The sequence below is a fragment of the Ruegeria arenilitoris genome, assembly GCF_013035315.1.
In the GTDB taxonomy this organism is placed as follows: domain Bacteria; phylum Pseudomonadota; class Alphaproteobacteria; order Rhodobacterales; family Rhodobacteraceae; genus Ruegeria; species Ruegeria arenilitoris_D.
The window spans coordinates 1-54,546 of the sequence record NZ_WQHP01000004.1 but is presented as its reverse complement, the minus strand read 5'-3'; the positions used below and the strand labels follow the sequence as shown (position 1 = coordinate 54,546).

The window sequence follows — 54,546 nt, the reverse complement described above, 5'->3', positions numbered from 1 at the left end:
GCCGTTCCAACGAAGAACACGTGCTGCTCTTCGATGAATTTCCGTTGGGCATCGTCGATTTCCGGGAATTGCTTGGCCATGCTTCACTCCACCGTGACGGATTTTGCCAGGTTGCGCGGCTGGTCCACATCCGTGCCCTTTGCCACCGCCGTATGATAGGCCAAGAGTTGCGCGGGCACCGAGTAAAGGATAGGTGCAATGCTGGTGTGCACACGAGGCATTCGGATGATGCTCCAGACCCCGTCTTCGGCCTCTGCGATCCCGTCGGCGTCCGACACCAGAATGACCTTGCCCTTGCGCGCCATCACTTCCTGCATGTTAGAAACCGTCTTGTCGAACACCGCATCACGCGGGGCCATGACCACAACAGGCATATGCTTGTCGATTAGGGCGATGGGGCCGTGCTTTAGCTCGCCCGATGCATAACCTTCGGCGTGGATATAGCTGATTTCCTTGAGCTTCAGTGCACCTTCCATCGCCAGCGGGTACATCAGGCCCCGGCCCAGGAACAGGACGTCGCGGGCCTCGGACAAACGCTGTGCTGCGCCCTTGATGGCCGGGCCTTGTTCAAGCGCGGTGTTCAGAACAGTCGGCAACCCGCGCAGCGCGGCATAGTGATCAGCCAGTTCCTCATCGGTCAGCGTGCCACGGTCCGCGGCAGCCTTGAGTGCAAGCATCAGCAAAACGCTGAGCTGGCAGGTGAAAGCCTTGGTTGACGCCACACCGATTTCGACACCCGCATGAATGGGCAGGACAATGTCGCTTTCACGTGCGATCGAGCTTTCGGGGACGTTCACGACCGACACGATCTTTTCCGCCTTGCCCTCGCAATACCGCAGCGCGGCCAGAGTGTCGGCTGTTTCGCCCGACTGGCTGACAAACAAGGCCAGCGTGCGCCCCGGAATCGGAGGTTCGCGGTATCGGAACTCACTGGCGATATCGACCTCAACCGGCATTTGTGCCAGTTGCTCGAACCAGTATTTCGCGGTCAAACAGGCGTAGAAGGCAGTGCCGCAGGCCACCATGGTCAAGCGGTCCAGCTTGGTAAAATCCAGCCCTTCTTCGGGCAAAACGACCTGATCGCCGCCACTGGGCAGGTAAGACCGAATTGCGTCGGCAATCACTACAGGCTGCTCGGCGATTTCTTTGGCCATATAGTGCTTGTGACCGTTCTTCTCAGTCTGAGAGTGGTCCAGTTGAATCTGCCGTATTTCGCGGTTTGCCAACTCACCGGACTCGGTGCGGATCTCAAGCGAGGTGCGGGTCAGAACAGCGCGGTCACCTTCTTCAAGGTAGGTGATGCGGTTCGTCAACGGTGCCAACGCGATCGCGTCCGAGCCCACATACATCTCACCGTCCCCGTGACCGATGGCCAACGGAGAGCCCTTGCGCGCAGCCACGATCAGATCGTCCTGGCCGTCGAACAGAAACGCCAGCGCAAACGCACCGACCAAGCGGTCAATGGTTTTGAACGCGGCCTCAACCGGGGACAGACCTGTTTTCAGGTAGTGCTCCGTCAACAAGGCCACGGTTTCGGTGTCGGTTTCCGTGACAAAGTTGATGCCGTTTTCGGCTAGTTCGGCACGCAACTCGCGATAGTTTTCCACGATACCGTTATGCACGACGGCCACAGGGCCGGCCTGATGCGGATGCGCGTTGTTCACCGATGGTGCGCCATGTGTGGCCCAACGTGTGTGGCCAATGCCGGATTTTCCCGGCAGGGGGTCATGCACCAGCAAGTCACTCAGGTTGACCAGTTTGCCCACGGCCCGGCGACGCCCCAGCGCACCGCTATTCACGGTGGCGATCCCGGCGCTGTCATAGCCCCGGTATTCCAAACGCTTAAGCGCCTCGACCAAAGTGGGCGCGGCTTCGTGCTCGCCCAGTACCCCTACAATACCACACATGGATCAGGCCCCTTTATTGCGGCGAGCCTTTTTCGCCTTCAACATTTCAAACAATTTTCGCGCGTAACCGGGCTTGTTGTCCTGTTTGGTTCGTCCTACGGCCAGAGCGTCGGGTTCGACGTCGCGCGTGACCACGGTTCCGGTTGCCGTCATTGCACCGTCACCCACGGTCACGGGGGCCACCAGCATGGTGTTCGACCCGATAAAGACGTTTTCGCCGATGGTCGTCTTGTGCTTCATGACGCCATCATAGTTGCAGGTGATCGTTCCCGCGCCGATGTTGGTCGTCGCGCCGACCGAGGCATCACCGATATAGCTGAGGTGGTTGACCTTGGCGCCTTCGGCGATTTCGGCGTTCTTCACCTCGACGAAGTTGCCGATGCGCGTGTTCTCGGCCAGTTCTGTGCCCGGACGCAGGCGGGCATACGGACCGACAATTGCACCGCGGCTGACATGGCAACCTTCCAGATGAGAAAACGCGCGGATCGTTGCGCCGCTTTCGACGGTGACGCCGGGGCCGAAGACGACATTGGGCTCAATAACCGTGTCGCGCCCGATGATTGTATCGGCAGACAAGTAAACCGTTTCGGGGGCCATCAACGTCACACCCAGCGCCAGCAGTTCGTTGCGGGCGCGGGTCTGGAATTCGGCGTCAGCCGCTGCCAGATCTGCGCGAGAATCCACGCCCAGAGTCTCGGCTTCGTCGCATTTGATGGCAGTTGCGGACAGCCCGCGCGCATTGGCCAGCGCAACAATCTCGGTCAGGTAGTACTCGCCCGAGGCATTGTCGTTGCTGACCTCATCAATCAGTTCGAACAACTGTTTCGCGTCGCAGGCAAGCAGCCCGCTGTTGGTAAAGCGAATGGCGCGCTGTTCTTCGGTTGCGTCCTTGTATTCGACGATCTCGACCAGTTTGTCGCCCTCCATGATCAACCGGCCATAGCGTGGTTGAACTTCGGCAATATCAAATCCCAGCATGACCAGATCGAAAGAAGCGCGCGCCTCGATCATGCGCTCGAGCGTTCTGGGGTCGATAAAGGGCGTATCGCCGTAAAGCACAATGACGTCCCCATCGAACCCTGCCAGCGCCTCGCGGGCCTGTGCGACGGCGTGTGCAGTTCCCAGCTGCTCTTCCTGGACCACGATCTGTGCGGTTTCGTCTTCGGTGGTGGCGACTTTAGCGACGGCTTCCGATCCGTGGCCGGTGACGATGACCGTCCGCTCGGGCGACAGAACGGCACCTGCGCGCATTGCGTGGACCAGCATTGGGGTCTGGGCAATCGGGTGTAATACTTTTGGCGTATCCGAATTCATCCTGGTGCCTTTTCCGGCGGCAAGGATAACAAGGGCGGTGCTCATAAAAACGATTTCTCTTTGTGTTTTGTTGCGGCCCGTTTTATCCGCTGAGCTCAAACGCGCAAGCGGTACAGGCATCAAACAAGATTGCCGTTTGCAACACTTGCGGCGAAGACCCGCCGAATCAGGAGGCAATATGCGCACAGTCATCTTCGATCTGGACGGAACCCTGGCCGATACGTCGGGCGATCTGCTGGCGGCTGCCAACCACTGTTTTCGGCATATGGGACACGGGGATGTTCTGGTGCATACTGAGGATGCAGGCGTTGCCCTGCGCGGTGGCCGGATGATGCTGACCCACGGGTTGAAGCGGGTCGGGGCCTACGACGATGCAACCGTTCAGACCTACTACCCAATGTTGCTAGAGGCTTATGCAAAGGACATCGATACCCATACGCATTTCTATCCCGGTGCGTTGGACGCGGTAGAAGATTTGAGATCTGCTGGCTATGGCGTTGGTATCTGTACCAACAAACCCGAAGCCCTGGCGCAACAGTTGCTGACCCAGCTTGGGGTGCGCGATCAGTTCGCCTCGCTGGTGGGGGCGGACACGCTGCCGGTTCGCAAGCCTGATCCCGAGCCTTTGCGAGAGGCGGCGCGCCGGGCGGGGGGGCATCCAGACCTCTGTGTGTTGATTGGCGACTCAGATACTGACCGGAATACAGCGCGTGCCGCGGGCGTGCCTTCGGTTCTGGTGACGTTCGGACCCTCGGGCGAGGATATGGCCGCGTTGGAACCCGAAGCGCTGCTGCATCACTTTGACGATCTGCCGGATGTGGTCGCTCAGTTGATCGGTGTGGCAGCCTAGTCCCTTGACCCGAGGCCTTTGCAGGACCAAAACACCCGTATGACCGAGACATTCACTGGCAGCTTCACCCAGCAGGAACCTATCCCCGAAGAGGCGGTCGAGGCCGCCTTGGCCGTACTGCGCCACGGGCGTCTGCACAGATACAACGTCGTTCCTGGCGAGTTGGGCGAAACTGCCTTGCTGGAACAGGAATTTGCCGCCCAGACGGGAGCCAAATACTGTCTGGCCGTATCGTCGGGTGGCTACGCGCTGGCCACGGCCTTGCGTGCTGTCGGTGTCAAGCCGGGCGATCCGGTTCTGACCAACGCTTTCACTCTGGCACCGGTTCCGGGCTCAATTGCCTCGGTCAACGCGCGCCCCGTTTTCGTGGGCGTGACCGAAGGGCTTACGATTGATCTGGACGATCTGGAGGCCAAGCTAGATCAGGCGCGCGTTCTGATGCTGAGCCATATGCGTGGTCATCTGTGCAACATGGATCGGTTGATGCAGATGTGCGACGCCGCAGGCGTCACGGTAATTGAGGATTGCGCCCACACGATGGGGGCCGCATGGCGTGGGCAACTTTCGGGTCGTCAGGGCGCGATCGGGTGCTATTCCTGCCAGACCTACAAGCACGTCAACTCGGGTGAGGGCGGACTGCTGATCACCGATGACGAAGAATTGGCGGCCAAGGCGACGATGCTGTCCGGGTCGTACATGCTGTATGAACGTCACCTTGCCGCGCCGGCGCCCGAGGTCTTCGAGCGGATCAAGTATCACACCCCAAATGTCTCGGGCCGGATGGACAATCTGCGCGCTGCGATCCTGCGCCCGCAATTGCGCGATCTCGACCGACAGGTGGAGCGCTGGAATGAGCGCTATTTTGAGATCGAAAAAGGTCTGCGCGATACGCCGGGTCTGACCATCGTAGAACGGCCAGAGGATGAGACTTTTGTCGGATCGTCGATCCAATTCCTTTTGTTGGACTGGTCCGCCGATCGGATCAACGAAGTGATCAAGCGATGCGCCGCGCGCGGTGTCGAGTTGAAATGGTTCGGTGGGGCTGAACCCAACGGGTTCACCTCGCGCTATGACAGCTGGCGCTATGCTGACAGTAGCCCGCTGCCCAAAAGTGATCGAATTCTGGCTGGGATCGTGGATATGCGCGTCCCGCTGACGTTTTCGTTGGAGGATTGCAGGCTGATCGCCCGGATCATCCGCGCCGAGGTTGGTTCCGTCTATCAGTCTTGATCCAATTGAGTGCGCTGTCAGCGCACGCTTGATTGTTTGAAGCCGCCGCCCTGAAGAGGACGGCGGTTTGTTTTTGGCATGCTGTCGTTGACCCGATTCAGAATCGCTGCTATTTATTGAACAACTGTTCATTAATGCGAGAGAGGAGATCGCATATGTTCGCGGCGACCATGCAATTTGATCTGGGTGAGGACGTGAACGCCTTGCGCGAAATGGTACACCGTTGGGCGCAAGAGCGGGTTAAGCCCATAGCGGGTGAGATTGATTCCTCGAACGCATTTCCGAACGAACTTTGGAAAGAAATGGGCGACCTGGGCATGCTCGGGATCACCGTGCCTGAGGAGTACGGCGGGGCCGGGATGTCTTACCTTGCACATACTGTTGCGGTCGAAGAGGTGGCGCGGGCGTCGGCTTCGGTTTCGTTGTCCTACGGCGCGCATTCGAACCTTTGCGTAAATCAGATCAAGTTGAACGGATCAGATGAGCAAAAAGCAAAATACCTGCCCGGCCTGATCTCGGGTGAGCATGTTGGCGCGCTGGCCATGTCCGAAGCCTCGGCCGGGTCCGACGTGGTGTCGATGAAACTACGCGCGGAAAAGCGCAATGATCATTACCGCCTGAGCGGCAACAAATACTGGATCACCAACGGGCCAGACGCCGATACGCTGGTCGTGTATGCCAAGACCGACCCAGAGGCCGGGTCTAAGGGGATCACCGCCTTTCTGATCGAGAAAGAGATGCAGGGATTTTCCACGTCGCCCCATTTCGACAAGCTGGGGATGCGCGGATCGAACACCGCCGAGCTGATCTTTGAAGATGTCGAGGTGCCCTTTGAAAACGTTTTGGGCGAAGAGGGCAAAGGTGTCGCTGTCCTGATGTCAGGGTTGGACTATGAGCGTGTGGTGCTGGCCGGGATCGGGACTGGCATCATGGCCGCCTGTCTGGATGAGATCATGCCCTATCTGGCCGAGCGCAAGCAGTTCGGCAAACCCATTGGCAGCTTCCAGCTGATGCAGGGTAAGATCGCCGATATGTACACGGCGATGAACTCGGCGCGAGCGTATGTCTACGAGGTCGCCAAAGCCTGTGACCGCGGGGATGTGACCCGTCAGGATGCGGCGGCGTGCTGTCTCTATGCATCCGAGCAGGCCATGACGCAGGCCCATCAGGCCGTTCAAGCTATGGGCGGGGCCGGGTTCCTGGCAGATTCAGCGGTCAGCCGTATCTTCCGAGATGCAAAATTGATGGAGATTGGTGCGGGCACCAGCGAAATCCGCCGGATGCTGATCGGCCGCGAGCTGATGGCCGAAATGCTCTAAGGCAAAAAACGCCCCGCAGACGAGGTTACTGCGAGGCGTTCTTCATTAAAGGATCAGAACTTATGGACGTAGGAAACGCCAACAAGGATGGGGTCGATCTCGGCTTTGCCGATGTTGGTTCCATTCAGTTTGACGTCCGAGTCGATATCGAACCAGCGCACGTTCAGGCGAACCGCGCCGTTATCCGACACCATGTAGTCCAGACCGGCCTGCAGCGAGACGCCGAAGGAATCGTCGACTTTCAGGTCGCCCAACGCAGATTGTTCGTCGAAGAAGAATGTGTAGTTCAGACCTGCGCCGACATAAGGCTTCCAAGCGCTGTTGGTCGGGAAGTGATAATTCAGCGACAGGGTGGGCGGCAGGTGCTTGACGGTGCCAGCTTCGGTGCTTCCGCCCAGGGTTACGGTGTGCTTGAACGGCGTTGCGGCCAGCAGCTCGATACCCAGATTGTCGCGGATGAAGTACTCGGCGGTGAAGATCGGGCGTGTGTCCGAGTCAATGTCGGCATTCAGCCCGGCCAGCGTACCGTTGTCGGATTTGGGATTCAGGTAACCGACACCAACACCGACAGTCCAGTCGCCCTGCGATTGGGCGAAGGCAGGGGCGGCAAGCGCCACCAGCGCGGTCGAAAGTGTCAAAGCGGCGAGTTTATTGGTCATGATCTTGCCTTTGATTCAGTTGATAAGGCTGACTTGCCAGTCGTTGCAGATCGACACTCTGATCTGCATCAAGTTTTTGTGACGGGGGCGCTCGTGGCACCCTGCGTAACACGCAGAAAAATAAGGGATTTGGCTTGTGCTAGAAGCTAGGCGCATACTGGGTTTGCGTGCAGCGGGCGGCTGGGACATCCCTGATCGTCTGAACATGGCACGCCAGTGTTTGTCGCAACCGCCTGAACAGGTCGCGCTGATCGACCTGACCGGGGCCGAGATGCAACGGGTCACCTACGCGCAGCTTGCCGACATGAGCGACGGGATCGCGCGCGCCTTGTTGAAGCGGGTGCAACCTGGGGATCGCGTGAGCGTGCTTCTCAGCCAGTCGCCGTGGTGCGCAGCGGCGCATCTGGCGATCTGGAAAATTGGTGCAATATCAGTTCCGTTGTTCAAACTTTTCAAGCAGGATGCCTTGCTGTCCCGGATTGGTGATGCCGGTGCTCAGGTTGTGCTGACGGATCTGGACGGCGCTGCGCTGCTGGGGGATTTGGCGGAACCGTTGATCGTCGACCAGATCGGCGAGAGCGGCGAGGATGTGCCATTTGCCGATACCGGCCCCGAAGACCCTGCGGTGCTGATCTATACCTCTGGTACGACGGGCAGCCCGAAGGGTGCGCTGCACGGCCATCGTGTTTTGACAGGGCATTTGCCGGGCGTGTCCATCAGTCATAACAACTTGCGCGAGGGTGACTGCCTCTGGACTCCGGCGGATTGGGCCTGGATTGGCGGGCTGTTCGACGTGCTGATGCCCGGACTGGCGCTGGGCATTCCGGTCGTCGCAGCCCGGCTGGACAAGTTCACCCCCGAGGCCTGCGCTGACGTTGTTGCGCGCGGCGGAGTAAAGAACGTGTTCTTCCCACCAACCGCGCTGCGCATGCTTAAGGCGTCGGATCAGGCGATCCCCGGCCTGCGCTCGGTCGCGTCAGGTGGTGAGCCGTTGGGGGCCGAGATGTTGGCTTGGGGGCAGCAGGCCTTTGGCCTTACGGTCAACGAATTCTACGGACAGACCGAGTGCAACATGGTGGTGTCCTCTTGTGCCGAGGATTTCCCCGTGCAGCCAGGCTGCATCGGGAAGCCGGTGCCGGGGCATGAGGTTGCGGTGATCGACGAAGAGGGCAATCTGACCAGTGAAGAGGGCGATGTTGCTATTCGGCGCGGTTCAGCCTCGATGCTGCTGGAATACTGGAACCGGCCCGAAGCGACGGCAGAGAAGTTCCGGGGCGATTGGCTGATCACAGGCGACCGCGGCGTGTGGGAAGGTGAATACCTGCGTTTCGTCGGCCGCGATGACGATGTGATCACGTCGGCAGGCTACCGCATCGGCCCCGCCGAGATCGAAGATTGCCTGCTGACCCATCCGGCGGTGGCGACGGTGGGCGTGGTCGGCAAACCCGACCCGCTACGGACCGAGATCGTGAAGGCCTATGTGGTGTTGAAGCCGGGGGCCGAGACTGAGGAACGAGAGTTGCAGGATTGGGTCAAGGAGCGTCTGGCGCATTATTCGTATCCGCGCGAGGTGGCGTTTCTGGAAGAATTGCCGATGACGGTGACGGGCAAGGTGATCCGCAAGGAATTGAAGGCGCGGGCGGCGGGAGAACACCAACGTGGCTCATGATACTCTTCCTGATCGTCTGAACAACTTGATCTGGCGGGCCATTTGCTTTCCTTGCACAGTCAATTGCCCCGTTTGCGATTCAGCAATTTCTCAAAAAGAGATGTTCAGATCGCTTAGCAGGTTCAATCGGCCCGCCAAGAATTTATGGCGAAATTGCCCGTCTTGTGGGTCTTCCTTGCGTATTGAGCGAGGGGCACACACTAGACTGATAGTTGCACAAAAAATGCTGGTGTTTCTGATCAGCGCAGGTTTTGGTTTCGCTGTGTTTTCAAAGATCGGTACGACCAGCTATTTTCACGAAGCACGAAGAGGTTTTGAGCCAAACCTTATGGGGTACCTTTTAACCATCGTCTTTTTTGTTCTTCCAGCGGTCGGGATGACCGGTAGACTCTTCCGCATTGAGGTCGCCGAATGATAATTCTGAATGACCCACGCGCATTGCGTCTTTTGCTTTTTTTCGAACAGTCCGCGAATAAGCTTGGAAGTAAGTTCCTTGCAGTTGCGGTGCCTCAGGAGGTCTTATGAAACTCACATCCAAAGCCATGCCCACCTCCGAGGGTTTCAAGGCCAATCGAACCGCCCATCTCGACGCGCTGGCGCAAATCTCCTCAGCTGCCGAAGCAGCACGCATGGGCGGGGGTGAGAAATCCCGTGCCCGGCATGAATCTCGCGGCAAAATGCTTCCGCGTCGCCGCGTGGCGAACCTGCTGGACGCGGGGTCTCCGTTCCTGGAAATCGGCGCGACGGCGGCGCATGGGATGCATGGCGACGCCGCGCCGTGCGCTGGGGTAATCGCGGGCATTGGCCGGGTGCAGGGCCGCGAGGTCATGGTGGTGTGTAATGACGCCACCGTGAAGGGCGGCACCTATTACCCGATGTCGGTCAAAAAGCACCTGCGCGCGCAGGAGATTGCCGAGGAAAACCATCTGCCCTGTATTTATCTGGTCGATAGCGGCGGCGCGAACCTGCCCAATCAGGATGAGGTCTTCCCGGACCGCGACCACTTTGGCCGCATCTTCTACAACCAAGCGCGGATGAGCGCGAAGGGCATCCCTCAGATTGCGGTCGTGATGGGCTCGTGTACTGCGGGCGGGGCTTATGTTCCGGCGATGTCGGACGTGACGATCATCGTGAAAGAACAGGGTACGATCTTTCTCGCCGGACCGCCCCTGGTCAAGGCCGCGACCGGAGAGGTCGTCAGCGCCGAGGATCTGGGCGGCGGCGACGTACACACGCGCCTGTCCGGTGTGGCAGATTATCTGGCCGAGGATGATGCCCATGCGCTTGCCTTGGCCCGTCGGGCGGTTGGGTCACTGAACTTGCACAAGCCGCAGACGGTGGATTGGGCCAGCCCCGAAGACCCGGCCTATGATCCTGAGGAAATCTTGGGCGTTGTTCCCGCCGATTTGCGCACGCCTTATGACATCCGTGAGGTGATTGGGCGTCTGGTCGATGGCTCTCGGTTCGATGAGTTCAAGCCGCGTTTCGGTGAGACGTTGGTGACCGGGTTCGCCCATGTCAAAGGCTGCCCGGTCGGGATCATTGCCAATAACGGCGTTCTGTTCTCGGAAGCCGCGCAGAAGGGTGCGCATTTCGTCGAGCTGTGCTCGCAGCGTCGCATCCCGCTGGTTTTCCTGCAAAACATCACCGGCTTTATGGTCGGTCGGAAATACGAAAACGAAGGCATCGCACGGCATGGGGCCAAGATGGTGACGGCGGTGGCCACGACGTCGGTGCCCAAGATCACGATGCTGGTGGGCGGTTCGTTTGGGGCCGGGAATTACGGCATGGCTGGGCGCGCCTATCAGCCCCGGTTCCTGTGGACCTGGCCAAATTCACGGATTTCGGTGATGGGTGGCGAGCAGGCCGCAGGCGTTCTGGCCACGGTCAAACGCGACGGGATCGAGCGGCAGGGCGGCTCGTGGTCGGCTGAGGAAGAGGCCGAATTCAAACGCCCGACGCTGGATATGTTCGAGGAACAATCACATCCGCTCTACGCCTCTGCCCGGCTGTGGGACGATGGCATCATCGACCCGCGCAAAAGCCGCGATGTTCTGGCCTTGTCGCTAAGCGCCGCTCTGAATGCCCCTATTGAAGAGACACGTTTCGGCGTGTTCAGGATGTGATGACAATGGGCCTGAAGGATTTACTGGACCGCTACCCTGGGGCACAAACCTTCAAATTCGGCGATAGCGCAAAGCTAAGCGCTGATTTGCTGGCGCTGGTTCGCGCGGGCCGGAAAACGGCAACCTGTGGAGCTTTGCGCGACTATCCAAGCGGTAGCCCTGAAACTCCTGTCGTTGGTCGGCGAGATATAGCGTTGGACTGGGATGATCGCCCGGCTCTGGTGATCGAGACCGTCGATGTTTCGATCTGTCGTTTCTGCGATATGACAAAGGATTTTGCGTTGGCCGAGGGTGAAAACGACACGCTAGAAGGATGGCGCGAAGACCATCGCCGATACTTTGAGCGAAATGGTGGTTTCGACCCAGAGATGGAACTGTTGTGTGAACGGTTCCGCCTTATCGAAGATCTGGCGATTGAGGTGTAAGAGATGTTCAACAAAATCCTGATTGCCAACCGGGGTGAGATTGCCTGCCGGGTTATGGAAACGGCTCAGAAGATGGGCGTGGCTTGCGTAGCGGTCTATTCTGATGCGGATGCTTCCGCCAAGCATGTTCAGATGGCGGATGAGGCGGTCCATATCGGCGGTGCAGCCCCTGCCGAGAGCTATCTGAAGGGCGATGTAATCATTCAGGCAGCACTGGACACCGGCGCACAGGCGATCCATCCGGGATATGGCTTTTTGTCCGAGAACCCGGATTTCGTGGACGCGGTGGAGGCTGCGGGTCTGACATTCATAGGCCCCTCTGCTGACGCGATCCGAAAGATGGGCCTCAAAGACGCCGCCAAGGTTCTGATGGAACAGGCGGGTGTCCCAGTTGTACCCGGCTATCACGGCGACAATCAGGACCTCGAGCATCTGGCGGGCGCGGCTGACGCCATCGGATACCCGGTTCTGATCAAAGCCGTTGCCGGTGGCGGTGGCAAAGGCATGCGTCTTGTCGACCGCCCTGAGGATTTCGCGGCCGCTCTGGACAGCGCGCGGGGCGAGGCGCGCACCGCCTTTGGCAATGACGCGGTTCTGGTCGAAAAATTCGTCGCCAAGCCGCGCCACATTGAGGTGCAGGTCTTCGGTGACGGCACCCATGCGGTGCATCTGTTTGAACGGGATTGTTCACTGCAGCGCCGCCACCAGAAAGTGATCGAAGAGGCTCCGGCCCCTGGTATGACATCTGAGATGCGCGAAGCGATGGGGCAGGCCGGCGTGCGCGCGGCTGAGGCGATTGGCTACAAAGGGGCAGGGACGGTTGAATTCATCGTTGACGCCTCGGACGGTCTGCGCCCGGATCGGTTCTGGTTCATGGAGATGAACACGCGCCTTCAAGTTGAACATCCGGTGTCTGAGGCGATCACGGGCGTCGATTTGGTCGAATGGCAGCTGCGCGTGGCGGCAGGGGAAAGCCTGCCGAAGAAGCAGGATGACCTGACGATCACCGGGCATGCGTTTGAAGCACGCCTCTATGCCGAGGATGTGCCGAAGGGGTTTTTGCCTGCGACCGGTACACTGACGCATCTGCAGTTCCCCACGATCTGTCGTGCCGACAGCGGCGTGAGTGCGGGCGATACGATCAGCCCTTGGTACGATCCGATGATCGCCAAGGTGATTGTGCATGGCCCGACGCGAGCGGTTGCCTTGGAACAGCTTCATCGCGCGCTGCAAGAGACCGAGGTCGCGGGAACGGTCACAAACCTGAGTTTCCTGGGGGCACTGACGCGCCATTCCGGTTTTGCGGCAGGCGACGTCGATACCGGCCTCATTGGCCGCGACTTGGATGCGCTGATTCAGGTCGCGTCCGTCCCGGCAAGAACCCTTGTGGCCGCTGCTATGACAGCTTTGGGTCTGGTCGATACCGCTGAAGAAACTGGGTTCTCGCTTTGGGCACCGCTGCATCGCGCAGTTCAGTTGCAGGCGGGTGACGTCGTTGATCTTGATGTTCAGGTCGAAGGTCCAAACCACCAGGTCTGGCAGGTAGGCGAAGACACTCTGCGGGCTGAGCGTGGTGTGGGTGGATGGCTGATCGACGGTACGCCGATGCCGTGTGTCGCGATTGCTGGCGCACAGGTAACGGTCTTCGACAACTATGGGCAAGTCTTCGAAATTGTTGACCCGCTGGATCGAGATACGAGTGCAGCAGGGGATACCAACGTCATCGAAGCCCCGATGCCCGGACTCGTCAAAGCCGTCTTTGCACAGGTCGGTCAGGCGGTGCAGGAAGGCGACCGGCTGGCGATCCTTGAGGCGATGAAGATGGAGCATTCACTGCTGGCGGCCCGTGATGGTGTCGTGGCCGAGGTTCTGGCCGAAGACGGTACGCAGGTCGAGGCGGGGGCCGCTCTGGTTCGGCTGAAAGAGGAATGATCTGTCCAGTTTCCGCGCAACGTGGCACAGTCGAAGGGAACGCGGCAATTAGAGAAGGGCGCAGTCATGGGTGATCGGGTCGAAATCTTCGAAGTGGGTCCGCGCGACGGGTTACAGAACGAAAAACGTGAGATCCCTGTGGCCGAAAAGGTTGCGCTGGTCGATTGCCTAAGCCGCGCGGGGTTCAACCGCATCGAAGTGGCCAGCTTTGTGTCACCCAAATGGGTGCCGCAAATGGCGGGCAGCGCGGATGTGCTGGCCGGGATCACGCGCGCGGATGGGGTCAGATATGCAGCGCTGACGCCCAATATGCGAGGATACGAGGACGCTCTGGCTGCAAAGGCGGATGAAATCGCGGTATTTGCATCAGCGTCCGAGGGGTTCTCGAAAGCCAACATCAACGCGACCATTGAGGAGTCGATCGAACGTTTCACTCCGATCCTCGAGGCCGCGCGTCACATTGACCTGCCGGTCCGCGGGTACGTCTCATGCGTGACCGATTGCCCCTTTGACGGGCCAACCCCGCCCGAAAAGGTGGCCGAGGTCGCAGACCGTCTGTTCTCGCTGGGGTGCTATGAGGTGTCGCTGGGCGATACGATCGGGCAGGGGACGCCCGACACTATTGCTCATATGCTTCTGGCGGTGCGCGAGCGTGTTCCGATGACCCGGCTGGCGGGGCATTTTCACGACACCAATGGGCGGGCCATAGACAATATTGACGCCGCGCTGGCGCTGGGCGTTCGGGTATTCGACAGTGCCGTGGGGGGCTTGGGTGGTTGTCCTTATGCTCCGGGAGCGGCTGGAAACGTAGCGACCGAAGCGGTTGTCGCCCATCTGGAACGGCTTGGATATCAGACCGGAATCGGTCTGGGTATCATCGAGGAGGCCGCGCAAATGGCGCGCGCCATGCGGTCCGAGTAAGGAGCAGTTATGTTTGAAACACTTTCGCTGGTCACGGATGACCGTGGCGTTGCTACTCTGACCCTGAACCGCCCGGACAAGCACAACGCCATGTCGGCGCAAATGATCACCGAACTGACCCAGGCAGCAGCTCAGCTGGGCGGTGACGAAACAGTGCGCGTTGTCGTTCTGACCGGTGCCGGCAAAAGCTTTTGCGCTGGCGGAGATCTGGCGTGGATGCAGGCGCAGATGGCCGCCGATCCCGAGACGCGTTTTGTCGAAGCGCGCAAGCTGGCCGAGATGCTTCAAGCGCTGAACACGCAGAGCAAACCTCTGATCGGTGTGGTGCAAGGCAATGCGTTCGGTGGCGGCGTCGGGTTGGCCTCGGTTTGTGATGTGGCAATTGGCGCAGATACGGTCAAAATGGGCCTAACGGAAACCAAGCTGGGTTTGATCCCCGCGACGATCGGTCCTTATGTCATCGCGCGTATGGGCGAGGCCCGGGCGCGGCGGGTGTTCATGTCTGCCAGACTGTTCGATGCGGGCGAGGCGGTGGAGCTGGGCTTGTTGGCCAAAACGGTGCCTGCCGACGCGCTTGAGGATGCGATTGAGGCCGAAGTTTCCCCATATCTTGTCTGCGCTCCGGGTGCTGTGGCGTCCGCAAAACAACTGGTACGGCAGTTGGGTCCACGCATTGACGATGCCGTGATCGATCGCACGATTGGTCAACTGGTCGACAGGTGGGAAACCGACGAGGCCAGAGAGGGAATCGGCGCGTTCTTCGAAAAACGAAAACCTGCATGGATTAGTAAGGTTTAGGCGCTACCTGCACAGCAGTTGAGGCTGGGCATGCGGGGGCCGCGTCAAGACGATTATTAGTCCCCTGCGCGTTTGTGTTCGGTTGACCCTCTGACCCCGCGCGGATACAGAATGTCCAGTCAACACGCCAATTGACGGCGCTCCCTTTTGGGGTATGCGCAGGAAAGGAGCTGTACGTGGAAGACCTATTGCGGGAGTACCTCCCGATTCTGGTGTTTCTGGCCGTAGCTGTGGGCCTTGGAATCGTTTTGATTCTGGCGGCCGTTGTACTGGCCGTTCGCAACCCCGACCCCGAAAAAGTCAGCGCTTATGAATGTGGTTTCAACGCTTTTGACGATGCGCGGATGAAATTCGACGTCCGGTTCTATCTGGTGTCGATCCTGTTCATCATCTTCGATCTTGAGATCGCCTTCCTGTTCCCGTGGGCCGTCGGCTTCAAGGACATCAGCGACGTAGGGTTCTGGTCCATGATGGTGTTCCTTGGCGTTCTGACCATCGGCTTTGCCTATGAGTGGAAGAAAGGGGCGCTGGAATGGGAGTGATGACGGGTGCAAACACCGCCGGCGTCGACAAAGAAGTCGCCACCCAGGCCCTGAACGCGGAATTGCAGGACAAAGGCTTCCTGTTGACCTCGACCGAGGACATTATCAACTGGGCCCGCACCGGCTCGTTGCACTGGATGACATTCGGTTTGGCCTGTTGCGCGGTCGAGATGATGCACACCTCGATGCCGCGTTATGATGCGGAACGCTTTGGGATTGCACCGCGTGCGTCCCCCCGTCAGTCGGACGTGATGATCGTCGCTGGGACGCTGACGAACAAGATGGCTCCGGCGCTACGCAAGGTTTACGACCAGATGCCCGAGCCGCGCTATGTAATCTCGATGGGCTCCTGCGCGAATGGCGGGGGCTACTACCACTATTCTTACTCTGTCGTGCGCGGTTGCGACCGTATCGTTCCGGTGGACATCTACGTCCCCGGCTGCCCTCCGACCGCTGAGGCGCTGCTATACGGTCTGATGCAGTTGCAACGCAAAATCCGCCGCACCGGCACGATTGTACGCTGAGGAGAGAGCTGATGAGCGAAGCACTCAAAGAACTCGGCGCACAGCTGGAACTGAAGCGGGCGGATTGCGTGCTGTCGTGGGACGTCACGCACGGCGAGCTGAATGTGGATGTAGCTCCTTCGAACATCGTAGAGTTCGTGGAGTTCCTGAAATCCGACCAGAACTGCAAATTCTCGACCCTGGTCGATATTACCGGTGTGGACTACCCCGAACGGGCCAAGCGTTTCGACGTCGTCTACCACTTCCTGTCGATGTATCAGAACCAGCGCATCCGCCTGCGGGTCTCGATCCGGGAAGAGGACATGGTGCCCTCGATCGTCGACGTTCACCCCTCGGCCAATTGGTTCGAGCGTGAGGTGTTCGACATGTTCGGCATCCTGTTTTCGGGTCATCCCGACCTGCGGCGTATTCTGACCGACTACGGTTTTCGCGGCTATCCGCTGCGCAAGGACTTCCCGACCACTGGTTACACCGAAGTTCGGTATGACGAGGCGCAAAAGCGCGTGGTCTATGAACCGGTCTCGCTGGTTCAGGAATACCGTCAGTTCGATTTCATGTCCCCGTGGGAAGGTGCCAACTACATTCTGCCCGGGGATGAGAAACAGGAGACCTAATCATGTTTGAGTTCCTGATCTGGATAGTTTTGGTGGTGGCGACGGTGGTTCCGATGATCAAGCTGCTGCCGCATTTCGGGATCAACAAGAACTGGGCGTTTGCCTGCATCATCTCGCCGGTGGTTATTGTCCTGCTGTGGATGATGGCGATGAAGCTGCAAGAGATGGAGCGGCGCTGACATGATGGGTGAGCTGATCATTTTGGGCGCTTTGGGCGTCTTGCTTGCAGGGGCCGCAGCCAAGGCGGCTGAGGCTGAAAAGGTTCGTGTTCGGGCCGAAGCGAAAAAGAAACGGGGGCGTTGATGGACGGCTCAAGATACGATGACGGCAGCACGGACGCGCTGAGCGGAGAACAGAAGATCCGCAACTTCAACATTAACTTCGGCCCGCAACACCCTGCGGCGCACGGGGTTCTGCGTCTTGTGCTTGAGCTGGACGGCGAGATTGTCGAACGCTGCGACCCGCATATCGGCCTGCTGCACCGTGGCACCGAAAAGCTGATGGAAAGCCGGACCTATCTGCAGAACCTGCCGTATTTCGACCGTCTGGATTACGTGGCGCCGATGAATCAGGAACATGCCTGGTGTCTGGCCATCGAAAAGCTGACCGGTGTCGAGGTGCCGCGCCGGGGCTCGCTGATCCGGGTTCTGTATTCCGAGATCGGGCGCATCCTGAACCATCTGCTGAACGTCACGACGCAGGCGATGGACGTCGGCGCGCTGACTCCGCCGCTCTGGGGTTTTGAAGAGCGTGAAAAGCTGATGGTGTTCTACGAGCGTGCCTGTGGTGCCCGCCTTCACGCCGCCTATTTCCGCCCCGGAGGTGTTCATCAGGACCTGCCGCCGGAGCTGCTGGACGATATCGAGGCATGGAGCCACGAGTTCCCCGCGGTCCTCGATGACATTGACGGTCTTCTGACCGAAAACCGCATCTTTAAACAGCGTAACGCCGACATTGGCGTCGTGACCGAGGATGACATCCAGAAATACGGTTTTTCGGGCGTGATGGTCCGTGGCTCTGGTCTAGCCTGGGATCTTCGCCGCGCGCAGCCCTATGAATGCTATGACGAGTTCGAGTTCCAGATCCCCGTCGGCAAAAACGGCGACTGCTATGACCGCTATCTGGTGCGGATGGAAGAGATGCGCCAGTCGCTGCACATCATCCGTCAGGCCATCGCCAAAATTCGTGAATGCCCCGGAGACGTTCTTGCCCGAGGCAAGATCACTCCGCCGAAACGGTCCGACATGAAGACCTCGATGGAAAGTCTGATCCATCACTTCAAGCTATATACCGAAGGCTTCCACGTGCCCGCGGGCGAGGTCTATGCCGCCGTCGAGGCCCCCAAGGGTGAGTTCGGCGTCTATCTGGTCGCCGATGGCACCAACAAGCCTTACAGGGCTAAACTGCGCGCGCCGGGCTTCCTGCACCTGCAAGCGATGGACCATGTGGCGAAAGGCCACCAACTCGCTGATGTAGCTGCCATTATCGGCACCATGGACGTCGTGTTTGGGGAGATCGACCGGTGAGAGGCTTTGCCCTGATCCTGGCCTTGGTCGCCGCTGCCCCGCTGCACGCAGCATCGTCGCACCCGACAGCAAAAGTGCTTGAGGTTATGCGCGAAAATGGCTTTCGGCTGGACGTATCACAGGCAGAGCCTGCCTTCTCTGCACGTGATCTGCGTCCCGAGGATGTCAGTGCGGTGATCAACTCTTGGGCCGAACAGGGATTGGCCGGGCTGGACGGTCCGACCTTCGAAATCGTACCTGCGCTCTGCGGTGCACACGGACTTGCGGCGGATGATGCTGCAGGCAGAGCGGATGCGCTCTATGACTTCGTACGTATTAACGGGTGCCGTATGGGCCCGGAGGAGGCCGACATCAAACTACGCCCTGCGGGATTTACACGGGCAGAAACGCCTGACCTGATTGCCCGTCTTGTTGATCAGGGCCGAGCGCAACAGGAAGACCCCTATATTATTGTGATCGGAGATGCCTGCTAATGCTGCGCCGTCTGCACCCCGAACAACCCGAAAGCTTTGCCTTCACCGCTGCCAACCAGCAATGGGCCGAAGCGCAGATTACCAAATACCCCGAGGGTCGTCAGGCCAGCGCGGTGATCCCTCTGCTGTGGCGCGCACAAGAGCAAGAGGGCTGGCTGACCCGTCCGGCGATTGAATCCGTCGCCGACATGCTGGGGATGGCCTATATCCGCGTGCTTGAGGTCGCGTCGTTCTACTTCATGTTCCAACTGCAACCGGTTGGGTCTGTTGCGCATATTCAGGTGTGCGGTACGACCTCCTGCATGATCTGCGGGGCTGAGGATCTGATTGCGGTTTGCAAGGAAAAGATTGCCGCCAAGGCGCATGAACTGTCTGCCGACGGTAAGCTGAGCTGGGAAGAGGTGGAATGCCTCGGCTCTTGTACCAATGCTCCGATGGCGCAGATCGGCAAGGATTACTACGAAGATCTGAACGCCGAGAGCTTTGGCAAAATCATCGACGATATTGTGGCAGGCAAAGTGCCGACCCCCGGCCCGCAAAACGGGCGCTACGCGGCAGAACCGTTGAACGGTTTGACCAGCCTCAAGGACTATGAGGCGGGAAAACCGCGGTATAACGCCAGTGTCGAATTGGCCGACCACCTTGGGGACACGGTTAAGCGCATCGACGGGACTGAGGTTCCGATTCTGACGCCATGGTTGGGTAAGGATGGCAAGGCCGCGGCAACCAAGGCTGCGCCCAAGCCACCCAAGGCCCCGTCGCCCGCCAAGCCTGCCGCCAAGCAGGCGGAAGAGGCAAAAAAGGCCGAAATTCAAGAGGATCAGCCCGAAACCTTGACCGCAGCGCGGGGTGGAAAGGCGGATGACCTCAAGATGCTCAAAGGGGTTGGCCCCAAGCTGGAGCAGACGCTGAACGAGCTTGGTTTCTTCCACTTCGACCAGATCGCCGCATGGACGCCGGAACAGGTGGCCTGGGTTGACACCCGCCTTAAGTTCAAAGGCCGGATCGAGCGGGACGGTTGGATTGCCCAAGCGGCCCAACTGGCGAAAGGCGAAGAAACGGATTTTGCAAAGCGTGCCAAGGAAGACGGCACATACGAAGACTAGAATGGATGGTGTCCCCTGGGGGCACCTAGGTGAGATGGACAAAGACAAAGAGCAAGCCATCGCCCGCAAGGGTCGACATATCGGGGTGGTCATCGCTTTGACTATGCTGTTTTGGCTTGCGATGACCCTGTTCATCGGTCCCGCGCTGGGGTTGCCGGGGCGCTATGCGCTGCTGTTTGATTTCGCCGCCTTGGCGGGGTTCGTTTATGCGGGCGTGAACATTTTTCAACTCTGGCGCATGCGTCAGGACAGCTGAAGGTTAGATACGATGCTGAAGGATCAGGACAGGATCTTTACCAACATCTACGGGATGCACGAGCGGACGCTGAAAGGCGCGCAGGCCCGCGGGCATTGGGACGGTACGGCTGGCCTGATCGAAAAGGGCCGCGACTGGATCATCCAGACAATGAAGGACTCAGGTTTGCGCGGTCGTGGCGGCGCGGGCTTCCCCACCGGTCTGAAGTGGTCGTTCATGCCCAAGGAAAGCGACGGGCGACCGGCTTATCTGGTTGTAAACGCTGACGAATCCGAGCCTGGCACCTGTAAAGACCGCGAGATCATGCGCCATGATCCGCACACGCTGATCGAAGGCTGCCTGATCGCGTCTTTCGCGATGAACGCGCACACCTGCTATATCTACCTGCGTGGCGAGTACATCCGCGAGCGTGAGGCGCTGCAGGCCGCAATTGATGAGGCCTATGATGCCGGTCTTCTAGGCAAGAATGCCGCTGGTTCGGGCTGGGATTTCGATCTGTTCCTGCATCACGGGGCCGGGGCGTATATCTGTGGCGAGGAAACCGCTCTGATCGAAAGTCTTGAGGGCAAAAAAGGCATGCCGCGGATGAAGCCTCCGTTCCCGGCGGGCGCGGGCCTTTATGGCTGCCCGACCACGGTGAACAACGTGGAGTCCATTGCCGTTGTGCCGACCATCCTACGTCGCGGGGCGGACTGGTTCGCCGGCTTTGGCCGCCAGAACAACGCGGGTACCAAGCTGTTTGCAATCTCAGGCCATGTGAATAACCCCTGCGTGGTCGAAGAGGCGATGTCGATCCCCTTCGAGCAGCTGATCGAGACCCATTGCGGCGGTATTCGCGGTGGCTGGGACAACCTGCTGGCGGTGATCCCCGGTGGCTCGTCAGTGCCGTGCGTGCGCGGTGAGCACATGCGCGATGCGATCATGGATTTTGACCATTTGCGTAACGATCTGGGCTCGGGTCTGGGCACTGCGGCGGTGATCGTGATGGACAAGTCCACCGACATCATCAAGGCGATCTGGCGGCTGTCCAAGTTCTACAAACACGAAAGCTGCGGTCAGTGTACGCCGTGTCGCGAAGGCACCGGCTGGATGATGCGGGTTATGGACCGTCTGGTGAAGGGCGAGGCCGAGTTGGAAGAGATCGACATGCTGTTCGATGTAACAAAACAGGTCGAAGGCCACACGATTTGCGCGCTCGGAGATGCAGCTGCGTGGCCGATCCAGGGCTTGATCCGCAACTTCCGTGAAGAGATCGAGGACCGCATCAAGGCCCAGAAGTCGGGCCGCATGGGTGCGATGGCAGCGGAGTAGGATTGATGGAAGCCTATGCCCAATATTCTCATGCGATCGTGTCACTGGTGGTTTTCACCCTGATTGTTCTGTTCATGTCGCCGTTTTCGGCACTGGCCAAGGCGGGCAAGGGGCTGGCGCCCGGCGCGACGCCTCAGCAGGACTATTCGGATAAGGCGTATCGCCTGAACCGGGCTTACCTGAATGGCACGGAAACCTTGCCGGCCTTTTTGGCTGTCACTGTTGCGGCGATCCTGTTGGGCGCAAACCCGTTCTGGGTGAACCTTCTGGCGTCAGTTGCGCTGGTTGCACGTGTGGTGATGCTAGTGATCCACCTGCGTGGTATCGGCAAGCCGAATAGCGGTTTGCGGTCCATGGCTTATGTGGGCGGTTGGGCATGCATGGTCATCCTCGGCCTGATGGCATTGGTGGCTGCGTTTTGAAACAACCCAACGGATATCACCTGGCCGAGCTGAATGTTGGCCGCCTGTTGGCCCCGACGGACGATCCGCGGGTTGCTGAATTCATGGCCAATCTTGATCGGGTCAATGGTCTGGGCAAGCGAATGCCGGGCTTTGTCTGGATGATGGAAGGCTCGGGCGAGCCGGGAACGGGAAACACCGAAAACGCTATCGGTGGAGATCCGCAATTTGTGGCGAACCTTACGGTATGGGAAGACGTCGCAAGTCTTGAGCAGTTTGTTTGGGGAACCATTCACAAGCAGTTCTATGAACGACGTCAGGAATGGTTCGAACTGCTGGGGGACCAGCATTTCGTGATGTGGTTGGTCCCAATTGGGCACCGGCCGGGCCTGGACGAGGCGCTGGAACGATTGGAACAGCTGCGCCGGGATGGCCCAAGTGAACATGCCTTTGGATGGGCAGAATTGAAACAGGCAAGCAAGTGGCGCGACAATCGTTGTGCCGAGGTCGCGGCGGAGTGAATGGGGTGATGACACAATCGTCTGATACTTTCAGCCGCGCAAACGCCAGCCTCCGGACAGGAGTGGCCAAAGTGGCGAAAACGAAACTTACAATCTTGGCGGGCATCGCAGGGCTGTTGCTGGTATCCGCCTGTGGCACGGCATCCAGCGACCGTATTCTCTTTGATGGCAAGGCTTTCCGCGCCAAAGCGAAACCTGTGGATAAACGGGCGTCACCGACCGAGTTTACGGTTGTGGTGCGTGGTGCATCGGCTTCTCTGGACGGTGCTCGCGAGGCTGGGCGCTATGAGGGCACCAAATTCTGCATCAGCGCGTTTGGGACATCCAAGATCGACTGGAAGGTCGGTCCCGATACCGAACCGCAGAACCTGCGTATAACCGATGATCAGCTGACCTTTGCAGGAGCGTGCCAGCGGCCATGACCCGTTTTTTTGCATATCAGCCCATGGCGCAGAAGGTGATATTGAATAGCACCCTCGCGCCGCTTCGTTTTGGAGTATCCAAGACGAAAGGAATAGTCATGTCTGGTATGAAATTGCTTGCTCTGCTGTCGGTTCTGGCACTTCCAACCGTGGCTGAAGCCAAACCACCCTTGCGCGAAGTCAAAGAGGTCGACGACGAACTCTACTACATCGCTATCGCGAACGAAATTTCGGAATTCTGTCCGTCGATCAGCGGACGCAGACTGAAGGCGATTGGGGTGATGTGGGGGCTGAAATCCAAAGCGAATAGCCTCGGTTACTCGGACAGCGAAATCCGGGCCTACGTGGAGTCGGATGCTGAAAAGGACCGTATGCGCGCCAAGGGCGAGGCCTATCTGGCCTCGAACGGGGTGTCGTATGACAATCCGACTTCTTTTTGCACTTTGGGGCAGAAGGAAATCGAAAGAAACAGCGCCATTGGCGTGTATTTGAGGGCGAACTAGACCATGTCTGACCTCCGCAAGATCAATATCGATGGACAGGAAATCGAAGTCGATGGTGCGATGACGCTGATCCAGGCCTGTGAACAGGCCGGGGTCGAGGTGCCGCGCTTTTGCTATCACGAGCGTCTGTCCATCGCCGGGAACTGCCGGATGTGCCTGGTTGAGGTCGTTGGCGGTCCGCCGAAACCTGCGGCCTCTTGCGCGATGCAGGTCCGCGACTTGCGTCCGGGACCGGAAGGAGAGGCGCCGCAGGTCAAGACAAACTCGCCGATGGTCAAAAAAGCCCGCGAGGGGGTGATGGAGTTTCTGCTCATCAACCATCCGTTGGATTGTCCGATCTGTGACCAGGGTGGTGAGTGTGACCTGCAGGACCAGGCGATGGCCTATGGTGTCTCGGGTTCGCGATTCAAAGAAGCCAAGCGCGCGGTGGATGATCTGGATCTCGGGCCACTTGTCGGCACCGCGATGACGCGCTGCATCAGCTGCACCCGCTGTGTGCGTTTTACAACCGAGGTCGCCGGGATCACCCAAATGGGTCAGACAGGGCGGGGCGAGGATGCTGAGATTACCTCGTACCTGAACCAGACGCTGGATTCGAACCTGCAGGGCAACATCATCGACCTGTGCCCGGTCGGTGCGCTGACCTCGAAGCCGTATGCCTTTACCGCGCGCCCGTGGGAATTGACCAAGACCGAAAGCATCGATGTTATGGACGCCTTGGGCTCGAACATCCGTGTGGATACCAAGGGTCGTGAAGTGATGCGGTTCCTTCCGCGCAACCATGATGGTGTGAATGAGGAATGGATCAGCGACAAGACCCGTTTCGTGTGGGACGGCCTGCGCCGTCAACGTCTGGACAAACCTTACGTACGCGAAAACGGCAAGTTGCGCCCGGCAAGCTGGCCTGAGGCGCTGAGCAAGGCCGCTGAAGCGTTGAAAGGGGCTGAAAAGCCCGCCGGAATTGTGGGCGACCTGGCCCCGGTCGAGGCTGCGTTTGCGCTGAAACAGATGATCGAAGGGCAGGGCGGTGTCGTCGAATGCCGCACCGATGGAGCAAAGCTTCCAGCGGGCAATCGTGGTGCCTATGTCGGCACAGCTGCTATCGAAGATATCGACGGCGCGGAACGTATCCTTTTGATTGGAACGAACCCACGGGAAGAAGCCCCGGTCCTGAACGCACGTATTCGCAAGGCGTGGGCGCATGGGGCGGATGTGGCTCTGGTGGGGCCGGCAGTGGACTTGACCTACGACTACCATCATGTGGGCGACGACCGCGCAGCCTTGCAAAAGGTTGTCGATATGGGTGGTGATGATGCGATCAAAGGCAAATCCTCGCTGGTCATCGTCGGTCAGGGCGCATTGCAGGAAGCCGATGGCGCTGCAGTGCTGGCCGCGGCGCAGACGATTGCCGCGAACACCGAAAGCGGGTTGTTGATCCTGCACACCGCCGCGTCGCGTGTCGGCGCGATGGATGTGGATGCCACCAACGAAGGCGGCATGGATGTGATCAGCGCCGCAGACGTGATCTATAACCTCGGCGCGGATGAGGTCGAAATAGGCGAGGGTGCCTTTGTGATCTATCAGGGCAGCCACGGCGACCAGGGTGCCCACCGTGCGGATGTGATCCTGCCGGGTGCGGCCTATACCGAAGAAAACGGGCTGTTCGTGAACACCGAAGGTCGCCCACAACTTGCCATGCGCGCCGGGTTTGCGCCGGGTGAGGCCAAAGAGAACTGGGCTATCCTGCGGGCGCTCTCCGCCGAGCTGGGCGCTGCGCTTCCTTTCGACTCTCTGGCGCAACTGCGCACTGCGCTGATTGAGGCCGTGCCGCATCTGGCACAGATCGACCAGGTGATCGAGAATGAGGTTCAGCCGTTGGACGCTGGTCCTCTGGGACAAGCCACCTTCCGCAACGCCGTCAAGGATTTCTACCTGACCAACCCAATCGCACGCGCTTCGCAGCTGATGGCCGAGCTTTCGGCTCAGGCGCAAGCACGCAAAGCCGAAAAGATCGCGGCAGAATGAACCAGACCTGTCTCATATCGCGTTTGACGCCCCGTACTGCGGGTGTCGAAGAAATGCGTCTGAGACGCAATGAAAAGGGTAGCGCGAAGGCTGTAGATGCTGTTTACACCTACCCGCCGCCCCAGTCGCTCTATGCGCAGGCACTTGGGCTGAACATCGCGCGCGGAAAACGGAATACCCACGGTGTGAGGACCAATGGCTGATTTCTTTAACACCCCAGGCGGAATAGCCATCATCATTCTGGCGCAAGTGCTTGCAGTTGTTGCGTTTGTGATGATCTCGCTGTTGTTCCTCGTTTACGGTGACCGCAAGATTTGGGCCGCAGTCCAGATGCGTCGCGGACCCAACGTGGTGGGCGCGTATGGCTTGCTTCAATCGGTGGCGGATGCGCTGAAATATGTCGTCAAAGAGGTTGTGATCCCCGCTGGCGCGGACCGCACTGTCTTTATCCTCGCTCCTCTGACCTCGTTCGTTCTGGCAATGATCGCTTGGGCGGTCATTCCGTTCAATGATGGTTGGGTGCTGTCGGATCTGAATGTGGCGATCCTTTATGTCTTCGCCGTATCCTCATTGGAAGTTTATGGCGTGATTATGGGTGGTTGGGCGTCGAACTCAAAGTACCCGTTCCTTGGCTCGCTGCGCTCTGCCGCGCAGATGATTTCCTATGAGGTCTCGATCGGCCTGATCATCATCGGCGTGATCATCTCGACCGGTTCGATGAATTTCGGCGACATTGTGGGCGCGCAGGACGGCTCGTTCGGGTTCTTCAGCTGGTACTGGCTGCCGCATTTCCCGATGGTCTTCCTGTTCTTCATCTCGGCGCTGGCGGAAACCAACCGCCCGCCCTTCGACCTGCCCGAGGCGGAATCGGAACTGGTGGCCGGTTATCAGGTCGAATACTCGGCCACGCCCTTCCTGCTGTTCATGGCCGGTGAATACATCGCTATCTTCCTGATGTGCGCGCTGACGTCGCTGCTGTTCTTCGGCGGCTGGCTGTCGCCGATCCCGGGCCTGCCGGACGGCGTGCTGTGGATGGTCGCCAAGATGGCGTTCTTCTTCTTCCTCTTCGCGATGGTCAAAGCCATCACGCCCCGCTACCGCTATGACCAGCTGATGCGTTTAGGCTGGAAAGTGTTCCTGCCGTTCTCGCTGGTCTGGGTGGTTTTCGTGGCCTTCGCGGCAAGGTTCGACTGGTTCTGGGGCGCGTTCGCCCGTTGGAGCGTTGGAGGCTGATTATGACACAAATCGACTACACCCGCGCTGCGAAATACTTCCTGCTACAAGACTTCTGGGTCGGCATGAAGTTGGGGTTGAAGTATTTCTTCGCCCCCAAAGCCACCGTGAACTACCCGCATGAAAAGGGTCCTCTGTCGCCTCGGTTCCGCGGCGAACACGCCCTGCGCCGCTATCCGAACGGCGAAGAACGCTGCATCGCCTGCAAACTGTGTGAGGCAGTCTGCCCTGCCCAAGCGATCACCATCGACGCCGAACCGCGCGAGGATGGCTCTCGCCGCACGACGCGCTATGACATCGACATGACCAAATGCATCTATTGCGGTTTCTGTCAGGAGGCCTGTCCGGTCGATGCCATCGTCGAAGGCCCGAACTTCGAATTCGCCACGGAAACCCGGGAAGAGCTGTTTTACGACAAGGAAAAACTGCTCGACAACGGTGAACGCTGGGAAGCTGAGATCGCTCGTAACTTGGAAATGGACGCGCCATACCGATGAGTGACAGCCCGACAAATCCGTTTGAGCTGATGATGAAGCAAGCTCAGGACATGGCCAAGGCGATGAACCCGGCGATGGAGAATTTCTCGCCCAAGGGGTTCGAGGCGTTGTGGCCGACCATGCCCAAAGAGGTCATGGAGATGATGTTCGGCAACACCGTCAACAAGGATGGGTTGGACGCCAAGACCCGTTTGTTGTTGACGCTGGCTGGGCTGACCTGTCAGGGCGCTCAGGCGGATGCGGCGGTGCGTCAGACTGTGCGCCACGCGCTGGAGGCCGGAGCCAAGAAACAAGAGATCGTGGAAACGATCGGTCAGATGTCGGTCTTTGCCGGCATCCCGGCCATGACCCGCGCGCTGGATCTGGCGCAAGAGGTCATGGGCGACAACGAGGATGAGGATCAATGACCGTCTTTGCCTTCTATCTGTTTGCCATAAGCGCCATCACCGGTGGGCTGTTCACGGTAATCAGCCGCCAGCCGGTGCACTCGGTGCTGTGGTTGATCTTGTCCTTTCTGTCCTCGGCGGGGCTGTTCGTGCTGCTTGGGGCAGAGTTCGTGGCGATGCTGCTGATCATCGTCTATGTGGGCGCGGTCGCGGTGCTGTTCCTGTTTGTGGTGATGATGCTGGATGTGGACTTTGCCGAACTCAAGGCCGAGATGGCGCGCTATATGCCGCTGGCCTTGCTGATCGGTCTGGTGATCCTGATGCAGTTCGTCATGGCCTTTGGAGCATGGGACAGTGCGCAGGGTGCGGCGGCCAATCTGGCGCAGCCGGTCCCGGCGGATCGCCACAACACCGAGGCGCTGGGTGTCATCCTTTACGATCAATACTTCCTTCTGTTCCAACTGGCAGGCCTGATCCTGCTGGTGGCCATGATCGGCGCCATTGTGCTGACGCTGCGCCACCGTCAGGACATCAAGCGTCAGGACATCGTCGGCCAGATGATGCGCGACCCGGCCAAGGCGATGGAGTTGAAGGACGTGAAACCGGGGCAGGGACTTTGAGACGATGATCGGACTTGAACACTATCTTACGGTCGCGGCGACGCTGTTCGTCATCGGCATCTTCGGTCTCTTCCTGAACCGCAAGAACGTCATCATCCTGCTGATGAGCATCGAACTGATGCTGTTGGCGGTGAATATCAACCTTGTGGCGTTTTCAAGCTTCCTGGGCGATCTGGTCGGGCAGGTGTTTACGCTGTTCGTACTGACCGTGGCGGCCGCTGAGGCGGCGATTGGTCTGGCCATTCTGGTCTGCTTCTTCCGCAACCGCGGCACCATCGCGGTTGAAGACGTCAATATGATGAAGGGCTAAGAGCACTATGGAAACCACCATCCTCTTTGCCCCGCTTGTGGGTGCTCTGATTTGCGGGTTCTGTTGGAAGTTCATTGGCGAAAAGGCCGCCATGTGGACCGCCACGGGCCTGCTGTTTCTGGCCTGCCTTTTGTCCTGGATCGTGTTCTTTACCTTCGACGGTCAGACCCAACAGATCGAAATCCTGCGCTGGATTGAAAGTGGCTCGTTGTCGACCAGCTGGGCCATCCGCTTGGACCGTCTGACCGCGATTATGCTGATTGTGGTCACGACGGTCTCGGCGCTCGTGCACCTCTACTCCTTCGGCTACATGGATCACGACCCGCAATGGCGCGAGGGCGAGAGCTATAAGCCGCGTTTCTTCGCCTATCTGTCCTTCTTTACCTTCGCCATGCTGATGCTGGTGACAGCGGACAATCTGGTTCAAATGTTCTTCGGCTGGGAGGGCGTGGGCGTCGCCTCGTACCTGTTGATCGGGTTCTACTATCGTAAACCTTCGGCCAATGCTGCCGCGATCAAGGCCTTTGTAGTGAACCGGGTTGGCGATTTCGGCTTTGCACTGGGTATTTTCGCGATCTTCTTCCTGACCGACAGCATCAACTTTTCGGACATCTTCGCGTCGGCTTCGGACCTGTCGCAGATGCAACTGTCTTTCCTCTGGGGGGAATGGAACGCGGTTGAGGTGATCTGTGTCCTGCTGTTCATCGGCGCGATGGGCAAGTCGGCGCAATTGATCCTGCACACCTGGCTGCCGGACGCGATGGAAGGCCCGACACCTGTGTCGGCGCTGATCCACGCCGCAACCATGGTGACCGCCGGTGTCTTCCTGGTTTGCCGCATGTCGCCGCTGATGGAGTTCGCGCCAGGCGCGACCGGTTTCGTCACGGCTCTGGGGGCGACGACAGCCTTCTTCGCTGCGACTGTGGGTCTGGTACAGACGGATATCAAACGCGTCATCGCGTATTCGACCTGTTCGCAGCTGGGCTACATGTTCGTCGCTGCGGGTGTTGGCATGTACTCGGCGGCCATGTTCCACCTGTTCACACACGCCTTCTTCAAGGCCCTGCTGTTCCTTGGTGCGGGCTCCGTGATCCACGCAATGCATCACGAGCAGGAGATGACCGAATACGGCGGTCTGCGCAAAAAGATCCCTTATACGTTCTGGGCGATGATGATCGGAACACTGGCCATTACCGGTGTTGGTATCCCCAGCTTTATCGTGACGCTGTTCGGAACGCCCATCGGTTTTGCCGGGTTCCTGTCGAAAGACGCGATCATCGAAAGCTCTTACGCGGCCGGGGCGTCCTACGGGTTCTGGATGCTGGTAATCGCTGCGGTTTTCACCTCGTTCTACAGCTGGCGTCTGATTTTCCTGACGTTTTACGGAACACCCCGCGGGGACAAACACACACATGACCATGCGCATGAAAGCCCGATGGTCATGTTGGTGCCGCTGGGCGTCCTGTCGCTGGGCGCGGTGTTTGCCGGTATGATCTGGTTCAACAACTTCTTCGGCCACGTCGATCAGGTCGGCAAATTCTACGGCATTCCTGTTGCCGAAGCGTCCGAGCATGGCGAGGCGAAAGATCAAGGCGATGCGGCACATGCCGACGAGCCCCACGGGGACGAGGCGCATGCGAGCGATGACAAGCTTGGTGGCAAGCACCACTACAGCTTTGTTGGCGAACCGGGGGAGGGGGCGCTGTACATCGCTCCAGACAACACGGTTCTTGACGATGCCCACGCGGTTCCGAAATGGGTCAAGTTCTCGCCCTTCGTGGCCATGGTGCTGGGTTTTGTCGTCGCCTATTGGTTCTACATCGTGAATACCTCGCTGCCTGCGCGGTTGGCCGAAAACCAGCGCCCGCTGTACCTGTTCCTCAAGAACAAGTGGTACTTCGACGAGATTTACGACGTGATCTTCGTGAAACCCACTCTGGCGCTCGGTCGCTTGCTGTGGAAACGCGGTGACGGAAACACGATTGACGGTTTCCTGAATGGCATTGCAATGGGCGTCGTGCCCTTCTTCACCCGCCTCGCAGGCAAGGCGCAGACCGGTTACATCTTTACTTACGCCTTCTGGATGGTTCTGGGCATCGCTGCCCTTGTCACCTGGATGTCGATCGGCGGAGGCGCACAATAATGGATAATATCCTCTCCATCGTCACCTTCATCCCCGCAGTCGCGGCCGGCATTCTGGCGCTGTTCCTTCATGGTGAGGACGCCGCTGCGCAACGCAATGCAAAATGGGTCGCGCTTGTGGCGACGACTGTGACTTTCCTGGTTTCAATCGGCATCTATACAGGCTTTGATCCTTCAAACACCGGCTTCCAGATGGTGGAAGAGGGTGAGTGGTTGCTTGGCCTGAAATACAAGATGGGCGTCGACGGCATCAGCGTTTTGTTCGTGCTGCTGACCACTTTCATCATGCCGCTGACCATACTGGCCAGCTGGCAGGTGACGGACCGCGTCAAGGAATACATGATCGCCTTCCTGCTGTTGGAAACGCTGATGCTGGGCGTGTTCATGGCGCTGGATCTGGTGCTGTTTTACCTGTTCTTCGAGGCGGGCCTGATCCCGATGTTCCTGATCATCGGCATCTGGGGCGGCAAGGATCGCATCTACGCCAGCTTCAAATTCTTCCTCTACACTTTCCTCGGCTCGGTGCTGATGCTGGTGGCGATGGTTGCGATGTATGCCGATGCAGGCACCACAGATATCGAAGCGCTTATGAGCCATCACTTCGCCTCCGAAGGGTTTAGCGTTCTGGGCGTCTATGTCGTCGGCGGTATGCAGACGCTGATGTTCCTGGCGTTCTTTGCCTCTTTCGCGGTGAAGATGCCGATGTGGCCGGTTCATACATGGCTGCCGGACGCGCACGTCCAGGCCCCGACGGCGGGCTCAGTCGTGCTGGCCGCGATCCTGCTTAAGATGGGCGGCTACGGCTTCCTGCGGTTCAGCCTGCCGATGTTCCCAGTGGGCTCGGCAGTGATGACCGATGTGGTGCTATGGATGTCGGCGATTGCCGTGGTCTACACCTCGCTGGTCGCGCTGGTGCAGGAGGACATGAAAAAACTGATCGCCTATTCCTCGGTCGCGCATATGGGCTTTGTGACCATGGGTATCTTCGCGGCGAACCAGCAGGGCATTGACGGCGCGATCTTCCAGATGATCAGCCACGGCTTTATCTCTGCCGCCCTCTTCCTGTGTGTTGGCGTGATCTATGACCGGATGCACACGCGCGAGATCGATGCCTACGGTGGTCTGGTGATCCGCATGCCCGCCTATGCGCTGGTCTTCATGCTGTTCACTATGGCTAATGTTGGCCTGCCGGGTACGTCTGGGTTCATCGGAGAGTTCCTGACCCTGATGGGTGCCTTCCAGGTCAACACATGGGTGACGGCTGTGGCCGCAACCGGTGTGATCTTCTCTGCTGGTTATGCGCTTTGGCTGTATCGACGGGTCGTTTTCGGTGACCTGATCAAAGAAAGCCTGAAGGCGATGACGGACATGAGCTCACGTGAGCGGCTGATCTTTGCGCCGCTCATCGTGATGACCATCCTGCTGGGTGTCTACCCGTCGCTGGTGACCGATGTAATCGGTCAGTCGACTGCCGCGCTGATTTCGAACTATGACACGGCTCTGGCCGCGGCCGAGGCCGCGACCCAGTCAGCCGCTTCGCATTAAGGAGGCTTTGGAGACATGATCCAGGCTGATCTGATAATAATCCTGCCGGAAATCGTTCTGGCCGTATATGCGATGGCGGCGCTGCTGGGGGCTGTCTACACAACGAAAGACGGGCTGGCACCTGTACTGGTCTGGACGACTGCAGGCTTGATGGCACTGCTGGCGATCTGGATTGCCACCAACGGTGATGGCACCAACGTCGCGTTCAATGGAATGTTCATCGACGACGGGTTCGCGCGCTTCTCGAAAGTGGCGATCCTATTGTCTGCGGCTGCGGTTCTGGTGATGAGCCAGGATTACATGGCCCGCCGCGACCTGCTGCGCTTTGAGTATCCGTTGCTGGTGGCATTGGCCGCTGTTGGCATGATGATGATGGTCAGCGCGGGCGATCTGATGTCGCTGTACATGGGGCTCGAGCTGCAGTCGCTGTCCCTCTATGTTGTCGCCGCCCTGCGTCGGGACAGTGCGAAATCGACCGAGGCCGGTCTCAAGTACTTTGTTCTGGGCGCGCTCAGCTCGGGCCTGCTGCTGTATGGCGCGTCACTAGTCTATGGCTTTACCGGCACAACGCTGTTCTCGGGCATCATCGCGACCGTGCAGGACGGCGAAATCTCGGTGGGCCTGCTGTTCGGTCTGGTCTTCCTGATCTCGGGTCTGGCTTTCAAAGTTTCGGCTGTGCCGTTCCATATGTGGACGCCGGATGTGTACGAGGGCTCGCCCACCCCGATCACCGCGTTCTTTGCTACCGCTCCGAAAGTAGCGGCAATGGCCCTGTTCGCGCGTCTGATGCACGATGCGTTTGGCGGTGTTGTAAAGGACTGGCAGCAGGTGATCGTTTTGCTCTCGGTCCTGTCGATGCTGCTGGGCGCGGTCGCGGCAATTGGTCAGCGCGATATCAAACGACTGATGGCGTTTTCTTCGATCGCGCATATGGGCTATGCACTGATCGGCCTGGCCGCCGGGACCGAGTTGGGCATCAAGGCAATGCTGATGTATCTGGCGATCTACGTCACGATGAACATCGGCACCTTTGCCTTCATCCTGATGATGGAGCGTGACGGCAAGCCCGTCACAGACATTGACGCGCTGCGCCAGTATTCCAAGCGGGAACCGGGCAAGGCACTGGCGGTTCTGATCCTGATGTTCAGCCTTGCGGGCGTGCCGCCGATGCTCGGGTTCTTTGCCAAGTTTGGCGTCTGGCAGGCGGGTGTCGCTGCTGGGCTGACCGGTTTGGTGATCGTGTCCGCCATCGCCTCGGTGATTGGTGCGTTCTATTACCTGCGGATCGTGTTCTACATGTATTTCGGCGCCGAGAACGAAGACCCCATCGAAACAAGCCCCTCTCCGGTTCTTTGGGTCGCCCTCATGGGGTCGGCTGCGTTGATGTTGGTCGGTGTGTTCTATCAGTTTGGCGTAGAAGGCGCAGCAGCTGCAGCGGCGGCAACACTTGTCAATTGATATGGACAGTGGGCAAAAACAGGGGGCTCGGTCAGTCGGCCGGGCCTTTTTGACATGATGGGCTGGCCGCAGGGATACGGACTGCATGTTCTGCAAGAGGTCGACAGCACTCTGAACGAGGCTGCTCGCATCGCGCCGACGACGCCGGGCCCAGTGTGGATCATGGCTCATCACCAGACCGCCGCGCGTGGACGCCGGGGGCGTGCGTGGGCAAACCCGAAAGGCAATCTGGCAGCCACTCTGTTGCTGCGACCGCAAGGGAACCCGGAACAGGCAGCGCTGCGCAGCTTTGTCGCCGCTCTGGCTTTGTTCGACGCCTGTGTTGCAGTAACGGGCAGGGCGGCGGGGTTGTCATTAAAGTGGCCCAACGATGTGTTGCTGAATGGGGGTAAACTGGCTGGGATTCTGCTGGAAAGCACAGGGCAAGGACGCGGTGTTTCACACCTGTCCATAGGGATCGGCGTGAACCTGTCTGAGGCACCCGGCGCAGATGCGGTCGAGGCTTGCGCGGTTCGCCCCGTCTCGCTTCTCTCCGAAACAGGAGCCCATGTCACGCCCGAGGACTTCCTGACCGAACTGGCCGTAGCCTACGCCCGATATGAGACTCAGTTCGTCACCTACGGGTTTGAACCGATCCGAACCGCCTGGTTGGCCCGCGCGGCGCGATTGGGTGAGGTCATCACCGCCCGGACCGCAGCGTCGGAAACGGTTGGGACCTTCGAAACAGTGGACGCAGGGGGCAACCTTGTCCTAAACACCGCCAAAGGCCGGGTCAGCATTCCGGCGGCGGATGTGTTTTTCTGAAAGGGGCCCGGATGCTTCTGGCTATCGATTGCGGCAACACGAACACCGTATTCTCGATTTGGGATGGTGAGACGTTCTTGTGCACTCTGCGCACCTCGACCCACCATGCGCGCACGGCCGATGCCTATTTCACCTGGTACTCGACACTGGTGAAGCACTACGGGATTGAGGCCGAAATCACGGATGTCATCATCGCCTCGACCGTGCCACGCGTGGTGTTCAACCTGCGGGTCTTTGCGGATCGCTTCTTTGGTTGTCGTCCGCTTGTTGTGGGCAAGCCCGAATGTCTGCTGCCGATGAATCCCCGTGTGGATGAGGGTACGGTGCCGGGCCCTGACCGACTGGCAAACGCGGCCGCGGCATTTGACCGCCACGGTGGCAACGTCGTTGTGGTCGATTTTGGCACGGCAACAAACTTTGACGTGGTCGCGGCGGATGGGGCCTATGTCGGCGGCATCATCGCTCCGGGCGTGAACCTCAGCCTTGAGGCGTTGCACCAGGGGGCGGCTGCATTGCCGCATATTGATATCACACGCCCGGAAAAAGTGATTGGTACGAATACGGTTGGCTGTATCCAATCGGGCGTGTATTGGGGCTATTCCGGATTGATCGAGGGGCTGATTTCCCGGATCAAGACCGAATACGGAATGCCGATGAAAGTCGTTGGAACCGGAGGGTTGGCACCTTTGTTCGATCAGGCCGACGTGGGTTTCGACGCAATCGAAGATGATCTGACGATGCACGGCCTGACCGTGATTCATCGCTATAACAAGGATAATGGCTCGAAATGAGCAGTGAACGACTGATTTACCTGCCATTGGGCGGGGCCGGTGAAATTGGCATGAACGCCTATGTCTACGGCTATGGCAAGCCCGGACAGGAAAGGCTGATCCTGGTGGATTTGGGCGTAACTTTCCCGGATATGGACACGACCCCAGGTGTGGACCTGATCTATGCGGATATCACGTGGCTAAAAGAACGTGCTGACCAGTTAGAGGCCGTGTTCATCACCCATGCGCACGAGGATCACGTCGGCGCCGTGGCACATTGTTACGAGGCGCTGGGTGCGCCCGTTTATGCCCGCGCCTTCACCGCCAATATCGCGCGCCGCAAGATGGAGGAACATGGCCACCCCGAGGATGCGGTTCGCACCGTTTCCGCTTGGCCGGAACAGGTTTCCGCCGGTCCGTTCACAATAGGCTTCCTACCGGTTTCGCATTCGATCCCGGAAAGCGCAGCCCTTGTCATCGACACGCCGGAAGGGCGGATCGTGCACTCTGGCGACTTTAAGCTGGATACTAACCCGGTCGTAGGTGAGCCGTTTGATCCCGACCTGTGGGCCGAGGTTGCCAAGCCCGGCGTCAAAGCGTTGGTGTGTGACAGTACGAATGTGTTTTCTCCGCATGCGGGGCGCTCGGAATCCGAAGTTGGCCCCGAGATCACCAAGCTGGTCGAAGAGGCCAATGGTATGGTCGTGGCGACTACCTTTGCGTCGAACGTCGCGCGGGTCAAAACGCTGGCCGAGGCGGGCGAACGGGCAGGGCGCTCGGTTGTGCTGCTGGGTCGGGCGATGCGTCGAATGATCGAAGCCGCAACCGAAACCGGCATCCTGTCGAGTTTTCCCAAAGTGATCAGCGCCGAAGAGGCGGTGGATCTGCCGCGTCAGAACCTGATGCTGATCGTGACCGGCAGTCAGGGGGAACGCCGCGCCGCCAGCGCTCAGCTTGCGCGAGGCAAGTATCGTGGGATCGAATTGAAAGAGGGCGACCTGTTCCTGTTCTCATCCAAGACCATTCCCGGCAATGAGAGGGGCGTGATCTTTATCATGAACCAGCTCAGTGAAAAGGGCGTGGACGTGGTGGATGACAGCTCGGGCCTGTATCACGTTTCGGGCCACGCCAACCGTCCCGACCTTGAGAAGGTACATGCGCTGATCGATCCTCAGATGGTCATCCCGATGCATGGCGAGCACCGCCATTTGCGGGAACACGCCAAACTGGCCGAAGCTAATGGCCGCACGGGTATTCTGGCGGTGAACGGTACGATGGTGGATCTGACCGGCAATGCACCGCATGTCGTAGACTATGTCGAAACCGGGCGGACTTATCTGGACGGAACAGTCAAGATCGGCGCGCTGGACGGTGTCGTTCGTGACCGCATTCGCATGGCGCTGAACGGGCATGTCACTGTGACCGTCATTCTGGACGAAGAAGACGAGCCACTGGGCGAGCCGTGGTGCGACACGATGGGTTTGCCCGAGCTCGGATCATCTCGCGCCTCACTGGTTGAGGTTTTGGAAGAAGACCTGAACCAGTTCCTTATGCGTGCCGATGCCAAGACCTTGCGCGACGATGACAAGCTGGAAGAGGCCATGCGCCGGATCGTGCGCCAAACGGCCAGAACAGAAATTGGCAAAAAGCCCGAAGTCACCACGGTGATCAGCCGTATGAAGTAAGACCGGCTGAGGGCCCCGCGCCCTCAGTCCGCGTCGGGCATTGAATAACCGCGCAGCTTGAGGAATAGGTTTTCTTCCTCGTTGTTCAAAAAGAACGGGACGGTTTCTGGTGGCTTGGGGTCTGTGGCCCGCGCCGCAATCTCGGCCAGGACGACTTCGGTAATGAACGGCAGGTCAAACTCGCGCGCCCGTTCCAGCGGAACCCATTGCAGATGCGATAGCTCGTCTGAGGCGTGGCTGAAATCGTCCAGATCACCTTGGATTGCGCTCGCGTCCACCAGGAAGAACCTTGCATCGAACCGACGGGGTCGCCCGGGTGGGGTTACGGCCCGAAAGACGAACTGAAGTGCTTGCGCTGACGGGCGGTATCCCATCTGCGCAAATCCCGCCCAATCCTCACTCACCGGGTCTGCCCAGTGGTCGGGCTGGCCCAGGATCAATCCGGTTTCTTCCCAAAGCTCACGAATTGCGGCTGCAGCCAGGGCGTCTTGCAAACCGGCCTCGGATCGCTCGGCCAGACGTTCGCGGCAAATGGCGGGGAGATCCGTGGCCAGCGTGACATCTGCGTCGGATGCGTCGACGGCACCGCCCGGGAAGACGAATTTATTCGGCATGAACGCGGCCTTTGCGCCGCGTTGTCCCATCAGGATTGAAGGATTGGTCAGACGGTCCCGCAATACGATGACCGTTGCAGCGTTGCGTATGGCTGTTTTGTCGACCGTCATCCGTTGCGCGACCCGCGTTTCCGGATCACTTGGGCTGGCCAAAGCCGTGCATGCGGCGCGCCCACTGATAGGCGACAACAGCGCCTTTCAATCGGGGCAACAAGAACAGCGATAGAGCGGTACAGCCGATCGCGAAGATCAGGAACATCGTCAGCGGCTCGGGCCGCCAATGGACGTAAGAGACATGCAAGGCGGGTGCCAGCAAGTGACCGACCAGCAGGATCGTCAGATAGGCAGGGCCGTCATCCGCACGATGGTGGAACAGTTCTTGCCCGCAATTCGAGCATTCGTCGTTCACTTTGAGATAGCTGTGTAACAGCTTGCCCTCGCCACAATTTGGGCAGCGACCGCAGAACCCTTTGATCATTGCAGCCTTTGTCGGGCGCTCATCCACGTTGGTGGTTTCGATCGTCTGATCTGTCATCTTGATACTCGCGCGTTTCAATGCAGACGATATAGCGCGTGTTTGAAGCTTGGGGAAAGGGGGGTGCGTCGCTTTGCATCGCCGGGCGGTTTCGAAAAAGATTCGAACTTTAGCGACGGAAAACGATCCCGGCAGCGTTTGAACCTATGTAAGCAGCGGCAATGGTGCCGCGAAAACAAGGGAAAACGTTATGAAAAGCGCCAAGTTCATTCCGGCAATCGTGGTGTCAGCCATGGCAATCACCGGCACTTCCGTTTTGGCCGCAGGCGGTAAAGATCGCGAATCTGTGACCTTTGAACAGCTCGACGCCAATGGCGATGGGCAGGTGACGAAGGAAGAAATGCAGGCTCATCGGAATCAGCGTTTCACCAATGCTGACACCGACGGCGACGGTCAGTTGAGTGTCGAAGAGATGCAGGCAGCGGGCCAAAAGAGGGCCAACGACCGCGTCACGAAGATGTTTGAACGCCACGACGCCAACCAGGATGGTTTTCTGAGCGAGGATGAGTTGCCCAAGCCGCGTCGGGCTGACAAGATGTTTGACCGTATCGACGCAAATGACGACGGTGCGATTTCGGAACAGGAATTTGCCGATGCCAAAGACAGAATGGGCAAGCGCCACAAGAAACGTGGCAATGCGGACTCTGACGACAGCTGATGCGGGATGGAGGACCTGACCTCTGCTCCACACGACGTTCGCGGCGCACCTTGCGTCGCGGACGAACTGGGCGACGATGCGTTGCTGCAGCAGTTTGCCGACGGCGATGCTGCCGCGGCGCGCGTCCTCACGGACCGACTTGCTCCGCGCAGCTTGTCGGTCGCGCTGCGGTTTCTAGGCAACCGGGCCGAGGCCGAGGATGTTACGCAAGAGGCGATGATGCGCTTATGGCAGATGGCCCCCGATTGGGCGCCGGGCCAGGCCAAGGTGTCGACGTGGCTCTATCGTGTGACGCTGAACCTTTGCGTTGATCTGCGCCGGAAGAAGACGCCGGACAGGTTGGCGGACGTGCCAGAGCCCGAAGATGAAGAAGCCAGCGCAACGGATCGTTTGCAGGACGCCGCCCGCAAGGATGCGTTGCAAATGGCTCTGTCACAGCTGCCGGATCGTCAAAGACAAGCCGTTGTTTTGCGGCATATAGAGGAATTGCCCAACCCGGAGATCGCTGGGATTATGGGCATTTCGGTCGAAGCTGTGGAAAGCCTGACGGCACGAGGAAAACGGTCTCTGACGGCGATATTGGCCGGACGACGTGATGAACTGGGGTATGACGATGACTGACGACAAAGACAATCTGGATCTGTTGTTCGCCCAGGCGCGGCAGGACCGTCAGGACCTGCCCGATGACCTGGCCGTGCGCATTCTGACCGATGCAGAGGCCGTGCGGCTGGCCCGGTTGAATCCCAAGCCAGCAAAAGCGGCCCCGCCGTGGAGGCGTATTCTGACCGGTCTCGGGGGCTGGCAAGGCATGAGCGGATTGGCCGCCGCGAGTGTGGCCGGGGTCTGGATCGGCTTTTCCGCGCCCGGGTTTTTGCCCGACCCGGCAACGATCCTGTATCCGCAAGAGACCAGCTTTGTGGTCGCGGACCTGAGCCTTGATACGAGTTTTCTGGAGGACGCCGAATGAGCGATAGCCCCAAACCCAAAAACCGCTGGATGTCGGTGCTGTTGATCGTTTCCCTGGCGCTGAACCTTTTGATTGTCGGCGTCGCGCTTGGCACCGTCTTGCGTGTCAAAGGGGGCGATCAAGCGAAATCTCCGCCGGGTTTTGGTTCGGCACTCTATCGGGCGCTGCCCAAGGACGAGCGCAAAGCCATGCGGGGTGAGCTTTTTGATCGTCATAGAAAAGGGGCCAAGACCCGATCTCAGGACTTTGTTGTTCTCAGCGCGGCGTTGCGGGCGGAACCATTCGACCCTGCGGCGGTTCAGGTGCTTTTGGACCAGCAGGCGCAATCCATGGCGGACCTGCAGGAAGCTCTGCAGCAAGAGTGGCTGGCCCGGGTTGTCGCCATGAGCGCTGAAGAGCGTCTGGTGTATGCCGATCGGTTGGAAGAGGTCGTCAAACACGGCCCGCGCGGCCACAAGAAAAAGGACTAAGTGGATCAGGCGGCGGTCTGCCTGACCCTGACTTGATTTCGCCCGGCCTTCTTCGCGGCATAAAGCGCACTGTCGGCAGACTTGATCAATCGCTCCAGCGGTTCGCTTTGGGGAAGGGGCGGGTTTGGTGACGTCATGCCAATACTGATGGTCACTGGAACCGGGGTTTCGGTGTCCGCCAATGTAAACGGCGTTTTACTGATGCAATCACGCAAGGTTTTGGCCAGATCCATCGCTTCGTCGCCAGAGCTGTTGGGTAGGCCGATCATGAACTCTTCACCCCCGATGCGGGCGACGAACCCCCCGGATCCGACCGTGTGCTCCATACGCTTTGCAGCTTCGGTAAGAACCTGATCCCCACTCACATGTCCAAAGCGGTCGTTGATGGCTTTGAAATGGTCCAGGTCGGCCAGCATAACCACGAAACCGCGGCCATTGCGTGAAGGCTTTCTGGCCATCTGATCCATAGCCTGCATGGCATAGCGCCGGTTATGCAGCCCGGTCAGCGGATCGATCCAGCATTCTTCGATCCCTAGACGCAATGTCGCGCGCATCTGATCTGTGCGGGCTTTCCGTGCGATCTGGTTTTCCAGACGCAACAAGACCTCTTCGACGCAGAACCCGCCTATACAGACGGCGTCTGCCCCACGGTCCAGCGCTTCGGATGCGAGGGACGTGTCGTTTTCGTTCACCACTGCAATCAAGACCGTGTTCCGCGTTGCCCCGCGCGACTTCAGATCGGCCAGCGTGCTCAACCCCACTGTGGCTTTGCCAACTTCGACCACGATTGCGTCCGCAACTGGGCCTGACAACAGGGCTTGTAGATTGGATGACGCATGTGTCGAAAGGCTATGGTGCAGCCTCCCCGACAGCGCATTCATCCACAGCGCACCGGTGCGTGCTGTTTGCGCCAGAATGGCGACTCGGGCTGACCTAGGGGGCGAGATCAGCGCGGCGGCAGGCTCGGCAAATCCGATGGGCTGCGACCCGCTTCCAAGCTTTAATTCCTGCGTTTCGGCGCGAGACCGCAACAGGCTGCGCACGCGGGCCAGCAGCAGGGTGTCCTTGAAAGGGCGGGCCAGTACGTCATCCAGCCCATCGGCCAGAGCGTTCAGGCGCGCCGTCTTGTCATTTTGCGGAGCAATCGCAACAACAGGAACATCGACCATATCAGGGTCGGCCATCACCATCCGTTTGACGTCCGCAGCGGTGCCGTCGGGCAATGTCTGGGCGGCCAGAATCAGATCAGGTCGCGTGCGACGCAACAGTCCGGCCAGACCATGCAGGCGGTCGCCCTGAACGACGTGATACCACGCCGCCGTCAGCTGAACCTTCAGCATTATGCGATTGGTCGAAGTCCCGACGAGGACAAGGATAGTTCCCTGCACGGACATATCAGTCACCGTTGATTGCATGCGTTGCCAAAGTGTTTATGAGTCTGGTTAACAAACCCTTTCCAAGCGCATGTCCGAGGCCGCTTTATGCCGATCACCGCCCAATCTGCCGAAACGCTTGCCTTGAATGTCCTTGGTTGGTTGGTCGGAAATGATGAACTGCTTCCGATCTTTCTGGGCTCGACCGGAGCATCCGCCGATGATCTGCGCGCACGCGCCAGTGAGACCGAGTTTCTGAGTTCGGTTCTTGAGTTCTTGATGCTTGACGATTCGTGGGTGATCGCCTTTTGTGACGCCAATTCCGTGCCCTATGATCTGCCGGGTCAGGCGCGGGCGGTTTTGTCCGGTGGCAGTGACGTACATTGGACATAAGAAAACCCACTGACAGGAGCATATGATGCCCATCGACGCGATCTTGTTCGACAAGGACGGAACACTGTTTGATTTTGCGAACACATGGGGCAGTTTTGGTCGCTCCGTGCTCGAGAAACTGTCGGGTGGTGATCCCGAACGCGTCGCTGTTCTTGGCCAAGCTATCGGTTTTGATCCGGTGACCGAGGAATACTCACGCGACAGCGTTGTCATTGCAGGCACGGTCGACGAAATCACCGAAGCCTTGATCCCACACTTCCCCGACATGGCACGTGATGAGTTGACTGATGTCCTGATCACGGAATCAGCCACTGCTCCGCAAGCTCCGGCTGTACCACTGATCCCCTTTCTGGACGGCCTGCGAAAAGCCGGGCTCAAACTTGGGGTTGCCACAAATGACGGAGAGGTGGCCGCTCTGCAGCACCTCGCGTCGGTGGGCATCCGCGACCACTTTGATTTTGTCGCCGGGTATGACAGCGGGCATGGGTTCAAACCCGGACCGGGCCAGTTGATCGCGTTTGCTTCGCATGTCGGCGTCGATCCCTCGCGCGTGGCGATGGTGGGCGACAGTCTACATGATCTGCAAGCGGGCCGCGCGGCGGGTATGACGACAATCGGAGTTTTGACCGGCTTGGCTCCGGCCGAGGCTTTGGCGCCGATGGCGGATGCAGTGCTGCCGGATATTGGCCATATCCCCGCCTGGCTGGACGCTAACTGATCCGCTTAGGACCGATTTCGACGGTCCGGAATAAAAAACCGACAAACCTTGTCGCAGATAGAGCGGCGATCTTTCTGACTTCGGGGCTTGCTTGTAAAAAGCAAGTTCCGGAGGGTTCCTATGGCTGACACACAGACACGCAAACGTCGCGGTGGGGGACGGGCCGGTGCGGCTGCCCGCAGAGGCAGTGCGGTGATCGACCAGATGCCGTGGAACCCGCCGATCAATATCGACAAACCCACGGAACCTCTGGATCAGGCCGGGATCGAAGCGATCCACGAAGGGGCCATGCGCATCCTCGAAGAGATCGGTATCGAGTTTTACAACGAAGAAGCCATCGGCATCTTGAAAGAAGCGGGCTGCACCATCTCCGGCGACAACGTCCGGATGGGCCGCGATTTTGTGATGGAGATGATCGGCAAAGCGCCCTCCAGCTTTACCATCACGCCGCGCAACCCGGACAAGACAATTGAGGTGGGGGGCAAAACACTGCTGTTCGGCAACGTGTCGTCCCCACCGAATTATTGGGATCTTGAAATCGGCACCAAGGTCGCGGGGAACCGTGAGATGTGCCGGAACCTGCTGAAACTGACGCAGTACTTTAACTGCATCCATTTCGCGGGCGGCTACCCGGTCGAGCCGGTCGACATTCATGCCAGCGTCCGGCATCTGGATGTGCTCTATGACAAGCTGACGCTGACCGATAAGGCCATGCATGCTTATTCGCTGGGCAAAGAGCGCGTTGAAGACGTGATGGAGATGGTGCGGATCGCCGGTGGCCTGAGCCATGAGGAGTTCGAAGCGACTCCGCGCATGTACACCAACATCAACTCGACCTCGCCGCTAAAGCACGACCACCCGATGATCGACGGGTGCCTGCGCCTTGCGCGGCGTGGTCAGGCGATTGTCGTGACACCGTTCACGCTGGCGGGGGCAATGGCACCCGTGACTATGGCCGGGGCGGTGGCGCAATCGCTGGCCGAGGCCTTGTGCGCGATTGCCCTGTTCCAATACGTCCGGCCCGGAATTCCCTGCGTTATTGGGACGTTCACGTCCAACGTTGACATGAAATCCGGCGCGCCTGCCTTTGGAACCCCCGAGTATATGCGCTCAACTCAAATGACCGGCCAAATGGCGCGCTACTATGGCCTTCCGATGCGTTCGTCAGGTGTTTGTGCGGCAAACGTGCCGGACGGACAGTCGATATGGGAGACGTCCAATTCGCTTTGGGCGGCGGTGCAGTCGGGTACAAATATGGTGTACCACGCTGCCGGTTGGCTGGAAGGTGGTCTGATCGCCAGCCCTGAGAAATTCATTATGGATTGCGAAATTCTGCAGCAAATCCAGCGGTACATGCAGCCCGAGATCACGGCGACCGGCCCGGATGAAATCGCGCTGGACGCGATCAAATCCGTTGGGAACGATGGCCATTTCTTCGGCATTCAGCACACGCAGGATCGCTATACCACGGCGTTTTATCAGCCGTTCCTGAGCGACTGGAAAAACTACGAAGGTTGGGACGTGGCGGGCGGTATCTGGACGGCAGAACGCGCCCACCACATGTTCAAAGAGATTGTCACTAGTTTTGAGGCTCCGCCGATGGATGACGGTATCCGCGACGAACTGGCCGATTTTGTCGCCCGCCGTAAGGCTGAGGGCGGAGCGCCGACGGATTTTTAGTGAAAATGCAAAGGCTTCCAGACTGACACTCGGTTGTATTGTCGGAATTTGAGAGCGCTCCTTGGCTATTTGTTAAGGTTTGTCTGAGCAGATTGGGGTGTAAACCAATCTGGGGCATCCTATGCATGGTCTGATCAATCGGGCGATTCAGTCCTTTGTCTGCGCGACCTACGGGCAATCCTGCTGGCTGCGTGTAACTGAGTCAGCTGGTCTGGGATTTACCGAGTTTGAGGCGATGCTGATCTATGAGGATTCGATGACCACGCGCGTTCTGGATGCGCTGTCGGCGGACCTCAATCGTCCTCAGTCCGAGATACTTGAGGATCTAGGGACTTATCTCGTCTCGCACCCCAACATGGAAGGTTTACGGCGCCTGTTGCGGTTTGGAGGCGTGACATATGTCGAGTTTCTGCATTCCCTCGATGATTTGTCGGACCGCGCCAGGCTAGCGGTTTCGGACTTGCGTTTGCCGGTACTGGAACTGCGCGAGGTGTCTCCGGCGGAATACCAATTGCACTGCTATCCGGGCCTGCCGGGTTATGCCAGCGTGATGGTGGGTGTGCTGCGGGCGGTGGCCGATGACTATGGTGCTTTAGCTATGCTGTCGCATGAGGGGCATCAGGGGGATGTGGAAGTGATCACCATTGTTCTGGTCGAGAGTGCGTTCGCCGAAGGACGGCATTTTGATCTTGGGGCGCGAGGGGCATGATGGATACCGCAGACCTGTCGACGCTTTTGGAAACCTTGTGCCCCATGTTCGTGATGGTGGATAGCGCAGGTAATATCGTAAACGCCGGACCGACAGTGCAAAAACTACGGCCCGATGAGCCTATGAAAGGTCGGGCGTTCCTGGATATTTTTGAATTGGTTCGGCCCCGAACGGTAACCACCATTCCAGCATTGTTGTCGCTGGCCGGGGGGAAAGTGCATCTGAGGTTTCACGACGAACCCCGGACCGCACTGAAGGGGCTCATCGCGCCGTTGCCCGACGGCGATGGGGCCATCATTAACCTGTCTTTCGGGATTTCGATTCTGGACGCGGTGCGGGATTACGCTCTGACCAGCGCGGACTTCTCGGGAACGGATCTCGCTATCGAACTGCTTTACCTGGTTGAGGCAAAGTCGGCCGCGATGGAGGCATCGCGTTCGTTGAACCTGCGATTGCAGGGCGCCATGCTGGCAGCCGAAGAACAGGCGGTCACCGACATGCTGACGGGGCTAAAGAACCGCCGGGCAATGGACATGGTTCTCGGTTACCTGATCTCAAGCGGTTCCGCCTTTGCAATGATGCATCTGGATCTGGATTTCTTCAAAAGCGTCAATGACCGTTTGGGCCATGCAGCAGGGGATTTCGTGCTGCAACAGGCCGCTCGCATCATGGAGGAGGAGACGCGGAACGACGAAACTGTCGCCCGCATTGGCGGTGATGAATTTGTCATCATTTTCAAGGGCCTTGTGGACGAAGTTGTCCTGTCCGACATCGCTGTGCGCCTGATCAATCGGTTGCGGCAACCCATGATGTTTCAGGGGACACCGTGCCAAATCTCGGCCAGTGTCGGCACGGCCTTGTCCACGCAATTCAAAACTCCGGATGCGGCAGAGCTGCTAAACGCCGCGGATCAAGCGCTGTATGAGGCGAAGCGTCAGGGGCGCTCTCGTCATTGCTTGTACTCGGCACTCGTGGAGGCCGGGTTCAGGACCGCCAGCTCTCAGTAATCGCAACAGGCGTGTTTCAGAAAAACGCTTTGCTGAGGGTTCGAGCAATGTGGCGTTTGATCTGGGGCAGGTCTCCGACAACCGGCATGACGTGCCCTTTGAATTTAGCGCTCTCAAGCTCTTGAGGGACATCCTCCAGGACATGGCCACCAGTACAGGCAAAGAACGGAAGGCACAGGGCTTTATCACCTGCGTTGCTTGCAGCTTCGGCGATGGATGGCGCTTCTTCGACAAAGCCAACGCGGGTAGAGCTGAAAGACACATGCTCCGACAAGTTTGAGGCAAACGCGGTCGCCACGGCCGATGGATTGCGGCTGCGACCTGATCCGTGGGCAGCAAGCACCAGGTTGGTTTCAGCCGCGTCCCAATCGTGCCGGGCCAACGTGTCCTGCAGCGCAGCGGCGGCGAGGGCGGGCAAGTCCGGGTCGACGCCCAGCGGATCAAGGATTTGAACAGCCCGTGCGCCTAAACGTTTTGGCAAGGCACTGGTCACGAACCATCCCTTGGCCATGAAAAGCGGATAAATTACAGTGTCATCGGGAAGCCCATCCAGCCGCGCCTCAAGACACTCCGGCGCCGCCAGCGTTGCAGAGACCACGCTGACCCCTTCGCAAAATGCATCAACTTCCGCGGCGTATGCAGCCAGCGCAGTCTCGGCAGGCTCGGGATTTGACGGTTGGCCATGGGCGACAATGAGGGCGTGCGGCATTCAGCTTGTTCCTGTGGTTTTTTTGATAGGTGTTGCGCGACGTGGCAATGTCAATCCGTCGGACAAAAAGCTATCCCAATAATGTCAGCCAGAGCCAGACAGTCAGGATCGAAACACCGGTTCCAACCAAAACGGACGACGCCGCGACACGCTTGGCCCGTCCGTACATATTGGCAAAGATATAGGCGTTGAACCCGGGGGCCATTGCGGCATTCAAAACACCCGAGCGGAACAAGTCCTGGGGCAGGCCGACGGATGAGCCGAATAGCCAGACAAGGCTGGGGTGCAGCATAAGTGAGACAATACAGACAAACGCGATAGTGCGCAGGTCGCCCTCGGGCTTGTATTTCACAAGCACGCCGCCAAGCGCAAACAGGGCGCCCGGCAGCGCGGCACGGGTAATAAGGCCCAGGGCTTCGTCCACGACTGCAGGCACACCAAGCCCCGACAGGTTCACGATAAATCCAAGTGCGATGCCCAGGATCAACGCGTTGCGGAACATGGCCGACAGGATGGATTTGACCATGCGTGGTCCGCCATGGCCTCGGTTTCGGATAACTTCCATCACCGTGATACCGACGCCGTAGCAAAAGGGCGAGTGGAAGGCGATGATTGCGTAGTTCCCTGTCAGGTTGTCCGGGCCATAGGCGCGTTCAGTGATCGGCAGGCCCAGCAGGACCGAGTTTGAGAACAGGCAGCAGAACCCGATGGCCACGCAATCCTCCCAATCGCGGCCAAATATGAACCGCGCGCCGAACAGGCCGGCGGTGAAACACAGGCCGGCGGCGGTGTAAAAACTCGCCAGAAGCCGGGGGTCGAAGCTGGCACTCAGGTCCAGATGCGAGATCGCCAGAAACAGCAAACATGGGATCGCGAAGCCTTGGGTGAACTTCATCAACCCATCGATGTGGATTTCCTTGAAATACCCCAATCGGGTCGAGGCGTAACCCGCTCCGATCACAAGGAAAACCGGTAGAATGACGTCAATCAGGCTTTGGAGCATGTCACCACTTTGGGAACGGGCCGACAGCGAGCGGGTGAGCTTAGTGTCGGTTGCGTGGAGGTTTAAAGCGCCTGGTGGATCACCATTCCGTCATAGGCCGGGGTAATGTGGTCAGCGGTTTCTGCTTCGACCGTGGCATAGTCCAGGTCGATGTGCATGTTTGTCAGAACCGCGCGTTTGGGTTGCAGTTGTTCGATCCAACCCAGTGTTTTTTCCAGATGCGCGTGGGTGGGATGCGGGGTTCGGCGCAGCGCGTCGATTACCAGACAATCCAGTCCTTCCATCGCAGGCCAGGCGTCATCATAGATTTCGGCGACGTCGGGCAAATAGGCGAGATTGCCCATCCTAAAACCCAGCGAGTCGATCGATCCGTGGTTGACCTTGAACGGCAGGAAGGAGATGGGACCGCCGGGGCCGTCAACCTCAAACGGACCATCAATGGATTTCAGGTCAAGGATCGGTGGATAGGGCGACCCTTCAGGTTGGATAAAGGCATAGCCGAACCGCCCCAGCAAGGCGTTCTGAGTATCGCCATCGGCCCAAACCGGCACCCGTTCGCGCATGTTGAACACGATCATGCGCAGATCGTCGATGCCGTGCACGTGGTCTGCATGAGAGTGGGTGTAGATCACCCCATCCAGACGTCCGGTTCCGCTGTCCAGCAACTGGCTGCGCATGTCCGGCGTAGTGTCGATCAGAACCGATGTAGTGCCGTCGGGGCCATCGCGTTCCACCAGCATCGAACAGCGCCGCCGGATATTCCTCGGGTTCTTGGGGTCGCAGTCCCCCCAGTGTCCGCCCAGCCGGGGGACGCCGCCGGAAGATCCGCAGCCCAGAATAGTGCAGCGCAACTGGGTCATGCAGCCGCCTTGTAGGTTGCGGCCTTGGTAAACAACCGGTCGAAATTGGTCTGTGTCTGGGCAGCGAAATCGGCATAGTCCATGCCGAACACCTCGGCCCCTTTGCGCGCCGTGTGCGCGGTATATGCGGGCTCGTTTCGCTTGCCGCGGTATGGGGGCGGCGCAAGGTAAGGCGCGTCGGTCTCGACAAGGATGCGGTCAACCGGGGCACTAGCAAAAATATCGCGCAATTCCTGGCTTTTGGGGAAGGCGGCGATACCGGACATAGACAGATAAAAACCCAGGTCCAGAGCGGCCCTGGCCAGCTCGGCAGTCGAAGAAAAGCAGTGCATCACGCAAGAATAGGGCGCGTTACGGTGCTCTTCGGCCAGAATGCGGGCCATGTCGTCATCGGCGGCCCGGGCGTGGATGATCAGTGGCAGACCAGTCCGCTGGGCGGCTTCGATATGGATGCGCAGGGATTGTTTCTGCAACTCGGCGCTGTCGGCGGTATAGTGATAGTCCAGCCCGGTCTCACCGATGCCCACAAACTTGGGGTGGCGCGACAAAGCAATCAGCTCATCGACCGTCGCCATGGGCTCATCTGCTGCGCTCATCGGGTGCGTGCCCGCGGCGTAGAAAACGGGGGCATGGGCCTCTGCAATGGCGCGAACTGTGGGTTCGTTGCGCAGACGCGTGCAGATGGTCACCATGCGGGTCACGCCTGCTTCGGCGGCGCTGGCGACGATCTGGTCCAGCTGACCTTCGAAATCGGGAAAGTCCAGATGGCAATGGCTGTCGGTGATTTCGGGGGTATTGCTCATCTGCTCTGACCGGCGGTTTCCTGTATCTTGAATACCGTATCTAGGACCAAAGCCGCAGGGTCAAGGTTCACCGACTGACCGTGGCGCGCACGGGCTGTGATCACCGCGGCGACCTCGGCCCATTTGCGGGCCTGATGGGGCGTCGCCGACAAGCGGGTCAGCGTTTCGGCCTCATTCGGGGCAGCCTCGGGCATAGGGGCGCTTCCGGTTGCGCCGGTCAGGGCTAGGCGGGACAGGGCGACGTCGATCAGGGTCAACAACAGCTCAAACCGTTCAGCTGCGCCGCGCTGGGCAGCGGCCTCGGCCAACGCCAGTGCGCGCTGTCGGTCCATGCGGGGCAGGGTGCCCAGAATGGCGATTAGTTCTGCGTAGATTTCCAGCCCACCGAGATTAATCAAACGCACTGCGTCGCCCACGGATCCAGAGGCCAAAGCGGCCAGATGGTCACTGTTCTCAGGCAGTTGCGCACCAGACTGCGTCAGCGCGGATTGCATATCGTCAGGCCCCAGCGGAGACAGGCGCAACGTTCTGCAACGGGACCGGATCGTGGGCAAAAGGCGCGAGGGCTGGTGCGAGATCAGCAGCAGAGTGGTGCGGGCGGGCGGCTCTTCCAACATCTTCAGCAGGGCATTTGCCGCGCTGACGTTCATCTCATCCGCAGAATCCACGATCACCACCCGACGGCCGCCATCGGTCGAGGACAGGCCGAAGAATTTGCCCAGCTTGCGGATATCGTCCACAACGATCTCATTCCGCAGCCTGCCCTGATCGTTAAGCGATCGGGTGATCGCGGCGAGTCCTGGTTCAGCACCAGCCAGAATTCGGTGAGCGACAGGGTGTTCTGGGTCGATCTCAAGGCTTTCGGGCGGCGGTGGGGCGCCGAACAGCCCGTCTTCCTCCGCCGGAGGTGTCGCCAGTAGGAACCGCGCGATCCGCCAAGCCAGCGTTGCCTTTCCCACGCCGCGCGGGCCTGTGATGAGCCAGCCATGGTGCAGCCTTTCGGAATTGAAAGCGCTCAGGAAAGCCTGTTCCGCTGCGTCCTGCCCAAACAGGTGCTGGGTTTCGCGCGGGTGCGGGGCACCGGGGGCCTGATCCGGGGTCGGGGTTTCGTCGCTCATCTATCGTTTACCGCAAAGCCTGCAGAACGATATCTGTCACATCCCGTGCTACGCTGTCCATGTCCCGGTTGCCATCAACCACGCGGAAACGGTCGGAAAACTCATCCGCAAGGGCCAGAAAACCTGCACGCATCTGTTGCTGCAGGTCCAGGCCAAAGTCCTCGAACCGCTCTTCCGTGCCCTGTCGCCCCTTGGCGCGGGACAGGCCGGTTTCGGGGTCCATGTCGATCAGCAAAGTCAGGTCGGGTTCCCGCCGGATCATCAGGCTGTGGAGTTGGTCCACCACCCCCCGCAGATCGCCGCGAGAGAGGCCTTGGTACATGCGGGTGCTGTCGGCAAAGCGGTCACAGATCACCACTTTGCCCTCGGCCAGGGCAGGTTCGATTGTGCGTTCCAGATGATCCCGGCGCGCTGCGGTGAACAACAGGATCTCTGTCTCGGCCGACCAGCGGTCCGGGTCGCCTTCCAAAACAAGGCTGCGGATTTCTTCTGCACCCGCAGACCCGCCGGGCTCGCGCGTCAGTACGACATCGTAGCCCATGCCGCGCAGATGCTCGGCCAGCATGCGTGCTTGCGATGACTTTCCGGACCCATCGATACCTTCAAAGGTCAGAAACAACCCAGACGTTGTCACATCGCCTCCAGCGGATTGCCGATCACGTCTTTCAGGACAATACCGCCGACCGTTTTCATGCGTACAACAAAGCCACCAACCGGCACATTATTGGCCGCAAACAAGGGGCGGCGGATTTCCGGCAGTCCTTCGGGTTTGATGACCAGTTCAGCCAGTTGCTGGCCCTTTGCCACCGGCGCGTTGATCGGTCCGTCATAGACCACCTCGGCCTCAACGTTTTTGTCGTTGAGCACGGGGAACAACAGGGTCAGGTCTTCTTCGGGCACAAGGCCCACGGATTTTTCAGCGCCCATCCAAATTTCTGCTTCGGCTATCGGCGTTTCGGCGTCGGCAACTGTCCTCTCGACAAAATTGCGAAACGACCAGTTAACCACGGCCTCAGCCTCCTCTGCCCGACGCGCGGTGGAGTCGAGACCTGTGAGCACAAAGATCACCCTGCGGTCGCCTTGTTTGGCCGACCCGACAAGGCCATAGCCTGCCTCTTGCGTGTGACCGGTTTTCAGGCCGTCGGCACCGATCCCCAGCTTCAGCAGCGGGTTGCGGTTGCGCTTGTTCGAAGGCGCGCGGCCATCGAACTCAAACTCTTCTTCGGCGAAGAGGGGGTAGTATTCCGGGAAATCCGTGATCAGACGGTCGGCCAATACGGCAAGGTCATGAACAGACATCATATGCCCCGCGGCCGGCCAGCCGTTCGAGTTGGCAAAGTTCGAATTGTCCATGCCGATCTGCTTGGCGCGCTGAGTCATATAGCGGGCAAATCCGGCCTCGGTGCCGTCCGGGCTGAGCGCCTCGGCAATCACGACGCAGGCGTCATTACCGGACAGAACGATGATGCCACGCAACAGGTCTTCGACGCGAACCCGGTCCTGCGTGTTGAGGAACATCGTCGAGCCGCCATAGCTCATGGCGTGTTCGGATACGGGCAGGGTTTCATCCAGCGTCAGGCGGCCATCACGCAGCGCCTCAAACGCCACATAGAGCGTCATCAGCTTGGACATGGAGGCGGGCGGCAAGGGCTGGTCTGCGTCCTTGGACAGCAGAACGGTTCCCGTTGTCTGATCCATCACATAAGCCGCGCGGGCCTGAGTGTCGAAAGCATGTGCGGGCAGGGCCAACAGCGCCAGCCCGAGGGTCAAAACAGATGATCGCAGTGAGGACAGCACGGGAGCCTCCTTTGTTTCAGTTCTTGACGGTGAACGCGTCGGAAAAGCCCAGATCTTTGACATCGCGTTGGATGGCATTGCGTTCTGACCGTGTTGCGGCGGGGCCGACAAGAACGCGCCAGACAGATTTGCCGTCCGAAGTCAGCTCGCGCACCTCGGCGTTCAAACCGTTGCGGCGGATCTTATTGGCCGCGCTGTTGGCGTTTTCTTCTACGCCAAAGGTGCCGACCTGGACGAAAGGCTTGGATAGCGATGATGCCGTTGCCGTTGCAGCCGTCGTTGTAGCGGCCGCTGTGGCCACTGTGGGTTCGGATGCCTCAATCGCTGCCGCTGCACCCGCGATCGGGTCAAGTGGCGTTTCGGTGATCTCATCGGGCTTTTTCTTTTGCCACCATTTGCGCTTTGCTGGTTGTTCAGCGGGCGGTGTGACCTCTGGGTCCACCAGCGTTGGCGCAGCTTCGGTTGCGACTTCGGCCGTTTCTGTTGCCGCTTCGGTGGCGCTTTCAGCTGCCGTGTCGGTCGCAGCATCAGCCGCCACGGCAGCCGCTGTCGCCGCACCAGCAGCCGCAGCTGCCGGTTTCTTTTTTTGCCACCATTTGCGCTTGGCCGGCTGTTCCGTTTCCGCCGTCTCTGTTTCTGCAGCGTCGGCGGCAGGCGCATCCGTTGCAGCAGCGGTTTCTGTCACGGCTTCCGGTGTCTCTTCGACCTCGGGCTTTTCTTCTACAGGTTCGGGCTTGGGTTCAGGCTCTTTGCGACGCAGGGCGACAACCTCGACCTCTGTCGGCGCACCGGCGAGAATACCCAGCTCTTCGGCAGCGGCAGAAGAGAGCTGCAAGGCAGGACCCGGCAGGTCTCTTTCCCGGCGGAACAAGGCACCGGTCACTGATTTATTGTTTCGGGCGTTTTTGATGCGGACCCGTTCGGGCTGCGTGACGTCGGGATGCGCTACCCAGATGCCACCCAGTGAGGGGCGGCCATCCCACAGGCCGGCTTCGGACACTTGGAATACGTCGGGCGCTTCGACCGAGTCCTTCGGGCCGCCGCTCAGATCGGGAAACAGCTCAACAGAGCCATCGGCGTCTGTCTGGGAACTTTCGGCGTCCACCGCGGCACCGTCCGTGGATAGCGCCTCTTCACAACCAGCCAAAACCACGGAAACCGCGGCCAGCATCACCAACGCTCGCGGGTTTGCGCGTGTCTCAGTCGCTCGCTTCATTTTGTCATCCCTTGCCTGATTGGGCCTCGCTTCCTGAGGCCCGCCGCCGTTTACTGGTTCTGTATTGCCAGCCTGCTCCGGTCTTTCCTGTGGATCATAACGCGCACAAAGTGTCATGGAAAGAGCGCAGCCCGCGCTTCGGCAAGAATTCCCTATTTGGTCTTGCCACCGGTTCGCGATGGCCTTAGACCCGGCCCCACGCGGGGAGGTGGCAGAGTGGTCGAATGCGGCGGTCTTGAAAACCGTTGGGCGTGAGAGCGTCCCCAGGGTTCGAATCCCTGTCTCCCCGCCACTCATACCTGTCTCACTTCAGTTGTATTTTCTGATCCGGAATTGTTACGCAATTCCCGCGCGTTGGCGCATGCGCTTTTAATCAGAGACGAAGCAAACCGTACATTCAGAGGACAATTCAGGCGCCAGTCTCAGTGTCGCATTTTAGCGGGGTCGCTTTGGGCTGGATTTCCCTGATAACCTGCAATTTACAGGGAATTTTCGCAAACCGGGACTGACTTCCGTCATTTCTTCTATCAGAACTGTATGTTTCTCAGAGGTTTATGTTGCAAATTCCCTAAAAGGTGGAACAGGGAATTTCCTCGTGCGAACAGGGAATTGTTCCGCCGGATCAGGGAGGGCGAAGTCTGTATCAGGGACGCAGGAGCTGGAGATGTCAGAAGCCGAACAGGCGTTCCTGTTCGGACCATTCAAGTGGGTGGGTCACGCTGACCAGACGCTTGAGTGTGAGTTCGGGCGGCTGGGTCCCGTCGAGAATCGCCGTTTGAATTTTTGGTGAGAGAAAGGCGAGCTGAGCACGGGTGCGGATGAAGGCGTCAGGGACGCTTTCGCGGCGGGCAATCTCCATCAGTTGAACTCCGGCCTTCAGATCACGGGCCCAGCCATGTGCGCGGATCAGCATGGACCGGAGGTGGGGATCAGGTTGGGGTGCCACGTCCCCGGCAATGACCTTAGCCTCGACGCCGCGGCGGCGCAGATCGAAAGATGCGGTGACGTGGGTGAGATCCGGGTGCAGATGATCGGCGGCGATGCCAAGTGCGCTTGCCAGAGTTTTGGGGTTAAATTCGAGGTCGATCTGTC

Annotated in this window: 61 protein-coding genes, 1 tRNA gene and 1 pseudogene (1 of these 63 only partly in view); 46 read left to right on the top strand and 17 right to left on the bottom strand. The window is 59.2% G+C overall.

Features of this window, described 5'->3' with window-relative positions; genetic code table 11:
• The 3 genes in view from GOV53_RS10035 to glmU are tightly spaced (at most 3 nt apart) and all read right to left on the bottom strand, a layout consistent with a single transcriptional unit that may run on beyond the window.
• Positions 1 to 80: the 5' portion of a pyridoxamine 5'-phosphate oxidase family protein gene (locus GOV53_RS10035; RefSeq protein WP_170466103.1), read on the bottom strand. 463 nt of this gene lie to the left of the window's left edge; 80 of the gene's 543 nt are visible here — the first part of the coding sequence; the start codon lies at positions 78 to 80; its stop codon lies beyond the left edge, outside the window.
• Positions 81 to 83: 3 nt separating this feature from the next.
• The gene (gene glmS / locus GOV53_RS10030; RefSeq protein WP_170466100.1) at positions 84 to 1,907 is read right to left on the bottom strand and encodes a glutamine--fructose-6-phosphate transaminase (isomerizing); all 1,824 of its coding nucleotides are present in this window, start codon (positions 1,905 to 1,907) and stop codon (positions 84 to 86) included.
• A gap of 3 nt (positions 1,908 to 1,910) precedes the next feature.
• A complete protein-coding gene (gene glmU, locus GOV53_RS10025; RefSeq protein ID WP_170466096.1) occupies positions 1,911 to 3,266 on the bottom strand; it encodes a bifunctional UDP-N-acetylglucosamine diphosphorylase/glucosamine-1-phosphate N-acetyltransferase GlmU in 1,356 nt (451 codons plus the stop codon).
• 133 nt (positions 3,267 to 3,399) lie between these two features.
• Between glmU and GOV53_RS10020 the strand changes: the two genes are divergently transcribed.
• The 3 genes from GOV53_RS10020 to GOV53_RS10010 all read left to right on the top strand — a co-directional run bounded on the left by GOV53_RS10020 (position 3,400) and on the right by GOV53_RS10010 (position 6,620).
• On the top strand, positions 3,400 to 4,071 hold the full coding sequence (locus tag GOV53_RS10020; protein WP_170466093.1) for an HAD-IA family hydrolase: 672 nt from the start codon (positions 3,400 to 3,402) through the stop codon (positions 4,069 to 4,071).
• 39 nt (positions 4,072 to 4,110) lie between these two features.
• The gene (locus GOV53_RS10015; protein WP_170466090.1) at positions 4,111 to 5,301 is read left to right on the top strand and encodes a DegT/DnrJ/EryC1/StrS family aminotransferase; all 1,191 of its coding nucleotides are present in this window, start codon (positions 4,111 to 4,113) and stop codon (positions 5,299 to 5,301) included.
• A gap of 155 nt (positions 5,302 to 5,456) precedes the next feature.
• Positions 5,457 to 6,620, top strand: coding sequence for an isovaleryl-CoA dehydrogenase (locus GOV53_RS10010; RefSeq protein WP_170466087.1), 1,164 nt, complete (start codon positions 5,457 to 5,459; stop codon positions 6,618 to 6,620).
• 53 nt (positions 6,621 to 6,673) lie between these two features.
• Here the strand turns inward: GOV53_RS10010 and GOV53_RS10005 are convergent, their stop codons facing one another.
• The gene (locus GOV53_RS10005) at positions 6,674 to 7,279 is read right to left on the bottom strand and encodes an OmpW/AlkL family protein (protein ID WP_170422581.1); all 606 of its coding nucleotides are present in this window, start codon (positions 7,277 to 7,279) and stop codon (positions 6,674 to 6,676) included.
• A 136-nt stretch (positions 7,280 to 7,415) separates the two neighbouring features.
• On the opposite strand from GOV53_RS10005, the gene GOV53_RS10000 reads away from it, so the two are divergent.
• Positions 7,416 to 8,948: an AMP-binding protein gene (locus tag GOV53_RS10000; protein WP_170466083.1), complete on the top strand. Its 1,533-nt coding sequence runs from the start codon at positions 7,416 to 7,418 to the stop codon at positions 8,946 to 8,948.
• Positions 8,949 to 9,288: 340 nt separating this feature from the next.
• Here the strand turns inward: GOV53_RS10000 and GOV53_RS09995 are convergent, their stop codons facing one another.
• Complete coding sequence (locus GOV53_RS09995; protein WP_170466080.1) at positions 9,289 to 9,492, bottom strand: hypothetical protein; 204 nt, start codon at positions 9,490 to 9,492, stop codon at positions 9,289 to 9,291.
• Here GOV53_RS09995 and GOV53_RS09990 point away from each other — a divergent pair.
• The 32 genes from GOV53_RS09990 (at position 9,470) to GOV53_RS09840 (ending at position 36,824) form a co-directional block, all read left to right on the top strand.
• A complete protein-coding gene (locus GOV53_RS09990; protein WP_170466077.1) occupies positions 9,470 to 11,074 on the top strand; it encodes a carboxyl transferase domain-containing protein in 1,605 nt (534 codons plus the stop codon). The two genes, GOV53_RS09995 and GOV53_RS09990, sit on opposite strands and share 23 nt — an antisense overlap.
• Entirely contained in the window at positions 11,074 to 11,499 is a 426-nt protein-coding gene (locus GOV53_RS09985; protein WP_170466074.1) for an ASCH domain-containing protein, read from the top strand. Before GOV53_RS09990 ends, GOV53_RS09985 begins: the two co-directional genes overlap by 1 nt.
• A 3-nt stretch (positions 11,500 to 11,502) precedes the next feature.
• On the top strand, positions 11,503 to 13,431 hold the full coding sequence (locus GOV53_RS09980) for an acetyl/propionyl/methylcrotonyl-CoA carboxylase subunit alpha (protein ID WP_170466069.1): 1,929 nt from the start codon (positions 11,503 to 11,505) through the stop codon (positions 13,429 to 13,431).
• Positions 13,432 to 13,497: 66 nt separating this feature from the next.
• A complete protein-coding gene (locus GOV53_RS09975) occupies positions 13,498 to 14,352 on the top strand; it encodes a hydroxymethylglutaryl-CoA lyase (RefSeq protein WP_170422569.1) in 855 nt (284 codons plus the stop codon).
• Between the two features lie 9 nt (positions 14,353 to 14,361).
• Complete coding sequence (locus GOV53_RS09970; protein WP_170466067.1) at positions 14,362 to 15,150, top strand: crotonase/enoyl-CoA hydratase family protein; 789 nt, start codon at positions 14,362 to 14,364, stop codon at positions 15,148 to 15,150.
• Between the two features lie 176 nt (positions 15,151 to 15,326).
• Entirely contained in the window at positions 15,327 to 15,692 is a 366-nt protein-coding gene (locus GOV53_RS09965; RefSeq protein ID WP_050602775.1) for an NADH-quinone oxidoreductase subunit A, read from the top strand.
• On the top strand, positions 15,683 to 16,216 hold the full coding sequence (locus GOV53_RS09960; protein ID WP_037307875.1) for a NuoB/complex I 20 kDa subunit family protein: 534 nt from the start codon (positions 15,683 to 15,685) through the stop codon (positions 16,214 to 16,216). Before GOV53_RS09965 ends, GOV53_RS09960 begins: the two co-directional genes overlap by 10 nt.
• Before the next feature lie 11 nt (positions 16,217 to 16,227).
• A complete protein-coding gene (locus tag GOV53_RS09955; RefSeq protein ID WP_170466064.1) occupies positions 16,228 to 16,830 on the top strand; it encodes an NADH-quinone oxidoreductase subunit C in 603 nt (200 codons plus the stop codon).
• Between the two features lie 2 nt (positions 16,831 to 16,832).
• On the top strand, positions 16,833 to 17,009 hold the full coding sequence (locus tag GOV53_RS09950; RefSeq protein ID WP_170422563.1) for a hypothetical protein: 177 nt from the start codon (positions 16,833 to 16,835) through the stop codon (positions 17,007 to 17,009).
• A gap of 1 nt (position 17,010) precedes the next feature.
• The gene (locus GOV53_RS21445) at positions 17,011 to 17,133 is read left to right on the top strand and encodes a hypothetical protein (RefSeq protein WP_257599041.1); all 123 of its coding nucleotides are present in this window, start codon (positions 17,011 to 17,013) and stop codon (positions 17,131 to 17,133) included.
• Positions 17,133 to 18,356 (top strand): NADH-quinone oxidoreductase subunit D, encoded by a 1,224-nt coding sequence (locus GOV53_RS09945; RefSeq protein ID WP_170381681.1) that lies wholly within the window; start codon positions 17,133 to 17,135, stop codon positions 18,354 to 18,356. Before GOV53_RS21445 ends, GOV53_RS09945 begins: the two co-directional genes overlap by 1 nt.
• Complete coding sequence (locus GOV53_RS09940) at positions 18,353 to 18,829, top strand: hypothetical protein (RefSeq protein ID WP_170466062.1); 477 nt, start codon at positions 18,353 to 18,355, stop codon at positions 18,827 to 18,829. Before GOV53_RS09945 ends, GOV53_RS09940 begins: the two co-directional genes overlap by 4 nt.
• A complete protein-coding gene (nuoE, locus tag GOV53_RS09935; RefSeq protein WP_170466059.1) occupies positions 18,829 to 19,935 on the top strand; it encodes an NADH-quinone oxidoreductase subunit NuoE in 1,107 nt (368 codons plus the stop codon). The genes GOV53_RS09940 and nuoE overlap by 1 nt, the downstream gene beginning before the upstream one ends.
• Before the next feature lie 34 nt (positions 19,936 to 19,969).
• Positions 19,970 to 20,191 carry a DUF5337 domain-containing protein gene (locus GOV53_RS09930; RefSeq protein WP_170466881.1) on the top strand — a complete coding sequence of 74 codons (222 nt, stop codon included), beginning with the start codon at positions 19,970 to 19,972 and terminating at the stop codon, positions 20,189 to 20,191.
• A gap of 12 nt (positions 20,192 to 20,203) precedes the next feature.
• Positions 20,204 to 21,502 carry an NADH-quinone oxidoreductase subunit NuoF gene (nuoF, locus tag GOV53_RS09925; protein ID WP_170422556.1) on the top strand — a complete coding sequence of 433 codons (1,299 nt, stop codon included), beginning with the start codon at positions 20,204 to 20,206 and terminating at the stop codon, positions 21,500 to 21,502.
• A 5-nt stretch (positions 21,503 to 21,507) separates the two neighbouring features.
• Entirely contained in the window at positions 21,508 to 21,924 is a 417-nt protein-coding gene (locus GOV53_RS09920) for an MAPEG family protein (protein WP_170466056.1), read from the top strand.
• On the top strand, positions 21,921 to 22,424 hold the full coding sequence (locus tag GOV53_RS09915; protein WP_254439260.1) for a DUF3291 domain-containing protein: 504 nt from the start codon (positions 21,921 to 21,923) through the stop codon (positions 22,422 to 22,424). The genes GOV53_RS09920 and GOV53_RS09915 overlap by 4 nt, the downstream gene beginning before the upstream one ends.
• A 71-nt stretch (positions 22,425 to 22,495) precedes the next feature.
• Positions 22,496 to 22,846 (top strand): hypothetical protein, encoded by a 351-nt coding sequence (locus tag GOV53_RS09910; protein WP_170466051.1) that lies wholly within the window; start codon positions 22,496 to 22,498, stop codon positions 22,844 to 22,846.
• 98 nt (positions 22,847 to 22,944) lie between these two features.
• Positions 22,945 to 23,349, top strand: a complete 405-nt coding sequence (locus GOV53_RS09905; protein ID WP_170466048.1) for a DUF5333 domain-containing protein — start codon at positions 22,945 to 22,947, stop codon at positions 23,347 to 23,349.
• A gap of 3 nt (positions 23,350 to 23,352) precedes the next feature.
• On the top strand, positions 23,353 to 25,374 hold the full coding sequence (gene nuoG, locus GOV53_RS09900) for an NADH-quinone oxidoreductase subunit NuoG (RefSeq protein ID WP_170466045.1): 2,022 nt from the start codon (positions 23,353 to 23,355) through the stop codon (positions 25,372 to 25,374).
• On the top strand, positions 25,371 to 25,577 hold the full coding sequence (locus tag GOV53_RS09895) for a hypothetical protein (protein WP_170466042.1): 207 nt from the start codon (positions 25,371 to 25,373) through the stop codon (positions 25,575 to 25,577). Before nuoG ends, GOV53_RS09895 begins: the two co-directional genes overlap by 4 nt.
• Complete coding sequence (nuoH, locus tag GOV53_RS09890) at positions 25,570 to 26,607, top strand: NADH-quinone oxidoreductase subunit NuoH (RefSeq protein ID WP_170466039.1); 1,038 nt, start codon at positions 25,570 to 25,572, stop codon at positions 26,605 to 26,607. The genes GOV53_RS09895 and nuoH overlap by 8 nt, the downstream gene beginning before the upstream one ends.
• Positions 26,608 to 26,609: 2 nt before the next feature.
• A complete protein-coding gene (gene nuoI / locus GOV53_RS09885) occupies positions 26,610 to 27,104 on the top strand; it encodes an NADH-quinone oxidoreductase subunit NuoI (RefSeq protein WP_170331439.1) in 495 nt (164 codons plus the stop codon).
• Entirely contained in the window at positions 27,101 to 27,511 is a 411-nt protein-coding gene (locus GOV53_RS09880) for a carboxymuconolactone decarboxylase family protein (protein ID WP_170466036.1), read from the top strand. The genes nuoI and GOV53_RS09880 overlap by 4 nt, the downstream gene beginning before the upstream one ends.
• Positions 27,508 to 28,110 carry an NADH-quinone oxidoreductase subunit J gene (locus tag GOV53_RS09875; protein ID WP_170466033.1) on the top strand — a complete coding sequence of 201 codons (603 nt, stop codon included), beginning with the start codon at positions 27,508 to 27,510 and terminating at the stop codon, positions 28,108 to 28,110. The genes GOV53_RS09880 and GOV53_RS09875 overlap by 4 nt, the downstream gene beginning before the upstream one ends.
• Before the next feature lie 4 nt (positions 28,111 to 28,114).
• Positions 28,115 to 28,420: an NADH-quinone oxidoreductase subunit NuoK gene (gene nuoK / locus GOV53_RS09870; RefSeq protein WP_005984024.1), complete on the top strand. Its 306-nt coding sequence runs from the start codon at positions 28,115 to 28,117 to the stop codon at positions 28,418 to 28,420.
• Between the two features lie 7 nt (positions 28,421 to 28,427).
• Positions 28,428 to 30,563: an NADH-quinone oxidoreductase subunit L gene (gene nuoL / locus GOV53_RS09865; RefSeq protein WP_170466030.1), complete on the top strand. Its 2,136-nt coding sequence runs from the start codon at positions 28,428 to 28,430 to the stop codon at positions 30,561 to 30,563.
• Positions 30,563 to 32,107, top strand: coding sequence for an NADH-quinone oxidoreductase subunit M (locus GOV53_RS09860; protein ID WP_170422534.1), 1,545 nt, complete (start codon positions 30,563 to 30,565; stop codon positions 32,105 to 32,107). The genes nuoL and GOV53_RS09860 overlap by 1 nt, the downstream gene beginning before the upstream one ends.
• Before the next feature lie 15 nt (positions 32,108 to 32,122).
• Positions 32,123 to 33,565, top strand: a complete 1,443-nt coding sequence (nuoN, locus tag GOV53_RS09855; RefSeq protein WP_170466027.1) for an NADH-quinone oxidoreductase subunit NuoN — start codon at positions 32,123 to 32,125, stop codon at positions 33,563 to 33,565.
• Between the two features lie 54 nt (positions 33,566 to 33,619).
• Positions 33,620 to 34,369: a biotin--[acetyl-CoA-carboxylase] ligase gene (locus GOV53_RS09850; protein WP_170466023.1), complete on the top strand. Its 750-nt coding sequence runs from the start codon at positions 33,620 to 33,622 to the stop codon at positions 34,367 to 34,369.
• Between the two features lie 11 nt (positions 34,370 to 34,380).
• On the top strand, positions 34,381 to 35,160 hold the full coding sequence (locus GOV53_RS09845) for a type III pantothenate kinase (RefSeq protein WP_170422528.1): 780 nt from the start codon (positions 34,381 to 34,383) through the stop codon (positions 35,158 to 35,160).
• The gene (locus GOV53_RS09840) at positions 35,157 to 36,824 is read left to right on the top strand and encodes a ribonuclease J (RefSeq protein WP_170466020.1); all 1,668 of its coding nucleotides are present in this window, start codon (positions 35,157 to 35,159) and stop codon (positions 36,822 to 36,824) included. Before GOV53_RS09845 ends, GOV53_RS09840 begins: the two co-directional genes overlap by 4 nt.
• Positions 36,825 to 36,847: 23 nt before the next feature.
• On the opposite strand, the gene GOV53_RS09835 is transcribed toward GOV53_RS09840, so the two are convergent.
• Positions 36,848 to 37,549, bottom strand: a complete 702-nt coding sequence (locus GOV53_RS09835) for an NUDIX hydrolase (RefSeq protein ID WP_170466017.1) — start codon at positions 37,547 to 37,549, stop codon at positions 36,848 to 36,850.
• A gap of 25 nt (positions 37,550 to 37,574) precedes the next feature.
• Positions 37,575 to 37,973 (bottom strand): DUF983 domain-containing protein, encoded by a 399-nt coding sequence (locus tag GOV53_RS09830; RefSeq protein ID WP_170466014.1) that lies wholly within the window; start codon positions 37,971 to 37,973, stop codon positions 37,575 to 37,577.
• Positions 37,974 to 38,163: 190 nt separating this feature from the next.
• Between GOV53_RS09830 and GOV53_RS09825 the strand changes: the two genes are divergently transcribed.
• Genes GOV53_RS09825 through GOV53_RS09810 form a run of 4 tightly spaced genes read left to right on the top strand, consistent with a single transcriptional unit; the run spans position 38,164 to position 40,068 of the window.
• The gene (locus GOV53_RS09825; RefSeq protein WP_170466011.1) at positions 38,164 to 38,631 is read left to right on the top strand and encodes an EF-hand domain-containing protein; all 468 of its coding nucleotides are present in this window, start codon (positions 38,164 to 38,166) and stop codon (positions 38,629 to 38,631) included.
• A 6-nt stretch (positions 38,632 to 38,637) separates the two neighbouring features.
• A complete protein-coding gene (locus GOV53_RS09820; RefSeq protein WP_170466008.1) occupies positions 38,638 to 39,252 on the top strand; it encodes an RNA polymerase sigma factor in 615 nt (204 codons plus the stop codon).
• Complete coding sequence (locus tag GOV53_RS09815; RefSeq protein ID WP_254439259.1) at positions 39,245 to 39,598, top strand: hypothetical protein; 354 nt, start codon at positions 39,245 to 39,247, stop codon at positions 39,596 to 39,598. Before GOV53_RS09820 ends, GOV53_RS09815 begins: the two co-directional genes overlap by 8 nt.
• Positions 39,595 to 40,068 (top strand): periplasmic heavy metal sensor, encoded by a 474-nt coding sequence (locus GOV53_RS09810; protein WP_170466003.1) that lies wholly within the window; start codon positions 39,595 to 39,597, stop codon positions 40,066 to 40,068. Before GOV53_RS09815 ends, GOV53_RS09810 begins: the two co-directional genes overlap by 4 nt.
• A gap of 5 nt (positions 40,069 to 40,073) precedes the next feature.
• On the opposite strand, the gene GOV53_RS09805 is transcribed toward GOV53_RS09810, so the two are convergent.
• Positions 40,074 to 41,462, bottom strand: coding sequence for a diguanylate cyclase (locus GOV53_RS09805; RefSeq protein WP_170466000.1), 1,389 nt, complete (start codon positions 41,460 to 41,462; stop codon positions 40,074 to 40,076).
• An 87-nt stretch (positions 41,463 to 41,549) separates the two neighbouring features.
• On the opposite strand from GOV53_RS09805, the gene GOV53_RS09800 reads away from it, so the two are divergent.
• The 5 genes from GOV53_RS09800 to GOV53_RS09780 all read left to right on the top strand — a co-directional run bounded on the left by GOV53_RS09800 (position 41,550) and on the right by GOV53_RS09780 (position 45,948).
• Complete coding sequence (locus GOV53_RS09800) at positions 41,550 to 41,834, top strand: DUF3572 domain-containing protein (protein WP_170465997.1); 285 nt, start codon at positions 41,550 to 41,552, stop codon at positions 41,832 to 41,834.
• A gap of 25 nt (positions 41,835 to 41,859) precedes the next feature.
• The gene (locus tag GOV53_RS09795) at positions 41,860 to 42,552 is read left to right on the top strand and encodes an HAD family hydrolase (RefSeq protein ID WP_170465994.1); all 693 of its coding nucleotides are present in this window, start codon (positions 41,860 to 41,862) and stop codon (positions 42,550 to 42,552) included.
• Between the two features lie 120 nt (positions 42,553 to 42,672).
• Positions 42,673 to 44,232, top strand: a complete 1,560-nt coding sequence (locus GOV53_RS09790) for a trimethylamine methyltransferase family protein (RefSeq protein ID WP_170465991.1) — start codon at positions 42,673 to 42,675, stop codon at positions 44,230 to 44,232.
• Between the two features lie 121 nt (positions 44,233 to 44,353).
• A complete protein-coding gene (locus tag GOV53_RS09785; protein WP_170465988.1) occupies positions 44,354 to 44,941 on the top strand; it encodes a heme NO-binding domain-containing protein in 588 nt (195 codons plus the stop codon).
• Positions 44,938 to 45,948, top strand: a complete 1,011-nt coding sequence (locus GOV53_RS09780; protein WP_170465984.1) for a GGDEF domain-containing protein — start codon at positions 44,938 to 44,940, stop codon at positions 45,946 to 45,948. Before GOV53_RS09785 ends, GOV53_RS09780 begins: the two co-directional genes overlap by 4 nt.
• A gap of 16 nt (positions 45,949 to 45,964) precedes the next feature.
• On the opposite strand, the gene GOV53_RS09775 is transcribed toward GOV53_RS09780, so the two are convergent.
• The 8 genes from GOV53_RS09775 to GOV53_RS09740 form a co-directional block, all read right to left on the bottom strand.
• Complete coding sequence (locus GOV53_RS09775) at positions 45,965 to 46,657, bottom strand: CbiX/SirB N-terminal domain-containing protein (protein WP_170465982.1); 693 nt, start codon at positions 46,655 to 46,657, stop codon at positions 45,965 to 45,967.
• A gap of 70 nt (positions 46,658 to 46,727) precedes the next feature.
• Positions 46,728 to 47,660, bottom strand: a complete 933-nt coding sequence (locus GOV53_RS09770; RefSeq protein ID WP_170465979.1) for an AEC family transporter — start codon at positions 47,658 to 47,660, stop codon at positions 46,728 to 46,730.
• Positions 47,661 to 47,722: 62 nt separating this feature from the next.
• Entirely contained in the window at positions 47,723 to 48,520 is a 798-nt protein-coding gene (locus GOV53_RS09765; protein ID WP_170465976.1) for an MBL fold metallo-hydrolase, read from the bottom strand.
• Positions 48,517 to 49,323 (bottom strand): TatD family hydrolase, encoded by an 807-nt coding sequence (locus tag GOV53_RS09760; RefSeq protein ID WP_170465973.1) that lies wholly within the window; start codon positions 49,321 to 49,323, stop codon positions 48,517 to 48,519. Before GOV53_RS09760 ends, GOV53_RS09765 begins: the two co-directional genes overlap by 4 nt.
• Entirely contained in the window at positions 49,320 to 50,441 is a 1,122-nt protein-coding gene (locus tag GOV53_RS09755; protein ID WP_170422493.1) for a DNA polymerase III subunit delta', read from the bottom strand. Before GOV53_RS09755 ends, GOV53_RS09760 begins: the two co-directional genes overlap by 4 nt.
• Positions 50,442 to 50,448: 7 nt before the next feature.
• Positions 50,449 to 51,075 carry a dTMP kinase gene (gene tmk, locus GOV53_RS09750; RefSeq protein ID WP_170465969.1) on the bottom strand — a complete coding sequence of 209 codons (627 nt, stop codon included), beginning with the start codon at positions 51,073 to 51,075 and terminating at the stop codon, positions 50,449 to 50,451.
• Entirely contained in the window at positions 51,072 to 52,238 is a 1,167-nt protein-coding gene (locus GOV53_RS09745) for a D-alanyl-D-alanine carboxypeptidase family protein (protein ID WP_367647632.1), read from the bottom strand. Before GOV53_RS09745 ends, tmk begins: the two co-directional genes overlap by 4 nt.
• 16 nt (positions 52,239 to 52,254) lie before the next feature.
• On the bottom strand, positions 52,255 to 53,454 hold the full coding sequence (locus GOV53_RS09740) for an SPOR domain-containing protein (protein WP_170465967.1): 1,200 nt from the start codon (positions 53,452 to 53,454) through the stop codon (positions 52,255 to 52,257).
• A gap of 202 nt (positions 53,455 to 53,656) precedes the next feature.
• Here GOV53_RS09740 and GOV53_RS09735 point away from each other — a divergent pair.
• Positions 53,657 to 53,746 (top strand) — tRNA-Ser (locus GOV53_RS09735).
• Between the two features lie 375 nt (positions 53,747 to 54,121).
• Here the strand turns inward: GOV53_RS09735 and GOV53_RS09730 are convergent.
• A pseudogene (locus GOV53_RS09730) lies at positions 54,122 to 54,546 on the bottom strand (recombinase family protein); the annotation flags it as partial.

What these genes read in the sequence shown, in the direction of transcription:
- GOV53_RS09795 (WP_170465994.1), top strand. Translation starts at nt 41,860, where the DNA reads ATGCCCATCGACGCGATCTTGTTCGACAAGGACGGAACACTGTTTGAT.
- GOV53_RS09945 (WP_170381681.1), top strand. Translation starts at nt 17,133, where the DNA reads ATGGACGGCTCAAGATACGATGACGGCAGCACGGACGCGCTGAGCGGA.
- GOV53_RS09985 (WP_170466074.1), top strand. Translation starts at nt 11,074, where the DNA reads ATGACAATGGGCCTGAAGGATTTACTGGACCGCTACCCTGGGGCACAA.
- nuoN (WP_170466027.1), top strand. Translation starts at nt 32,123, where the DNA reads ATGATCCAGGCTGATCTGATAATAATCCTGCCGGAAATCGTTCTGGCC.
- GOV53_RS09775 (WP_170465982.1), bottom strand. Translation starts at nt 46,657, where the DNA reads ATGCCGCACGCCCTCATTGTCGCCCATGGCCAACCGTCAAATCCCGAG.
- GOV53_RS09830 (WP_170466014.1), bottom strand. Translation starts at nt 37,973, where the DNA reads ATGACAGATCAGACGATCGAAACCACCAACGTGGATGAGCGCCCGACA.
- GOV53_RS10010 (WP_170466087.1), top strand. Translation starts at nt 5,457, where the DNA reads ATGTTCGCGGCGACCATGCAATTTGATCTGGGTGAGGACGTGAACGCC.
- GOV53_RS09810 (WP_170466003.1), top strand. Translation starts at nt 39,595, where the DNA reads ATGAGCGATAGCCCCAAACCCAAAAACCGCTGGATGTCGGTGCTGTTG.
- GOV53_RS09990 (WP_170466077.1), top strand. Translation starts at nt 9,470, where the DNA reads ATGAAACTCACATCCAAAGCCATGCCCACCTCCGAGGGTTTCAAGGCC.
- glmU (WP_170466096.1), bottom strand. Translation starts at nt 3,266, where the DNA reads ATGAGCACCGCCCTTGTTATCCTTGCCGCCGGAAAAGGCACCAGGATG.
- GOV53_RS09825 (WP_170466011.1), top strand. Translation starts at nt 38,164, where the DNA reads ATGAAAAGCGCCAAGTTCATTCCGGCAATCGTGGTGTCAGCCATGGCA.
- GOV53_RS10020 (WP_170466093.1), top strand. Translation starts at nt 3,400, where the DNA reads ATGCGCACAGTCATCTTCGATCTGGACGGAACCCTGGCCGATACGTCG.
- nuoG (WP_170466045.1), top strand. Translation starts at nt 23,353, where the DNA reads ATGTCTGACCTCCGCAAGATCAATATCGATGGACAGGAAATCGAAGTC.
- GOV53_RS09875 (WP_170466033.1), top strand. Translation starts at nt 27,508, where the DNA reads ATGACCGTCTTTGCCTTCTATCTGTTTGCCATAAGCGCCATCACCGGT.
- GOV53_RS09820 (WP_170466008.1), top strand. Translation starts at nt 38,638, where the DNA reads ATGGAGGACCTGACCTCTGCTCCACACGACGTTCGCGGCGCACCTTGC.
- GOV53_RS09895 (WP_170466042.1), top strand. Translation starts at nt 25,371, where the DNA reads ATGAACCAGACCTGTCTCATATCGCGTTTGACGCCCCGTACTGCGGGT.
- GOV53_RS09740 (WP_170465967.1), bottom strand. Translation starts at nt 53,454, where the DNA reads ATGAAGCGAGCGACTGAGACACGCGCAAACCCGCGAGCGTTGGTGATG.
- GOV53_RS10015 (WP_170466090.1), top strand. Translation starts at nt 4,111, where the DNA reads ATGACCGAGACATTCACTGGCAGCTTCACCCAGCAGGAACCTATCCCC.
- GOV53_RS09860 (WP_170422534.1), top strand. Translation starts at nt 30,563, where the DNA reads ATGGATAATATCCTCTCCATCGTCACCTTCATCCCCGCAGTCGCGGCC.
- GOV53_RS09770 (WP_170465979.1), bottom strand. Translation starts at nt 47,660, where the DNA reads ATGCTCCAAAGCCTGATTGACGTCATTCTACCGGTTTTCCTTGTGATC.
- GOV53_RS09780 (WP_170465984.1), top strand. Translation starts at nt 44,938, where the DNA reads ATGATGGATACCGCAGACCTGTCGACGCTTTTGGAAACCTTGTGCCCC.
- GOV53_RS09905 (WP_170466048.1), top strand. Translation starts at nt 22,945, where the DNA reads ATGTCTGGTATGAAATTGCTTGCTCTGCTGTCGGTTCTGGCACTTCCA.
- GOV53_RS09805 (WP_170466000.1), bottom strand. Translation starts at nt 41,462, where the DNA reads ATGTCCGTGCAGGGAACTATCCTTGTCCTCGTCGGGACTTCGACCAAT.
- GOV53_RS09980 (WP_170466069.1), top strand. Translation starts at nt 11,503, where the DNA reads ATGTTCAACAAAATCCTGATTGCCAACCGGGGTGAGATTGCCTGCCGG.
- GOV53_RS09950 (WP_170422563.1), top strand. Translation starts at nt 16,833, where the DNA reads ATGTTTGAGTTCCTGATCTGGATAGTTTTGGTGGTGGCGACGGTGGTT.
- nuoK (WP_005984024.1), top strand. Translation starts at nt 28,115, where the DNA reads ATGATCGGACTTGAACACTATCTTACGGTCGCGGCGACGCTGTTCGTC.
- GOV53_RS09765 (WP_170465976.1), bottom strand. Translation starts at nt 48,520, where the DNA reads ATGACCCAGTTGCGCTGCACTATTCTGGGCTGCGGATCTTCCGGCGGC.
- nuoH (WP_170466039.1), top strand. Translation starts at nt 25,570, where the DNA reads ATGGCTGATTTCTTTAACACCCCAGGCGGAATAGCCATCATCATTCTG.
- GOV53_RS09835 (WP_170466017.1), bottom strand. Translation starts at nt 37,549, where the DNA reads ATGACGGTCGACAAAACAGCCATACGCAACGCTGCAACGGTCATCGTA.
- GOV53_RS09800 (WP_170465997.1), top strand. Translation starts at nt 41,550, where the DNA reads ATGCCGATCACCGCCCAATCTGCCGAAACGCTTGCCTTGAATGTCCTT.
- GOV53_RS09785 (WP_170465988.1), top strand. Translation starts at nt 44,354, where the DNA reads ATGCATGGTCTGATCAATCGGGCGATTCAGTCCTTTGTCTGCGCGACC.
- GOV53_RS09975 (WP_170422569.1), top strand. Translation starts at nt 13,498, where the DNA reads ATGGGTGATCGGGTCGAAATCTTCGAAGTGGGTCCGCGCGACGGGTTA.
- GOV53_RS09840 (WP_170466020.1), top strand. Translation starts at nt 35,157, where the DNA reads ATGAGCAGTGAACGACTGATTTACCTGCCATTGGGCGGGGCCGGTGAA.
- GOV53_RS09880 (WP_170466036.1), top strand. Translation starts at nt 27,101, where the DNA reads ATGAGTGACAGCCCGACAAATCCGTTTGAGCTGATGATGAAGCAAGCT.
- GOV53_RS09850 (WP_170466023.1), top strand. Translation starts at nt 33,620, where the DNA reads ATGATGGGCTGGCCGCAGGGATACGGACTGCATGTTCTGCAAGAGGTC.
- glmS (WP_170466100.1), bottom strand. Translation starts at nt 1,907, where the DNA reads ATGTGTGGTATTGTAGGGGTACTGGGCGAGCACGAAGCCGCGCCCACT.
- GOV53_RS09960 (WP_037307875.1), top strand. Translation starts at nt 15,683, where the DNA reads ATGGGAGTGATGACGGGTGCAAACACCGCCGGCGTCGACAAAGAAGTC.
- GOV53_RS09755 (WP_170422493.1), bottom strand. Translation starts at nt 50,441, where the DNA reads ATGAGCGACGAAACCCCGACCCCGGATCAGGCCCCCGGTGCCCCGCAC.
- nuoE (WP_170466059.1), top strand. Translation starts at nt 18,829, where the DNA reads ATGCTGCGCCGTCTGCACCCCGAACAACCCGAAAGCTTTGCCTTCACC.
- GOV53_RS21445 (WP_257599041.1), top strand. Translation starts at nt 17,011, where the DNA reads ATGATGGGTGAGCTGATCATTTTGGGCGCTTTGGGCGTCTTGCTTGCA.
- GOV53_RS09845 (WP_170422528.1), top strand. Translation starts at nt 34,381, where the DNA reads ATGCTTCTGGCTATCGATTGCGGCAACACGAACACCGTATTCTCGATT.
- GOV53_RS09930 (WP_170466881.1), top strand. Translation starts at nt 19,970, where the DNA reads ATGGACAAAGACAAAGAGCAAGCCATCGCCCGCAAGGGTCGACATATC.
- GOV53_RS09760 (WP_170465973.1), bottom strand. Translation starts at nt 49,323, where the DNA reads ATGAGCAATACCCCCGAAATCACCGACAGCCATTGCCATCTGGACTTT.
- GOV53_RS09955 (WP_170466064.1), top strand. Translation starts at nt 16,228, where the DNA reads ATGAGCGAAGCACTCAAAGAACTCGGCGCACAGCTGGAACTGAAGCGG.
- GOV53_RS09790 (WP_170465991.1), top strand. Translation starts at nt 42,673, where the DNA reads ATGGCTGACACACAGACACGCAAACGTCGCGGTGGGGGACGGGCCGGT.
- nuoI (WP_170331439.1), top strand. Translation starts at nt 26,610, where the DNA reads ATGACACAAATCGACTACACCCGCGCTGCGAAATACTTCCTGCTACAA.
- GOV53_RS10005 (WP_170422581.1), bottom strand. Translation starts at nt 7,279, where the DNA reads ATGACCAATAAACTCGCCGCTTTGACACTTTCGACCGCGCTGGTGGCG.
- GOV53_RS09815 (WP_254439259.1), top strand. Translation starts at nt 39,245, where the DNA reads ATGACTGACGACAAAGACAATCTGGATCTGTTGTTCGCCCAGGCGCGG.
- nuoF (WP_170422556.1), top strand. Translation starts at nt 20,204, where the DNA reads ATGCTGAAGGATCAGGACAGGATCTTTACCAACATCTACGGGATGCAC.
- GOV53_RS09920 (WP_170466056.1), top strand. Translation starts at nt 21,508, where the DNA reads ATGGAAGCCTATGCCCAATATTCTCATGCGATCGTGTCACTGGTGGTT.
- GOV53_RS09970 (WP_170466067.1), top strand. Translation starts at nt 14,362, where the DNA reads ATGTTTGAAACACTTTCGCTGGTCACGGATGACCGTGGCGTTGCTACT.
- GOV53_RS09995 (WP_170466080.1), bottom strand. Translation starts at nt 9,492, where the DNA reads ATGGCTTTGGATGTGAGTTTCATAAGACCTCCTGAGGCACCGCAACTG.
- nuoL (WP_170466030.1), top strand. Translation starts at nt 28,428, where the DNA reads ATGGAAACCACCATCCTCTTTGCCCCGCTTGTGGGTGCTCTGATTTGC.